This window comes from Amycolatopsis sp. NPDC051371, from assembly GCF_040682155.1.
In the GTDB taxonomy this organism is placed as follows: Bacteria; Actinomycetota; Actinomycetes; order Mycobacteriales; family Pseudonocardiaceae; genus Amycolatopsis.
This window is the reverse complement of sequence record NZ_JBFBAG010000017.1, coordinates 112414-170084: the sequence shown is the minus strand read 5'-3', so window position 1 is coordinate 170084 and position 57671 is coordinate 112414. Positions and strand designations below refer to the sequence as shown.

51 protein-coding genes (2 of these 51 only partly in view) are annotated in these 57671 nt (G+C 71.0%); 33 read left to right on the top strand and 18 right to left on the bottom strand.

The features are described from left to right. Positions 1 to 2236 carry the 3' portion of a transglycosylase domain-containing protein gene (locus tag AB0M59_RS22240; RefSeq protein ID WP_364617763.1) on the top strand. Its footprint begins 119 nt before the window's first position, so the window shows 2236 of its 2355 coding nt (coding positions 120–2355); the start codon falls outside the window, past its left edge; it ends in the stop codon at positions 2234 to 2236. A gap of 42 nt (positions 2237 to 2278) precedes the next feature. On the opposite strand, the gene AB0M59_RS22235 is transcribed toward AB0M59_RS22240, so the two are convergent. Continuing rightward, on the bottom strand, positions 2279 to 3322 hold the full coding sequence (locus AB0M59_RS22235; RefSeq protein WP_364617761.1) for a Gfo/Idh/MocA family oxidoreductase: 1044 nt from the start codon (positions 3320 to 3322) through the stop codon (positions 2279 to 2281). A gap of 56 nt (positions 3323 to 3378) precedes the next feature. Between AB0M59_RS22235 and AB0M59_RS22230 the strand changes: the two genes are divergently transcribed. Both AB0M59_RS22230 and AB0M59_RS22225 read left to right on the top strand, forming a co-directional pair. After that, positions 3379 to 4437, top strand: coding sequence for an ROK family transcriptional regulator (locus tag AB0M59_RS22230; RefSeq protein WP_364617759.1), 1059 nt, complete (start codon positions 3379 to 3381; stop codon positions 4435 to 4437). Between the two features lie 49 nt (positions 4438 to 4486). Next, a complete protein-coding gene (locus AB0M59_RS22225) occupies positions 4487 to 6037 on the top strand; it encodes a glycosyltransferase 87 family protein (RefSeq protein WP_364617757.1) in 1551 nt (516 codons plus the stop codon). Here AB0M59_RS22225 and AB0M59_RS22220 read toward each other — a convergent pair. Continuing rightward, positions 6034 to 6807 (bottom strand): deoxyribonuclease IV, encoded by a 774-nt coding sequence (locus AB0M59_RS22220; protein WP_364617755.1) that lies wholly within the window; start codon positions 6805 to 6807, stop codon positions 6034 to 6036. The two genes, AB0M59_RS22225 and AB0M59_RS22220, sit on opposite strands and share 4 nt — an antisense overlap. A gap of 114 nt (positions 6808 to 6921) precedes the next feature. On the opposite strand from AB0M59_RS22220, the gene AB0M59_RS22215 reads away from it, so the two are divergent. The 12 genes from AB0M59_RS22215 to dnaB all read left to right on the top strand — a co-directional run bounded on the left by AB0M59_RS22215 (position 6922) and on the right by dnaB (position 16694). Then, positions 6922 to 7716 (top strand): hypothetical protein, encoded by a 795-nt coding sequence (locus AB0M59_RS22215; RefSeq protein WP_364617753.1) that lies wholly within the window; start codon positions 6922 to 6924, stop codon positions 7714 to 7716. Positions 7717 to 7837: 121 nt separating this feature from the next. After that, positions 7838 to 8743, top strand: a complete 906-nt coding sequence (locus AB0M59_RS22210; protein WP_364617752.1) for a hypothetical protein — start codon at positions 7838 to 7840, stop codon at positions 8741 to 8743. Positions 8744 to 8842: 99 nt separating this feature from the next. Continuing rightward, positions 8843 to 9712, top strand: a complete 870-nt coding sequence (locus tag AB0M59_RS22205; RefSeq protein WP_364617750.1) for a hypothetical protein — start codon at positions 8843 to 8845, stop codon at positions 9710 to 9712. A gap of 101 nt (positions 9713 to 9813) precedes the next feature. After that, on the top strand, positions 9814 to 10140 hold the full coding sequence (gene rpsF / locus AB0M59_RS22200; RefSeq protein ID WP_364617748.1) for a 30S ribosomal protein S6: 327 nt from the start codon (positions 9814 to 9816) through the stop codon (positions 10138 to 10140). A 17-nt stretch (positions 10141 to 10157) separates the two neighbouring features. After that, positions 10158 to 10673, top strand: a complete 516-nt coding sequence (locus tag AB0M59_RS22195; protein WP_364617746.1) for a single-stranded DNA-binding protein — start codon at positions 10158 to 10160, stop codon at positions 10671 to 10673. Between the two features lie 42 nt (positions 10674 to 10715). Then, complete coding sequence (gene rpsR, locus AB0M59_RS22190; protein WP_003098744.1) at positions 10716 to 10964, top strand: 30S ribosomal protein S18; 249 nt, start codon at positions 10716 to 10718, stop codon at positions 10962 to 10964. Between the two features lie 14 nt (positions 10965 to 10978). Then, the gene (gene rplI, locus AB0M59_RS22185; RefSeq protein WP_364617744.1) at positions 10979 to 11446 is read left to right on the top strand and encodes a 50S ribosomal protein L9; all 468 of its coding nucleotides are present in this window, start codon (positions 10979 to 10981) and stop codon (positions 11444 to 11446) included. A 129-nt stretch (positions 11447 to 11575) separates the two neighbouring features. Further along, complete coding sequence (locus AB0M59_RS22180; protein WP_364377767.1) at positions 11576 to 11926, top strand: hypothetical protein; 351 nt, start codon at positions 11576 to 11578, stop codon at positions 11924 to 11926. Then, the gene (locus AB0M59_RS22175) at positions 11923 to 12546 is read left to right on the top strand and encodes a DUF3558 domain-containing protein (protein ID WP_364617742.1); all 624 of its coding nucleotides are present in this window, start codon (positions 11923 to 11925) and stop codon (positions 12544 to 12546) included. Before AB0M59_RS22180 ends, AB0M59_RS22175 begins: the two co-directional genes overlap by 4 nt. Before the next feature lies 1 nt (position 12547). Next, positions 12548 to 13903 (top strand): hypothetical protein, encoded by a 1356-nt coding sequence (locus AB0M59_RS22170; RefSeq protein WP_364617740.1) that lies wholly within the window; start codon positions 12548 to 12550, stop codon positions 13901 to 13903. Positions 13904 to 13996: 93 nt separating this feature from the next. Beyond that, complete coding sequence (locus tag AB0M59_RS22165; protein WP_364617738.1) at positions 13997 to 14785, top strand: ESX secretion-associated protein EspG; 789 nt, start codon at positions 13997 to 13999, stop codon at positions 14783 to 14785. Positions 14786 to 15287: 502 nt separating this feature from the next. After that, on the top strand, positions 15288 to 16694 hold the full coding sequence (gene dnaB, locus AB0M59_RS22160; RefSeq protein ID WP_364617798.1) for a replicative DNA helicase: 1407 nt from the start codon (positions 15288 to 15290) through the stop codon (positions 16692 to 16694). Here the strand turns inward: dnaB and AB0M59_RS22155 are convergent. Continuing rightward, positions 16691 to 17143 (bottom strand): MarR family winged helix-turn-helix transcriptional regulator, encoded by a 453-nt coding sequence (locus AB0M59_RS22155; protein WP_364617737.1) that lies wholly within the window; start codon positions 17141 to 17143, stop codon positions 16691 to 16693. The genes dnaB and AB0M59_RS22155 overlap by 4 nt on opposite strands. A 122-nt stretch (positions 17144 to 17265) precedes the next feature. On the opposite strand from AB0M59_RS22155, the gene AB0M59_RS22150 reads away from it, so the two are divergent. After that, on the top strand, positions 17266 to 17604 hold the full coding sequence (locus tag AB0M59_RS22150; protein WP_364617735.1) for a MarR family transcriptional regulator: 339 nt from the start codon (positions 17266 to 17268) through the stop codon (positions 17602 to 17604). Positions 17605 to 17672: 68 nt separating this feature from the next. Next, positions 17673 to 18443 (top strand): class III extradiol ring-cleavage dioxygenase, encoded by a 771-nt coding sequence (locus tag AB0M59_RS22145; protein ID WP_364617733.1) that lies wholly within the window; start codon positions 17673 to 17675, stop codon positions 18441 to 18443. Between the two features lie 183 nt (positions 18444 to 18626). On the opposite strand, the gene AB0M59_RS22140 is transcribed toward AB0M59_RS22145, so the two are convergent. Together AB0M59_RS22140 and AB0M59_RS22135 are read right to left on the bottom strand one after the other, a co-directional pair. After that, positions 18627 to 21908, bottom strand: a complete 3282-nt coding sequence (locus AB0M59_RS22140; protein WP_364617731.1) for a PE-PGRS family protein — start codon at positions 21906 to 21908, stop codon at positions 18627 to 18629. Between the two features lie 226 nt (positions 21909 to 22134). Then, complete coding sequence (locus AB0M59_RS22135; protein WP_364617729.1) at positions 22135 to 23049, bottom strand: hypothetical protein; 915 nt, start codon at positions 23047 to 23049, stop codon at positions 22135 to 22137. 230 nt (positions 23050 to 23279) lie between these two features. Here AB0M59_RS22135 and AB0M59_RS22130 point away from each other — a divergent pair, with 230 nt between their 5' ends. The 3 genes from AB0M59_RS22130 to AB0M59_RS22120 are packed head-to-tail and all read left to right on the top strand — an operon-like array spanning position 23280 to position 26268. Beyond that, on the top strand, positions 23280 to 24479 hold the full coding sequence (locus AB0M59_RS22130) for an AI-2E family transporter (protein ID WP_364617727.1): 1200 nt from the start codon (positions 23280 to 23282) through the stop codon (positions 24477 to 24479). Further along, positions 24476 to 25612, top strand: coding sequence for a DUF5931 domain-containing protein (locus AB0M59_RS22125; protein WP_364617725.1), 1137 nt, complete (start codon positions 24476 to 24478; stop codon positions 25610 to 25612). The genes AB0M59_RS22130 and AB0M59_RS22125 overlap by 4 nt, the downstream gene beginning before the upstream one ends. Then, a complete protein-coding gene (locus AB0M59_RS22120; protein ID WP_364617723.1) occupies positions 25609 to 26268 on the top strand; it encodes a response regulator transcription factor in 660 nt (219 codons plus the stop codon). Before AB0M59_RS22125 ends, AB0M59_RS22120 begins: the two co-directional genes overlap by 4 nt. 3 nt (positions 26269 to 26271) lie before the next feature. Here the strand turns inward: AB0M59_RS22120 and AB0M59_RS22115 are convergent, their stop codons facing one another. Further along, positions 26272 to 27201, bottom strand: a complete 930-nt coding sequence (locus AB0M59_RS22115) for a hypothetical protein (protein WP_364617721.1) — start codon at positions 27199 to 27201, stop codon at positions 26272 to 26274. Between the two features lie 198 nt (positions 27202 to 27399). Here AB0M59_RS22115 and AB0M59_RS22110 point away from each other — a divergent pair, with 198 nt between their 5' ends. Next, on the top strand, positions 27400 to 28071 hold the full coding sequence (locus tag AB0M59_RS22110; RefSeq protein ID WP_364617719.1) for a DUF1707 domain-containing protein: 672 nt from the start codon (positions 27400 to 27402) through the stop codon (positions 28069 to 28071). Positions 28072 to 28144: 73 nt separating this feature from the next. Here AB0M59_RS22110 and AB0M59_RS22105 read toward each other — a convergent pair whose 3' ends face one another. The 8 genes from AB0M59_RS22105 to AB0M59_RS22070 form a co-directional block, all read right to left on the bottom strand. Beyond that, positions 28145 to 29545: an MFS transporter gene (locus tag AB0M59_RS22105; RefSeq protein ID WP_364617718.1), complete on the bottom strand. Its 1401-nt coding sequence runs from the start codon at positions 29543 to 29545 to the stop codon at positions 28145 to 28147. A 252-nt stretch (positions 29546 to 29797) separates the two neighbouring features. After that, positions 29798 to 31459, bottom strand: coding sequence for a phosphoenolpyruvate--protein phosphotransferase (gene ptsP, locus AB0M59_RS22100; RefSeq protein WP_364617716.1), 1662 nt, complete (start codon positions 31457 to 31459; stop codon positions 29798 to 29800). Between the two features lie 214 nt (positions 31460 to 31673). Next, a complete protein-coding gene (locus AB0M59_RS22095) occupies positions 31674 to 32189 on the bottom strand; it encodes a hypothetical protein (RefSeq protein WP_364617714.1) in 516 nt (171 codons plus the stop codon). 28 nt (positions 32190 to 32217) lie between these two features. Next, a complete protein-coding gene (locus tag AB0M59_RS22090) occupies positions 32218 to 33087 on the bottom strand; it encodes a ribokinase (RefSeq protein WP_364617712.1) in 870 nt (289 codons plus the stop codon). 339 nt (positions 33088 to 33426) lie between these two features. Next, positions 33427 to 34485, bottom strand: coding sequence for a hypothetical protein (locus AB0M59_RS22085; RefSeq protein WP_364617710.1), 1059 nt, complete (start codon positions 34483 to 34485; stop codon positions 33427 to 33429). Between the two features lie 5 nt (positions 34486 to 34490). Then, the gene (locus AB0M59_RS22080; protein WP_364617708.1) at positions 34491 to 35474 is read right to left on the bottom strand and encodes a hypothetical protein; all 984 of its coding nucleotides are present in this window, start codon (positions 35472 to 35474) and stop codon (positions 34491 to 34493) included. Beyond that, on the bottom strand, positions 35467 to 35790 hold the full coding sequence (locus tag AB0M59_RS22075) for a hypothetical protein (protein ID WP_364617706.1): 324 nt from the start codon (positions 35788 to 35790) through the stop codon (positions 35467 to 35469). The genes AB0M59_RS22080 and AB0M59_RS22075 overlap by 8 nt, the downstream gene beginning before the upstream one ends. Positions 35791 to 35814: 24 nt before the next feature. Beyond that, complete coding sequence (locus tag AB0M59_RS22070; protein WP_364617705.1) at positions 35815 to 36333, bottom strand: YbaB/EbfC family nucleoid-associated protein; 519 nt, start codon at positions 36331 to 36333, stop codon at positions 35815 to 35817. A 200-nt stretch (positions 36334 to 36533) separates the two neighbouring features. Between AB0M59_RS22070 and AB0M59_RS22065 the strand changes: the two genes are divergently transcribed. The 5 genes from AB0M59_RS22065 to AB0M59_RS22045 all read left to right on the top strand — a co-directional run bounded on the left by AB0M59_RS22065 (position 36534) and on the right by AB0M59_RS22045 (position 40463). Next, positions 36534 to 37907, top strand: a complete 1374-nt coding sequence (locus AB0M59_RS22065; RefSeq protein ID WP_364617703.1) for a hypothetical protein — start codon at positions 36534 to 36536, stop codon at positions 37905 to 37907. After that, entirely contained in the window at positions 37904 to 38641 is a 738-nt protein-coding gene (locus AB0M59_RS22060) for an ESX secretion-associated protein EspG (protein ID WP_364617701.1), read from the top strand. Before AB0M59_RS22065 ends, AB0M59_RS22060 begins: the two co-directional genes overlap by 4 nt. Then, positions 38638 to 39048, top strand: coding sequence for a hypothetical protein (locus AB0M59_RS22055; RefSeq protein WP_364617699.1), 411 nt, complete (start codon positions 38638 to 38640; stop codon positions 39046 to 39048). Before AB0M59_RS22060 ends, AB0M59_RS22055 begins: the two co-directional genes overlap by 4 nt. A 20-nt stretch (positions 39049 to 39068) precedes the next feature. Next, positions 39069 to 39653, top strand: coding sequence for a DUF3558 domain-containing protein (locus AB0M59_RS22050; RefSeq protein ID WP_364617697.1), 585 nt, complete (start codon positions 39069 to 39071; stop codon positions 39651 to 39653). A gap of 72 nt (positions 39654 to 39725) precedes the next feature. Continuing rightward, positions 39726 to 40463 (top strand): TetR/AcrR family transcriptional regulator, encoded by a 738-nt coding sequence (locus AB0M59_RS22045; protein ID WP_364617695.1) that lies wholly within the window; start codon positions 39726 to 39728, stop codon positions 40461 to 40463. On the opposite strand, the gene AB0M59_RS22040 is transcribed toward AB0M59_RS22045, so the two are convergent. The 3 genes from AB0M59_RS22040 to AB0M59_RS22030 form a co-directional block, all read right to left on the bottom strand. Next, positions 40460 to 41197: a 3-oxoacyl-ACP reductase family protein gene (locus tag AB0M59_RS22040; protein ID WP_364617693.1), complete on the bottom strand. Its 738-nt coding sequence runs from the start codon at positions 41195 to 41197 to the stop codon at positions 40460 to 40462. The two genes, AB0M59_RS22045 and AB0M59_RS22040, sit on opposite strands and share 4 nt — an antisense overlap. A 90-nt stretch (positions 41198 to 41287) precedes the next feature. Then, entirely contained in the window at positions 41288 to 44134 is a 2847-nt protein-coding gene (gene leuS / locus AB0M59_RS22035; RefSeq protein ID WP_364617691.1) for a leucine--tRNA ligase, read from the bottom strand. Positions 44135 to 44287: 153 nt separating this feature from the next. Continuing rightward, a complete protein-coding gene (locus AB0M59_RS22030) occupies positions 44288 to 45448 on the bottom strand; it encodes an esterase-like activity of phytase family protein (protein WP_364617689.1) in 1161 nt (386 codons plus the stop codon). A 66-nt stretch (positions 45449 to 45514) separates the two neighbouring features. Here AB0M59_RS22030 and AB0M59_RS22025 point away from each other — a divergent pair, with 66 nt between their 5' ends. Then, positions 45515 to 45934: an SdpI family protein gene (locus AB0M59_RS22025; protein WP_364617687.1), complete on the top strand. Its 420-nt coding sequence runs from the start codon at positions 45515 to 45517 to the stop codon at positions 45932 to 45934. On the opposite strand, the gene AB0M59_RS22020 is transcribed toward AB0M59_RS22025, so the two are convergent. Beyond that, positions 45931 to 46512 (bottom strand): YqgE/AlgH family protein, encoded by a 582-nt coding sequence (locus AB0M59_RS22020; RefSeq protein ID WP_163046886.1) that lies wholly within the window; start codon positions 46510 to 46512, stop codon positions 45931 to 45933. The two genes, AB0M59_RS22025 and AB0M59_RS22020, sit on opposite strands and share 4 nt — an antisense overlap. 200 nt (positions 46513 to 46712) lie before the next feature. Between AB0M59_RS22020 and AB0M59_RS22015 the strand changes: the two genes are divergently transcribed. The 6 genes from AB0M59_RS22015 to AB0M59_RS21990 all read left to right on the top strand — a co-directional run. Beyond that, complete coding sequence (locus AB0M59_RS22015) at positions 46713 to 48005, top strand: MFS transporter (protein ID WP_364617685.1); 1293 nt, start codon at positions 46713 to 46715, stop codon at positions 48003 to 48005. 142 nt (positions 48006 to 48147) lie between these two features. Next, on the top strand, positions 48148 to 48684 hold the full coding sequence (locus AB0M59_RS22010; protein ID WP_364617683.1) for a YbaB/EbfC family nucleoid-associated protein: 537 nt from the start codon (positions 48148 to 48150) through the stop codon (positions 48682 to 48684). Beyond that, the gene (locus AB0M59_RS22005) at positions 48684 to 49007 is read left to right on the top strand and encodes a WXG100 family type VII secretion target (protein ID WP_364617681.1); all 324 of its coding nucleotides are present in this window, start codon (positions 48684 to 48686) and stop codon (positions 49005 to 49007) included. Before AB0M59_RS22010 ends, AB0M59_RS22005 begins: the two co-directional genes overlap by 1 nt. A gap of 15 nt (positions 49008 to 49022) precedes the next feature. After that, on the top strand, positions 49023 to 56276 hold the full coding sequence (locus tag AB0M59_RS22000) for a toxin glutamine deamidase domain-containing protein (protein ID WP_364617679.1): 7254 nt from the start codon (positions 49023 to 49025) through the stop codon (positions 56274 to 56276). Next, positions 56276 to 56710, top strand: coding sequence for a hypothetical protein (locus AB0M59_RS21995; protein WP_364617677.1), 435 nt, complete (start codon positions 56276 to 56278; stop codon positions 56708 to 56710). Before AB0M59_RS22000 ends, AB0M59_RS21995 begins: the two co-directional genes overlap by 1 nt. Then, on the top strand, positions 56707 to 57671 hold the 5' portion of the coding sequence (locus AB0M59_RS21990; protein ID WP_364617675.1) for a TNT domain-containing protein. Its footprint extends 451 nt past the window's final position; the window shows 965 of its 1416 coding nt (coding positions 1–965); the start codon lies at positions 56707 to 56709; its stop codon lies off the right edge, out of view. The genes AB0M59_RS21995 and AB0M59_RS21990 overlap by 4 nt, the downstream gene beginning before the upstream one ends.

Genomic DNA, 57671 nt, shown 5'->3' with positions numbered 1-57671 from the left:
GCACAACGGCACCGAGCCGGACGACCTGCCGACCGTGCCGATCCTGCGGCCGCGCCCCGGGCAGCCGCCGCGCCGCCCGCGTCCGCTCACCGACGGGGACCTGCGGAAACGGCGGTGGCGGCGGGTCCGGCGGATCGCCTACGTGGTCGCCGGGCTGTTCTTCGCCGTCCCCGCCGTCGCGTTCCTCGTCACCTACTTCGCCGTCGACGTCCCCTCGCCGGAGACGGTCGCGCAGGCGCAGGGCCAGGCCGTCACCTACCTCTACAGCGACGGCACCGAGATGGGCAAGGACGTCCCCACCGGCGGCAACCGGCAGATCCTGGCGCCGAACCAGATCCCGGACGTCGTGAAGAAGGCCGTGATCGCGACCGAGGACGCGTCGTTCGAGACCAACTCGGGCTTCGACGTCGGCGGCATCCTGCGGGCGGCGTACAACCAGGTCACCGGCGGGTCCGGCGGCGGGTCCACGATTTCGCAGCAGTACATCAAGAACGCCTCCGGCGACGACGACCCGACGCTGACGCGCAAGTGGGTCGAGCTCGCGAAGTCGTTCAAGATGAACCAGACCTACGAGAAGGCGGACATCATCACCGCCTACCTCAACATCATCTACTTCGGCCGCGGCGCCTACGGCATCCAGGCCGCCGCGCAGGCCTACTTCGGCAAGGACGTCGGCCAGCTCGACTACTCGCAGTCGGCGTTGCTGGCCGGGCTGATCCAGCAGCCGGGCCGCTCGGAGAACACCGCTGTCGCGACGAGCCGGTGGAACACCGCGCTGGACCGGATGCTGAAGAACGGTTACCTGACGCCGGCCCAGCGCGCCGCAGCGAAGTTCCCGGCGCCGATCCCGCTGCGCGAAAGCCGGGAAGCGGGCGCGCTGAACCCGTTCATCAAGAACAAGGTCAAGGCCGAGCTGGCCGCGCAGGGCATCGACGAGAAGCAGTACTACTCGGGCGGGTTCCAGGTCTTCACGACCATCGACCCGGTGGCCCAGCAGTCGGCCGAGAAAGCCGTGGCCGAGGGCATGGACGGGCAGACCGACGACCGGATCCTCAACGCCCTCGTGGCGGTCGACCCGAAGTCCGGCGGCGTGCTCGCGTACTACGGCGGCGACGCGATCGTGAAGGGCCCGAACGGCGAGGACCAGGCCGGCCGCGACTGGGCCGACGAGCCGCACAACCCGGGTTCGTCGATGAAACCGTTCGACCTGGCGGCGTTCCTCAAGCTCGGCCGCGGCCTCGACGCGCGGTTCGACGGCACGTCACCGCGGACGTTCCCCGGCGTCGACCTGCCGATCCGCAACGCCGGCGACAGCAGCAGCTGCTCACAGCAGTGCACGGTCGCCGAGGCGATGCAGCGGTCCACGAACACGGTGTTCTACGACATGGTCCTCAACATCACGAAGCCGTCCGGAGTCGCCGAAGCGGCGCAGGAAGCGGGCATCCGGACGTCGGACAACGGCGGCCGCAGCAAGCTCTTCACCGGCGACAACAACATCTCCATCGGCGGCGGCGGAACCGAGGTGACCGCGGCGGACATGGCGTCGGGCTACGCGACGTTCGCAGCCGGCGGCGTCCAGCGCGACCGTCACTTCGTGCAGAAGGTGACCAACGCGAACGGCGAAACCGCGTACGAAGCCAAGGACCGTTCGACCGACGCGTTCGCGGACAACGACGCCCAGAAGAGCGCCCAGATCGCGGGGAACGTGACGGCGGCACTGGCCCCGGTGATCCAGTTCTCCCGGCTGAGCTGCCCGGCCGGCCACGAGTGCGCGGGGAAAACCGGTACGCAGCAACACACCCCGCAGAACGACGAACCGGCGTCGGCGGCGAACGCGAACTCGCAGACCTGGATGGTGGGCTACACACCTTCGGTGTCGGCGGCGGTCTGGGTGGGCAGCGACGGCGACAAGGCGTTGCGCGGCCCGAACGGCGCGCCGCTGTTCGGCTCGACGCTCGCGGGGCCGATCTGGGACCGGTTCATGCAGCTGTACATGTCAGGAAAGCCGGGCGAGCGCTTCGACCGCGTGTCCGCGATCAGCTCGCCGCAGGACCGGGTGCAGGTGCAGGTCCAGCAGCCGCGGCAACCGGACCAGCAGAACCAGCAGGACCCGCGCGATCAACGGCCGCCCGGGAACGGGAACCGGCAGCAGGCCGATCAGCTCGACCAGTTCCGTCAGTTCCAGCAACGGCTCCAGGAGCTGCAGGACCAGCAACGCGGCCGAAGGAGGCCGTGACGTCGGCGCTGGGGGACACCGGCGTCACGGCCAGACTGGGGGTCAGAGCTTGATGACCGTTCCTTCGACACCCGAGCGGTGCGCCGCCTCGATCACGCGCAGGGCTTCGACCGACGATTCCGGGTCGACCGGGAAGTCGCCTTCGCCGCGTAGCGCGTCGCGCACCTCGGCGTAGAACTGCTCGTAGCGGCCGGTCTCGGTGGGCACCGTCTTGAGGTCGTTGCCGACGCCGATCTTGCCCGCGTCCGACGCGGGCTCTACGCCCCAACTGTCGTCACCGGGGCGCATGCCCGCCTTGATCTGGGGTTCCTGCACGTCGAGGCCGTACTTGGTGAACGTCGCCTGGTCGCCGAGCACGCGGAAGCGCGGGTTCAGGGTGCCCGAGAGCGCCGACGCCCACAGGTGCGACCGGACGCCGTTGGCGTGCTTCAACGCGACGAACACGTCGTCGTCGACCTGGACACCGGCGCGGCGGCGGTCGGCCTCGGCGTAGACCTGCGTGACCGGGCCGAACAGCTGCAGCGCCTGGTCGACGATGTGCGCGCCCAGGTCGTAGAGCAGGCCGCCGGCCTCGGCCGGGTCGCCGAACTCGCGCCAGTTGTCCTTCGGCTTCGGCACCCAGCGGTCGTAGCGGGACTCGAAGCGGAACACCTCGCCGAGCTTCCCGGACTCCAGGACCTTCCGGACGGTGAGGAAGTCGGAGTCGAGCCGCCGGTTCTGGAAGACGGTCAGGCCGACGCCCGCCGCCTTAGCCGCGGCGACGACCTGCTCGGCCTCCAGCGCGGTGGGCGCGAACGGCTTGTCGACGACCACCGGCAGGCCGGCTTCGATCGCCCGCAGCGCGAGCGGCACGTGCGTGCGGTTGGGCGTGCTGACCACGACGAGGTCGAGGTCGCCGGCCCGCTCGAACAGCGCGTCGGCGTCCGGCACGATCTCCGCGCCCGGGTGGTCGGTGCGCGCCTGGGTGGCGTTGCCCGACGTCGTGATCACCGCCGGCGTCAGCCCGGGCGTCGCGGCGACCAGCGGCGCGTGGAAGACGCGTCCGCCGATGCCGTACCCGAGGATGCCCACGCGCAAGTCACTCATGCGGCCCATTAAACAACACTGTTGCGTTATTGACCAGGCGTGGGAAGATCCTTTCCATGGCGGACACCGGGGTCAACCTGCGCGACGTGCGCGAGCACAACCGTGCTCTGCTGCTCACCCACATCCTGCGCGCCGGCGGCCTCAGCCGCGTCGAGCTCGCCGAACGCACCGGGCTCACCCAGCAGGCCGTCTCCAAGATCGTGCCCGAGCTCCTCGACGCCGGTCTGCTGGACGAACAGCGCCAGCCGTCGACGGGGGTCGGCAAGCCCCGCACGCAGCTGACCATCCGCGCCGGCGCCCGCCACGCGCTCGGCGCGCGCCTCGACCGCGACGAGTACCGCGTGCTGCGCACCAACCTCATCGGCGAAGTCGAGGAGACGGCCGGCGGCCCGCTCCCGGCCGGCTTCACCCCCGAGCAGGCCGTCGAGGCCATCGGCACCGCCGCGCTCGAGCTCGCCGACGGCTTCGACGTACTGGGCCTCGGGCTCGGCGCGGTCGGCCCGCTGGACCACCTCGCCGGCCTGGTCCGCGACGCGACGAACATGCCCGGCTGGCACGACGTCCCCCTGCGCGACCTGCTCGAGAAGCGCACCGGCCTGCCGGTGACGCTCGACAAGAACACCAATTCCGCCGCGTTCGCCCAGCTCTGGCCGCACGGCGAGCCCACGGCGACCGCGGTGGTGCTCGTCGGCACCGGGATCGGCGTCGGCCTGCTGATCGACGGACGGCTCTACCGCGGCCCGCGGACCAACGCGGGTGAGTTCGGGCACACCACGATCGCCTACGACGGGCCCGTCTGCGCCTGCGGGCGGCGCGGCTGCGTCGAGATCATGGCCAAGCAGGCGCCCGACACCCGGACCGCCGCCGGCTTCCTCGGGATCGGCCTCGCGGATCTCGTGCAGGTGCTCGACCTGGAGCGGATCGTGCTGGCCGGACGCGCCGTGCGGGACGAACCTGGCACGTACCGTGACGCCGTTTCGGAGCGGCTCGAGGAGCTGCTCCCGCTGCCGCACTGGCAGCGCATCGAGGTCGTCGAGGACGCCTTCGGCGAAGAGATCGTCACGCGCGGAGCCGCCGCGGAGGTCCTGGCCTCGTACTACGCGAATCCGGCATGATCACCGCCTTCACCTCGGTGGCGGGCGCCGACCGCTAACATCCGCACTCGTGCCAGAGGAGACCACGCGCGAGCCGGACCCCGGCCCCGTGACGCTTACCCGGGCGGAACGGGTCGTCCCGAGCTGGAACGAGCCCCTCGCGACGGCGGTCACCAGACCCATCGGCGGCCCGCTCGGCGAGCACGCGGCGGTCGGCAGGCACTGGTTCTGGTCGCCGCAGCGCGTCGGCCTGCTGCTGGCCACGCTCGCGCTGATGCTCTGCTGGTTCGGCAAGGGCTCCTGCATCCAGCAGTACCAGGACTCCAGCGGCGCCACCCAGCTCGACTGGCGCGCGGGCCGCCCGTTCGTCGCGATGTGCTACTCCGACATCGTGCCGCTCTACAGCTCCGAGCGGCTCGACCGGCCGGGCACCTTCCCGTACTACACGTCGTGGAAGGAAAGCTCGCAGACCGCGGAGAACAACACCCGGTACATGGAGTACCCGGTGTTCACCGGCCTCTTCCAGTGGGCGAGCGCGAAGCTCGCGGCGGGCTGGGAGAACGTCGCCGAAAGCGGCTGGCTGCCCGGCGGGCTGCCGGTCGCGGTCTACTTCGACCTCACCTCGCTCTTCCTGGCGATGGCCTGGCTGGTGACCGTCTGGGCGACCGGCCGGACGATGAAACGCCGACCGTGGGACATGGTGCTGGTGGCGATTTCGCCGCTGGTGCTGGTGCACGCGTTCACCAACTTCGACGCGATCGCGACCGCGTTCACCGCGACCGGCCTGCTGGCCTGGGCGCGCAAGCGGCCCCTGCTCGCCGGGCTCCTGCTCGGCCTGGGCGCGACGGCGAAGCTCTACCCGTTGTTCTTGCTCGGCGTGCTGTTCGTGCTGTGCCTGCGCGCGGGGAAGCTCACGCCGTTCTGGAAGACCGCGCTCGCCACCGTCGTGACGTGGCTGGCGGTGAACGCGCCGTTCATCCTCACCGCGACCCGCGGCTGGTGGGAGTTCTTCCGGATGAGCACGCTGCGGCCGATGGATCCGGACTCGCTGTACAACGTCATCTCCTACGCCACGGGCTGGGCCGGCTTCGACGGCGTGCTGCAGAAGAACCAGACGCCGGCGTACCTGAACCTGACGGTGGCCGTGCTGTTCCTGGCCTGCTGCGCGGGCATCGCGTACATCGCGCTCGCGGCACCGCGACGGCCGCGTGTCGGCCAGCTCGCGTTCCTCGTCGTGGCCGCGTTCCTGCTGACCAACAAGGTGTGGAGCCCGCAGTACTCGCTGTGGCTGGTGCCGCTGGCGGTGCTGGCGATCCCGCGGTGGCGGCTGCTGCTCGGCTGGATGCTGCTCGACGCGCTGGTCTGGGTGCCGCGGATGTTCTACTACCTCGGCGTCGACCACAAGGGCCTGCCCGAAGGCTGGTTCCTCGGCACGGTCGTGGTCCGCGACCTCGCCGTCGCCGCGCTGTGCGTGCTGGTGGTGCGCGAGATCTACCGCCCGGGCACCGACCTGGTCCGGGCCGCCGGCGACGACGACCCGGCCGGCGGCTTCCTCGACGGCGCCCGCGACGCGATCGTCCCGAACGCCGTCCGGCGCCGCCGGAAGGCCGTCGCCGCCTAACCCAGCTGTTCGCGCAAGTAGGCGATGTCGGTGGCCTGGCCGTCGGCCGGCGTCTCGACGATGACCGGCGCGCCGGCCTCGCGGGCGACGGCGACCAGCGCCTCGGGGTCGATCGTCCCTTCGCCCTCCACGACGTTGGCGTGCCGGTCGCGGGTCGAGCCGAACTCGTCGCGGGAGTTGTTCAGGTGCACCAGGTCGATCCGGCCGGTGATGGCCTTGACCTTCCCGACGGCGGTCGCGAGGTCCCAGCCCGCGGCGAACGCGTGGCAGGTGTCCAGGCAGAACCCGGCGCCGAACTCGCCGACCTTGTCCCAGAGCCGGGCGATGACCTCGAGGTCGCGGGTGATCGCGTTCTCGCCGCCGGCGGTGTTCTCGATCAGGATCGGGACCTTGAAGCCGCCCTTCTCCTGCTCGCGCTCGAACAGCTTGCGCCAGTTGTCCAGGCCGGCCTCGACGTCGTCGTTGTCACCGACGTGCCCGCCGTGCACGATCAGGCCCTTCGCGCCGATCGCCGCGGCGCCGTCCGCGTGCTGCGTGACGTTCTTGCGGGACGGGATCCGGATCCGGTTGTTCAGGGAAGCCACGTTGATGAGGTAGGGCGAGTGGATGAACACCTCGACCGGGTCGGCCGCGATGGCCTCCCCATGGGGGTGTGGCTTCGGGGCCTTCCAGCCCTGCGGGTCCGAGAGGAAGAACTGGACGACGTCGGCTTTGCGCTCGGCGACCGCGGTCAACGGGTCGTCGTCACGGACATGGGCGCCAATCAGCATGCCGAGCACGCTACTCCGGGTACTTCTTTCCCCTGTGGGACCGGTTGGTGACGCTCGTGGAGTACCGTGAGCGCGTTCCGTGATCCAGATTGGTCCGACTGCCGGAGGGCATCGATGGGGAAGCAGCTCACCCGGATCACCGCTCTGGGATTCACCTTCGCCGCTTCGGCCACTCTGGCGCTGCCGGGCGTCGCGAGCGCCGACCCCAGCCCGACCCTCGGCGGCGACTGCTCGGCGACCCTGCAGAACGGCCAGGCGCGCGACGCGAAGACCGGCCTGGTCCTCGACGCCGGCGCCCCGCTGAACGCCCCGAACCGGCTGACCGTCGGCCTCGACTCCAGCGCGAAGAACACGAACGGCTCGGCCCCGCTGCTCACGCTTCCGGTGGGCGACACGGTCCGGGCGCTCGGCATCGGCGACGTGCCGGTGGTCGGCGACGCGGCGGCGAAGGCCGTCTGCCCGACCGCGCAGGGTGTCGTGAACACCGTCGGTGGCGTGACGCAGGGCCTCGACTTGCCTCCGCTGCCGCTCCCGCCGGCTCCGAACCCGCCCGCGCCGCCCGCACCGCCGACCCCGCCCGGTCAGACGCCGCCGGGGCAGACCCCGCCCGGCGACAGCACCGGCCCGGTGACCACCGGTCCCGGCAACGCCGCCCTGCCGGGTGACGCGATCTCGGGCATCTTCACCAACTCCGCCCTGCTGCCGGGCAGCCTGATCCAGGCGCCGGTGATCGCGCAGGTCATCCCCGGTCAGCAGGTCCCGACGGTCGACGAGCAGAAGTCCGGCACGGCCGAGGCGCTCCCCGGCGTCACACCGCCGGCGAAGCTGCCGATGCTGCTCGCGGTGCTGGCACTGGCGATCGTCGCCGCGGCCCTCGTCCGAGTCTGGATCCGCCGCACGCCCGCCTGATCTCACCGAAGGTGACGCCCGCTTCCACTCGAATGCCGGACATTTCTGAGCGAGCGGGCGTCACCGTGCTGCCTTAACGTCGTTGTCCTGGGCAGAGGCGACGAGGCAAGGGGCGGCGAGCATGCGGGATCGGACACGGAGGGCAACGGCGGTCGGCGCGACGGCGTTCGTCCTCGCTGGTTCGGCTGTGCTCGGCATGCCCGGCACCGCCTCCGCGGGCGAGACCAAGACGGTCCCGTGCGGCAGCACCGTGGACGCCAAGCCGGGCGACAAGATCCAGGGGACGCTGCTCGGCCTGCCGCTGCCGATCGACCTGGGCATCGTCGGCCAGGCGACCACCGTGCTCACCTCCACCGTGAGCGGGCTGCTCAACACGGTCTGCAAGGTCACCGTGAACGTGGTGAACACCGTCGTCTCACCGCTGCCCGGCGTGGGCGCTCCTGCGGCGAGCGCGATCAACCAGGGCGTCGAGGGCCTGACCAGTGGCGCTCAGCAGGGCTTGGGCGCGGTGAACGGCGGCGGCAAGCAGCAGTCACCACAGCCGGGTACGGGTGGCAACCAGCAGACCCCGCCGTCCGGGGGGACCGGCGGCGCGCCGCAGGGTGGGACCCCGCAGGGCGCCACCCCGATCCCCGAAGCGAACAGCCCGTTGCTGCCCGGCTTCTCGAGCAGCCCGGTGTTCGGCGGTTTCCCGTTCAGCATCGGCTCGGGCTACGCGCCGATGCGGGACTACAGCGGCATCCCGTTCGCGACGGCCGGGTTGTTCACGCCGTCGCCCGCCATCCGGTACGGCAGCCAGATCCCGGGTTACGCGCCGCAGTACGGCCTCACCGGGCCCGACCAGAACGCGGCGACCGGCAACTCCGGCATCCAGACGGCGGGGCAGGCCGAAGCGCTACCGTCCGCGACCGACGGGTTCACGGACGGGTCGAACCTGCCGCTGCTGATCGCGGTGCTGGCACTCTCCGGAGTCAGCGCGGGCCTCGTGCGGACGTGGGTGCTCCGCCGAATGGCCGCTGCGAATTGACCCGACTGCCGAGTATCTTTCACGTATCTTCGTCGTTGATCCTGGTACACCTGATGGTGCTGTTGCCTGGAACGACGCCCCCGTGATTCCTGGAGGACTGTGCTCGTGCGGAAGACCCTGACCGTCGCCGCCGTTGCCGCTTTCGTGGCCGGCGGCGCTTTCCTTTCCACGGGCACGGCCTCGGCGAGCCAGCAGGTCGTGAGCGCGAGCTGCACCGGCACGGTCACCGGTCAGATGGGCGACCAGGTGGCGATCGACGGAGCTTCGGTCAAGACCCTCGTCACCAACGGCGCGAACAACGCCGGCACCCTCGCGGTCGGCAGCTGGGCGGGCGACTCCATCGCCAAGAACCACGCGATCCTGGTGGGCCAGGTGCCGAACTCCGCGGGCGGCGAGGCGACCGGAGCCGCGATCGGCAAGGCGGTCCGCACCGCGCTGGCCGCCTCCGGCACCTGGGGCCTCGGGTTCGACTGGAACAAGACCCTGAACAGCGTCGAGAGCACGGTCGCGAAGGGCTGCAACCTCACCCTGCTGGCCGGCAACTACGTCGCCCCGAGCACGCCGGGCCAGCCGGGCGGCACCGGCACCACGGCGGGCGGCACCGGGACCGCCCCCGGCGGTACAGCCGGCAACCTCTCCAACCTGAACCCGGGCAACGCGGCCGGCTCTGGCACCGCGCCGATGCGCGACTACGGCGGCATCCCCACGGCGACCGCCGGCACGGCCGTCGCCCCGGGTGTCCACTACCCGGCCGACGGCACGCTCCCCGGTGACGCCTCCGCGCCGCAGGGCGACACGGGCGCCCAGAGCGGCCAGGGTGCCGACATCCGCGACGCGGGCAACGCGCAGTCGCTGGCTTCGCCCAGCTCGTCGAACGACGTCCAGCTGCCGATGCTGCTCGCGGTGATCGTGCTCGCCGGCGTCACCGCGGGACTCGTCCGCACCTGGGTCCTGCGTCGCGCGAGCTGACCCGGCCGCCGCCCCTCGGGACACCCCCAGGTACTCTTACCTGGACAAACCCTCCTGTCACGGACAGTCCGTGGCCGCGAGCCCATAGGAGGTGAGTGGTTGTGTCACGCCATTACGAGGTAATGGTCATCCTGGACCCCACGCTCGACGAGCGCACTGTCGCTCCGACGCTGGACACCTTCCTCAACGTGATCCGCACTACCGGCGGTTCCGTGGAGAAGGTCGACGTCTGGGGCCGGCGCCGGCTTTCGTACGAGATCAAGAAGCACGCGGAGGGCATCTACGCCCTGCTGGACCTGAACTCGTCCTCGGACGCGGTGAAGGAGCTGGACCGCCAGCTTTCGCTGCAGGAGACCGTGCTCCGCACCAAGGTCATGCGTCGCGAGGTCAAGCGCGCCGCGGCCAAGCCCGCCGCCGTCAAGGCCTGAGCCGAAGGGTATTCCCGATGGCTGGAGACACCGTCATCACGGTGATCGGCAACCTGACGTCCGACCCGGAGCTGCGCTTCACCCCGTCCGGTGCGGCGGTCGCGAACTTCACCGTCGCGTCCACGCCCCGCACGCTCGACAAGCAGTCGGGCGAGTGGAAGGACGGCGAGGCACTGTTCCTGCGCTGCAACATCTGGCGGCAGGCGGCGGAGAACGTCGCCGAGTCCCTGACCCGCGGCGCCCGCGTCGTCGTGCAGGGCCGCCTGAAGCAGCGCTCGTTCGAGACGAAGGAAGGCGAGAAGCGGACCGTCGTCGAGCTCGAGGTCGACGAGATCGGCCCCTCGCTGCGCTACGCCACGGCCAAGGTCAACAAGGTCAGCCGCGGTGGCGGCGGCGGCGGTGACTTCGGCGGCGGCGGTGGCGGCGGAAACCGCGGTGGCGGCGGCGGTGCACCCGCCGACGACCCGTGGGGTTCGGCCCCGGCTGCCAGCAGCGGTGGCGGCGGCGGCTTCTCCGACGAGCCTCCCTTCTGATCTCGTACACATCCACAAGATTTGAATTACCAGGAGTAGACAGTGGCCAAGCCACCCATTCGCAAGCCCAAGAAGAAGGTCTGCGTGTTCTGCAAGGCCGAGAAAAAGGGCCGTCCGGAACTGATCGACTACAAGGACACCAACCTGCTGCGGAAGTACATCTCCGACCGCGGCAAGATCCGTGCCCGTCGCGTCACCGGCAACTGCAGCCAGCACCAGCGTGACATCGCCATCGCGGTCAAGAACTCCCGCGAAATGGCGCTGCTGCCCTACACCTCGACCGCGCGCTAAGGGAGGGCACTGACATGGCGAAGATCATCCTCACCACGGACGTGGCCAACCTGGGCGGCCCCGGCGACATCGTCGAGGTCAAGGACGGCTACGCGCGCAACTACCTGCTCCCGCGGGGCTACGCGATCGTGGCCTCCAAGGGCGCGGAGAAGAACGTGCGCACCATCCAGCGCGCGCAGGAGAGCCGTCGCATCCGCGACCTCGACCACGCCAAGGAGATCAAGGTGACGCTGGAGGGCCTCGGCGCCATCCAGCTCACCGGCAAGGCGGCCGAGGGCTCGAAGAAGCTCTTCGGTTCGATCACCGCCGGCGAGATCGTCGACGCGATCAAGGCGGCCGGTGGCCCGCTGCTCGACAAGCGCGTCATCGAGCTGCGCGACCACATCAAGACCGTGGGCAAGCACTCGGTCGGCGCCCGGCTGCACCCGGACGTGAAGGTCGACGTGCGGCTCGAGGTCAAGGCCTCGGCCGCGCAGCAGTAGGCAAGTACGTCGTGGAAGGCGGGTCGCTCCCTGGTGGGGGCGGCCCGCCTTCACGCGTTTCGGGGGAACCCCGGACACACGGGCGTCGTCGTAGGACAATGGAGCGGGACGCGAAGGGAGCGCACTCGGATGGGTAACGAGGTCAACATGTCCGCGCCGTCCGGCGGAGGGGGCTTCACGTTCGACGCCGACAAGATCGACGGCGTCATCAAGAAGTGGCAGGACCTGCAGACGGACCTGCAGAACGATGCCGCCGACGCCAACCTGATGGCCGACGTCAAGGCGCCCGGCAAGGAGTTCGCGAGCGGCGACTGGGAGAAGCTCGCCAACCCCTCCGGCAAGGCGTTCCTCGAGCAGAACCAGAAGATGCAGGAATACGTGAAGAACTACATCCAGGCCCTGCTCGACGCGAAGAAGAAGATCACCGCCGCGGACGCGGACCACACCGGCGACATCTCGAAGGCGGGGACGCAGGCGTGAACCGCCGTCTCGTGCTGCCCGGGCTCGCCCTCGCCGCACTCGCCCTGGCCGGCTGCAGCACCACGACCGGCGGCACGGCCAACCCGGCCGCCACGTCCGGTACGCCGGACTCCGCCACCAGCACCGCCGGCGGCGGTGGCGACGGCGCGCCCAAGGTGTCGAGCCCGCTCGACCCCGCCAAGCTGAAGTCCGGCCCGTGCTCGGTCCTCTCGTCCTCGCAGCGCTCGACGCTCGGCCTCGAGGACGGCACGCCCCGCACCAGCGCGGCGGGCGCGACCTGCGCGTGGATCTACACCGCCGACGAGACCCGGAGCAGCCGGATCGACATCGCGGCCGACCCGAACACCGACGGGCTCGCGGGCATCTACGACCTCTACGCCAAGGGCGGCAAGGACCAGTACGAGTACTGGGAGCCGGCCGACGTCTCCGGCTACCCCGCGGTGTACGCCGCGACCAAGGACTTCCGCGCCCAGGGGCAGTGCAAGCTGCTGGTGGGCGTGACGGACACCCAGGCCGTCCAGGTCTTCACGCAGATCGGCAACGGCCCCGGGGCGACCCAGCCGTGCCCGTACGCGGAGAAGGCGGCCGAGGCGATGATCCAGACCTTGAAGGAGGGCTGAGATGCTGGAACTGGTGCTGCTCGGCGGGTTCGCCGCGTACAACATGGCGACCACGCACTCGGACGACCACACGTCGCAGCAGGGCGACCGCAAGATCGACTGCTACGACATCTGGCACCAGATCACCACCGGCCCCGGCACCGGCTCGATCCAGAACGGGCAGTCGGCGGCCAGCCGGCTGAAGGGCGCTTACTCGGACCGGCTCAGCACGATCGACGGCCTGGCCAAGGAGATGGACGCGGCCTGGACCGGCGGCGGCTCGGAAGCGGCGCAGAACGCGGGCGCGCACCCGCTGCGGGTGTGGATGGAGGACTCCGGCACCAAGCTGACCGAGTCCGACAAGTACCTCGGCGAGCAGAACAACGCGTTCACCACGGTGCACGCGCAGGTGCAGGAGGTCCCGAAGGACCCGCCGAAGAACAACCTGCTCAACGCGGTGACGCCGTGGACGACCGACACCGACCGGGCGATCCGCGACTACAACGCCAAGGGCCAGGCCAACGTCGACGCCTTCAACACCTATTACAAGGCGAGCAACGACAACGGCCAGAAGATGCCGACGTACTCCGCGCTCAAGGGGCAGCAGGAGAACGTCAACGTCGACGACGGCAAGGACGGCAAGAAGAAGCCGGGCGACGGCGACGGCAACGGAAATGGCGACGGGAACGGCAACGGGACCGGCACGGGTCCCGGCGGCGTGAACATGCCGGGGCCGGGTGGTGTCCCGTCCTTCGGTGGCCAGCCGACCACCCCCGGCGGCAGCTTCGACCCGTCGAAGGTCCCGGGTGGCGCCTACGACCCGTCCAAGGTGCCGAGCTTCGACCCCGGGAAGGTCCCCGGCGGCAGCTACGACCCGTCGAAGCTGCCCGGCGGCGGCAACTACACCCCACCGAACTTCACCGACGGCACGCACTCGTCGGGCTTCTCGCCGTCGGACGTGCCGGGCGTGCCCAGCTTCGGCCCGGGGAGCTCGCCGAGCTTCTCCGGTGGCGGAGGCGGCGGCGGGTTCGGCCCTGGCGGCTCGGGCGGGATCGGCGACCCGACGGCGGGCTTCGGCCCGGGCGGCGGCGGCTTCGGGCCCGGCGGCTCGAGCGGCGCGGCCATGCCGGGTGGCGCCGGCGGGACGGGCGCGGGCCGGGGCGGCCTCGGTGCCGGCGGCGGCGCGATGGGCGCGGGCGGCGCGGCGGCCGGACGCGGCGGTTCCACCGGGATGGGCGGGATGGGCGGCATGGGCCACGGCGCCAAGGGCCAGGGCGGCGGCGACGAGGAACGCACGTCGAAGTACCTGCTCGGCGACGACCCGAACGACATCTTCGGGAGCGACGAGCTGACCGCACCGCCGGTCATCGGCGAGTAGCGCACGCCGGATCGCCGGGTGCGTGCCAAGATGAGCGCGCCCGGCTTTCGCGGGTTCACCAAGCTGATCTCGATCTTCACTGGGGGAAGAGCGGTGCTGGACAGGCAGGTCACCATCACGACCGGCACCCTGATCAACCTGATCCGGCGCCGGGGCGGCGAGCCGCACACCGTGTTGTCGGAGAAGCCGGCCTGGTACAGCGACGAGGCCCAGCGCACCGAGGACGAGCGGGTCAACGCCGAGCTCGGCAAGGCCGGGCTGTTCGGCCCGCGCGGCATGCACCCCGGGTTCGTCGCGACGGTCGAAGCCATCGCCCGGCCGCAGCTGGAGTACTACGGCTGGATCGACGGCGGGTACCAGGGCAAGCCGGTCAGCTACCGGCTGCTCGCGGGCAGTGCCGGCGGTGAGGCGTTCGTGCTGGCCAAGCACGAGGAGCTGGACGTCGTGGTGCTGGAGTCGATCCAGCCGCACGAGCTGCTCGACGGCTTCCTCGGCCATATCCCGAAGCTGGCTCCCGGGCGCGGGACACCGCTCGCCGTGCCGAAGAGCCAGATCGAGGGGACCGCCCGCGGCGACGAAGGCGGATTCGCAGTGCTCCGCAGCGACCGTCCGGCCGAGGGCTCACAGGAGGTCGACGAGCTCCGGCGGATCTTGGCGCTGCGCCGAATGGGGAGCGGCAGCCTCTACGTCGCGGCCCGCAGCCGCAGCGGCGCCTGGCACCGCATCGAACGCCCGGTGAACTACATCGATACATCGGAAGGCCGGTGGCTGACCGAAGAGGTTCCGGGGCGCGGGGAGAACCGGATCGCCTTCACCCCGGCCGACCAGCGCGTTCTCGCTGAGCGGTTACGCAGCGCACAGGGCCGGCTCACCGCAGCCTGACTTGTCGGCCGTTCAGCCCACCGGGTGGTGGCTCTACCCACAGTGATATTCATCCACAGGCCGTGCGGGTCAATGGTCTCCGGCTGGTCCACGACACGCCGAACAACGGACTTCACGCGACACGCCGAACGAGTTTCCGGGAAGTTCTCCACACCTTGTTCACAACCTCTGGCCTGCGGATTTGTCGAAGCCGATCACGCCTGTCCCCAACTTGTCCACAGCTCTCGCGGCACCTGTGACTGGTTACCCCCATTCATCCACAGGTTGTCCACAGAAGGGTCCCCATCCGGAATTGCCTTCGGCCTTCCGGGGGATCTAGCGTGCCCGCTCGGGCCTGTACTCACGGTGGCGCACGGCGCGCCTCTGAGAGCCGGATGACGTTCTCGCCGATCATCGGGAGAGGCATCCGGAACAGGCCGGCGCGGGCCGGCCGCGTGCTTCGAGAGCGAAGATCCGGCATACTCGAACGAGTGTTCGACACGATGAGGAGGTGTCCGGGGCGGTGGCGCTGACCGACGACCGCAGTCCGATGTACGCGGAGTCCGACCCGGGTCCGAGCGACCCCGGCTCCGGCGGCGGGTTCGACCGCCAGCCACCGCAGGACATCGCGGCCGAACAGTCCGTGCTCGGCGGCATGCTGCTGTCCAAGGACGCCGTCGCCGACGTCATCGAGGCGCTCGGCCCCGACGACTTCTACCGCCCGGCGCACCAGGCGATCTACGACTGCGTCCTCGACCTCTACGGCCGCGGCGAACCGGCCGACCCGATCACCATCTCGGCGGAGCTGGAACGCCGGGGCGAGCTGGGCCGCGTCGGCGGCGCGCCCTACCTGCACACGCTGATCGCGACGGTGCCGACCGCGGCGAACGCGGGCTACTACGCGGAGATCGTCGCGGAGAAGGCGGTGCTGCGCCGGCTGGTCGAGGCGGGCACCCGGATCGTGCAGTACGGCTACGGCGCGGCCGCGGCCGACGGCGCGAACATCGACGAGGTGGTCGACCGGGCGCAGGCCGCGATCTACGACGTCACCGAGCGCCGGACCAGCGAGGACTACGTCGCGCTGGAAGAGCTGCTGCAGCCGACGATGGACGAGATCGACGCGATCGCCTCGCGCGGCGGCCAGTCCCAGGGGATCCCGACCGGGTTCACCGACTTCGACGAGCTGACCAACGGCCTGCACCCCGGACAGATGATCATTGTGGCGGCCCGCCCCGGTGTCGGCAAGTCGACACTGGGACTGGACTTCGTCCGGTCGGCGTCCATCAAGCACGGGCTGACCAGCGTCATCTTCTCGCTGGAAATGAGCCGGACCGAGATCGTCATGCGCATGCTCTCGGCCGAGGCGAAGATCCGCCTCTCCGACATGCGCGGCGGCAAGATGTCCGACGACGACTGGACGCGGCTGGCCCGCCGGATGAGCGAGGTGTCCGAGGCGCCGCTGTTCGTCGACGACTCGCCGAACATGACGATGATGGAGATCCGGGCGAAGGCGCGCCGGCTGAAGCAGCGCAACGACCTGAAGCTCGTCGTCCTCGACTACCTCCAGCTGATGACGTCCGGCAAGCGCGTCGAGTCGCGGCAGCAGGAAGTCTCGGAGTTCTCCCGGCAGATGAAGCTGCTGGCCAAGGAGATCGAGGTCCCGGTGATCGCGATCAGCCAGCTGAACCGTGGTCCGGAACAGCGGACGGACAAGCGCCCGATGCTGTCCGACCTGCGTGAGTCCGGCTCGCTGGAGCAGGACGCCGACCTCGTCATCCTGGTCAACCGCCCCGACGCGTGGGAGCGCGACGACCCGCGCGCGGGCGAAGCGGACCTGATCATCGCGAAGCACCGTGCCGGCCCGACGGCGACGATCACCGTCGCGCACCAGCTGCACTACAGCCGCTTCGTGGACCTCTCACACGACTAGCCGAGAGCGCTGTACCCGCGGACGAACGCCGTGAGGAGCCTGCCGAAGTTCGCGCGGTCCTCGTCCGGCCAGTCCGCCATGACCTCGGCGAACACCGAGCGCCGGAAGGCGTGCAGCTCGTCGAGGTGCGCCTGGCCGGCCTCGGTCGGCACGAGCACCGCACGCCGTCCGTCGCGCTGATCGGCTTCGCGGCGCAGGAGCCCCTGCTCGACAGCGCGCGCCACGAGCCGGCTCGCGCGCGGCTGGTCGACGCCCATCGCCGCGCTCAAGGCCGTCACCGTGCTGGGTTCGCCGCGTTCGGTGAGCTCTTCGACGACGTCGAGCAGCTCGTGCACCGGGTCGTGCGCGCCCTGGCCGCGGGCCTTGCCGATCCGGCTCAGCGCCCGCCGCTGCTGGCTGCGGCGGATCGCGATCATCCCTCGCTCGACATCGGCCACCGCGTCCGTCATGGTTGCTCCACCCTCCGAACTACATGTATCTTTACATGTAGTTGTTCCTCGACATCATCGGAGTCTTCATGAAACCCCTCGGCTGATGGCTTCGCCACGTCCACGAGCTCCTCGAATCTTCCTTGGCCCAGGCCCTCGGCGCCGACTCGCTGAGCCGCCGGCACTGGCAGGTACTCAACACGATCGCCCTCGGCGCCCGCACGCCGGAGGAGGTCGACGCGGCACTGGCGCCGTTCGTCGCCACCGAGGGGTCGATGGCCACCAAGGTGGCCGACCTCCGAGCCCGCGGCTGGGTCGCCGAAGACGGCGAACTCACCGAAGCGGGCCGCGAAGCCCACGTCCGCGTCGAGCAGCGCGTCGAAGCGTTCCGCGCCGTGGTGACCGACGGGATCAGCGACGACGACTACCGCACGACGATCCGCACCCTGGAGCGCTGCGCGGCGAACCTCGAGGCCCGTTAGAGGAATATCCCGGGAGCCGCCGGCGTCAGGTATCCTAGTAGTTGAACTTTCAAATACTGGAGCCGTCGATGACTCGCACCCCGGTCCTCTACCTCAGCCACGGAGCGCCGCCGCTCGCCGACGACACCACGTGGACCCGCCAGCTCGCCGCCTGGTCGGCGGACCTGCCCCGGCCCCGCGCGATCCTGGTCGTGTCGGCGCACTGGGAGGAGGCGCCGCTGACCATCGCGGCCACGACGACCGTGCCGCTCGTGTACGACTTCTGGGGCTTCCCCGAGCGCTACTACCAGGTGCAGTACGCGGCGCCGGGCGCGCCGGAGCTGGCGGAGAAGGTGCGGAAGCTGCTCCGCTCGACGGAGACGCCGGTGCACGACGCGCCGGAGCGCGGCCTCGACCACGGCGCCTACGTGCCGCTCGTCGAGATGTACCCGGACGCCGACGTCCCGGTGCTGCAGGTTTCGATGCCCTCGCTCGACCCGCAGGAGCTGTTCGACCTCGGCCGCAAGCTCGCGCCGCTGCGCGACGAAGGCGTGCTGATCATCGGCAGCGGCTTCTTCACCCACAACCTGAGCGGCATGGCCCGCGCCACCGACGGGACGCCGCCCGCGTGGTCGGCCGAGTTCGACCACTGGGGCGACGAGGTCGTGCGCGGCGGCGACGTCGACGCGCTGCTCGACTTCCGGCACAAGGCGCCGGCGGCGGCGCTCGCGCACCCGCGGATCGAGCACTTCGCGCCGCTGTTCGTCTCCCTCGGCGCGACCGCGGAGGAGAAGTCCGGCCGCACGGTGATCGACGGGTTCTGGCACGGCCTGGCGAAGCGCTCGCTGCAGTTCTCCTGACACCCCGGAACACGAACGAGCCCCAAGAGCCGGGTTCGGCTCTTGGGGCTCGTCCTCTCCAGGGAAGGAGAGCTTTCTTCGGTCGTCAGGCACTCCGTGCGAGGAGACCTCGCGGCGCGTGGAGGGCCTGCCGGGGGTTGGGGGCCGGGCGGGTTCTGGCTGAACCCGCCCGGCGTCACCGAACTACTTGCGCTTGACCAGACCCAGCAGCTTCGCGAGGAAGCCGGTCGAGTCGAGGCCCGACATCGCCGGAACCTGAGCGGCCGGGGCGGCGCTGTCCAGCACCGGCAGCTTGGCGTTCACCGGCAGGGCCGGGGCGGCCGGCAGCGCGGTCGGCAGGGCCGGGGTCACCGGGAGGGCGACCGGCAGAGCCGGGACGCCACCCAGGGCGGGCAGAGCCGGCAGCGCGACGGGCAGGCCGCCGGTCGGCAGGTCCGCACGCTCGGAGCCGGGCAGGGCGCCCAGAGCCGGCAGCGCGATCGGCAGGCCCGCGGTCGGCAGGTCCGCACGCTCGGTGCTGTGGCCCGGGAGGGCACCACCCAGCGCCGACAGCCCGGTCACGGCGGGCAGCGCCGCGGTGTTGGGCAGGGCCGGCTTCGGCAGCGCCGGGACGCCGGAGACGCCACCGGGGGTCGGCAGGTGCGACAGCTGCGAAAGCCCGGCCAGCGGGCTGGTCACCGACGGCACGTCGGCGCGCTCGGCACCGATCGGGGCGGCGGTGGGCAGCGCGGTCGGCAGCGCAGTCGGCAGCGCGGGCAGGCCCTGGGTGGGCAGCGCAGTCGGCAGCGCGGGCAGGCCCTGGGTGGGCAGCGCAGTCGGCAGCGCGGGCAGGCCCTGGGTGGGCAGCCCCGCCGTCGGCAGGCCGCTGGCGAGCCCGGTCAGCGAGGGCAGCTCGTCGGCCGCCATCTCCGAACCGTCGACCGGGAACGCGATGGCGTCCTCGGCCTCGTCGATGCTCGTCATGTCCGTGGCGTCCGCGGTCGCGACGCCGAGCAGCTCCAGGGGCACCCCGAAGATCTGCACCGGCAGCGCGAACGCGTGGTAGAAGTTGTAGCCCGACAGGCCGGAGCCGTCGCCTTCGGTGACGGCCTCGCCACCGTTCTGCGTGGTCAGCGTGTTGTCGCCCACCGCGTGCGCGACGCCGCCCACGGTCACCGCGTCGCCGAACAGCTGCGCGATCGCGGTGGCCGGGATGTCGAGGATGTTGCCGGAGATGGCACCCTCGACACCCGAGGTGGTGTCGTCGCCCGCGTTCTGCACGGACGTCGTGTTGATCCCGGTGCCGCTGGCGACACCCGCCGCGCTGACGGCGTCACCGAAGACCTGCGCCACCGGCAGCGCGTCCACGCCGACGATGTTGCCGGCCACGCTGCCGCGGTCACCGTTGGTGGTGGCGTCGCCGCCCGCCTGCGACATCGTGTCGCTCGTGCCCAGGCCGTGGCCCAGGGCCGCACCCGCGACACCGTCGCTGAACAGCTGCGCGGCACCCGCGATCGGGGCCTTCACGATGTTGCCGGCGAGGGCACCGTCCTGCCCGTCGGTGAGGGCGTCGCCGCCCGCCGAGGAGTCGGTGATGTTGTCGTTCTCACCGGTGCCGATGCCCGCGAGGGCGGCACCGCTGCCGGCGGCCAGCACCGGGAGCGAGACCGGGGCCTCGATGATGTTGCCGGCGCCGGCGCCCGCGGGGCCGTTCGCCGTGACGTCGCCGCCCGCGTTGGACGTCGTGTCGGTCGAGCCCTTGCCGTGGCCCTGGCCGACGAACGCGCCACCGATGTTGGCGACCTGCACCGGCAGCGAAGCCGGCACGGTGCCCAGGTTCGAGCTCAGGAAGCCGTTGTCGTCGTGGGTGCTGCCACCGCCGCCGCCTGAGACGACCTTGGTCTCGTCGGCCGAGCCGGAGCCCTGGCCGATGAACGAGCCGCCCACGCCGAAGACCTCGGCGGGCAGGCCGACCGGCACCTGGACGACGTTGCCCGAGCCGGACGAGTCGTTGCCCTGCGTGCCGTCGTAGTTCCCGGCGGTGACCGTCTTGTCCTCGGTCGCCGTGCCGGACGCGTTGCCGATGTGGCTGCCGCCGATACCGAAGACCTCGGGCGCGCCCGCGGCCTGGGTGTTGACGATGTTGCCGCCGAGGACAGCTTCGTTGCCCTTGGTGTAGCTGCCGTCGCCCGCGTTCGCGTCGGTCGTGTTGTCGTGCGCCGCGATCGCCTGGCCGATGTACGTGCCGCCGATGCCGAAGGCCTCGACCGGCAGCGCCACCGACGGGTTGATCACGTTGCCAGCCGCGGCCGACTTGTCGCCCGCGGTCTTGACGAAGCCGCCCGAGTCGACGGTGCTGGAGGAGCTGCCGGCTTCGGGGGCACCGGTGGTGGCGTTGCCGATCCACGACCCGGCGACGCCCGCCACGTTGGCGATCGGCGACAGCGAGACGGCGCCGGCGTTGCCGCCGAGGAACGAGCCGTTGCCGCTCGTCTCCTCGTAGGTCGGGATGCCGAGGCTGCCGGTGCGGGTGTCCCCGGCCGTGGCGTCGGCCGAGTTGGTGCACGAACCGGCGTGGGCGAGCGAGCCCCACACGGCGCCGGCGTTGCAGTTGAACTTGACCGGCAGGGCGATCGGCGCGCCGACCATGTTGCCCGATCCGGCGCTGTCGTCACCGGAGGTCGCCAGGGACCCGCCGGAAGTCGCGACGGTGTCGGCGGAGTAGCCGTGGCTCTGCCCGTTGCCGAGCAGGTACGAAGCGGCGTTGCCGGTCACCTGCACCGGGGTGGCGAGCTGGCCCGCGACCACGTTGCCGGAGAGGGCCGAGCCGTCGCCGTCGGTGTCGACGTCGCCGGTCTCGGTGGTGCTCTGGCTGGCCGACCCACCGGTCACGCGGCCGGTGCCGCCGGCGACGCCGCCGCCGTTCCCGGCGATCTGCACGGGGAGCGCCCAGTCGAGGGCGACCGCGTTGCCCGCGAGGCTGGAGCCGTCACCCGTCGTCGCGATGTCCTGGTTGTGGTCCCAGGTCTGCGTGTGGTTGCCGCCCTGGACGTTCGCGTCGCCGATCACGCCGACCGCGTTGTCCACGATCTGGATCGGGACGACGACGTCGCCGGTGACCTTGTTGCCCTTGAGGTTGTTGTGCCCCGGGGTGAAGGCGCCCGCGCCGTCGGCCTTGGTGGCACCGCCGAGGGTGCTCTGGCTGATCGGGCTCGCCTCGTCGAGCTGCTTGGCAGCCTCGTTCGCGGCGTTGGTGACCGGCTTGGTGCTCAGCTCCGTCTGCCCGGCGGGCAGGTCCAGCTGGCCGAAGGGGGTGCCGACCGCGTTGTTGGCTTCCTGGATGGGAGCCGTGACGTTCAGGTCGAGCGGGGAGGCCGGGGCGTCGGGGTTGACGTTCTCGTCAGCCGAAGCGATGCCGGTACCCAGCATCAGCAACCCACCCGTGACAAGTGCGGTCTGGAGTCCGCGCTTTGCCCACGTCTGCATGGGGTTTTTCTCCTTTATTTCGGGTTCCCTTGCGGGCTTATGGGGGTGCGCTCGTCGAATTCGAAACGGGGTCCGAGACGCACCCGAGGGGGAAGGAACTTCATGCGGGCGCGCTGTGACTTCGAAAGCGGGCGCACCGCAGGGAGGTGTCACGGGAAATCCGCGGACGCAGAGCCGTCAGACGAAGACGGACTCGGGCGCGTCAGCGACCCGTGAAGGGAGGTGTTCAGTCAGGAGTGACACCGGGCTGCGTGCCCGGGGTGCGCGGCGTGTGCCGCAGGCCGCCGCGGTAAGCGCTGGCGGCGGCATCGCTGACGGCAGCGGAGACCCACGAGGGGACGCCGAAGTTCAAGCCGTCGAGGTGACCACCGGGGGCAGTACTGCCACCCGGGGCGGTGGGAACGGACGGTGCGACCGGAAGCTGCACCGGAACCAGCGGCGACGGCAGGTCACGGTGCGAATCGCGAGACTTGCCCGCGGCACCGATGCCGTCAACGTGCTGGACACCCGTCGGCATCGCGAGCGCGGCTCGCAGCGCGGCGGGGAGCTGGACGGTCGAGACGGCGACCGTGTCCGTGGTCTGGCCGAGGCCCGTGGTCACCGGCTCCTGCTCGACCGGGGCGAGCCCCGGGAGCTGAACCAGGTCACCGTGGCCGGCCGGGTCGAGCAGCTGCCACACGTCGTGGGCCGGCTCGGGGGTGATGGTCTGCTCGAGGACCTGGCGGGTGTCCTGCGGCTTGCGGACGATGTGCTCGACCGCGCCGAGGGTGCGGTGCGCCGGGCTCATGACGGCGTCCTCGGCGACGTCCGAGACCGAGTCGCCGACGCGCTCGGAAACCTCGTGCCCGAGGGTGCGGGCGCACGGCTCGCTCCACGTCGTGGCGTCCTGGTGGCAGCTCGAGTCGGCGACATCGGTCGCCGCGTTCGAAGCACCGTTGTGCACGTCGCCGATGCTGCCGGTCGCGGCCGCGGCGATCGGGGCGGCGCCCACCTCGACGGTGTCCGCGGAAGCGGTCGCACCGGAGACGAGCCACGCGGCGGCCGTACCGGCCACCGCACCGCCGAGGACGAGGAGCGCACGCGACACGAGACGGCCGGCGCGCTTGACGCCCTGCCCCTCGTTCGTCGCGGTGTCCGCCACTCGTGCTCTCCTCGTACCGGGTGATCGATCGGCCACAAGCCGTTGCGGAAGCGACCTAACCAAATCCGGGAGGCGCCGCGCACCTTCGACACGACTTGATGCCCCCATCGTGTGAACGACACACTGTGTAGCCCGGCCTGACGGCGGGTGATCACGCCTGGCAGTGATCGGTGCCGGACGCGGCCGCGGGAAAGCGGCCGAATCGGACGCACAGCCAGTACGGTGTGGCGGTGAGCCACGCGCGACGCGAAGACCCGTTCCTGCCGGAGCACGAGGACATCACCGGGGTGATCCCCCGGGGCCTGCGCATCAGCGCGGCGCTGGCGTGGCGCTTCATCGTGATCGTCGCCGCGCTGTACGCCGTGGTCTGGGTGATCGGTTACCTGTCCGTCGTCATCATCCCGCTGTCCATCGCGCTGCTGCTGTCCGCGCTGCTCGCGCCGGCGGTGCAGAAGCTGGTGGCGGTGAGGTTCCCGCGCGGGCTGGCGACGGCGATCGTGCTGATCGCCGGGCTGGCCGTGCTGGGCGGGTTGCTGACGTTCGTCATCACGCAGTTCTCCTCCGGCCTGCCGCAGCTGCAGAAACAGCTCAACGACAGCCTCAACCAGATCAAGGAGTGGCTGCTCAACGGCCCGCCGCACCTGCGCCAGGAGCAGATCCAGGACTTCATCAACCAGGCCATCGGGTTCATCCAGAACAACCAGGCGTCCATCACGACGACCGCGCTGACGACGGCGAGCACCGTCGGCGAGATCCTCACCGGCTTCCTGCTGACGCTGTTCATCACGATCTTCTTCCTCAGCGGCGGCGACGGCATCTGGACGTTCCTCGTCCGCGCGGTGCCCCGCCGGGTCCGCAACCGCGTCGACGTCGCCGGGCGCCGCGGGTTCGCGTCGCTGGTCAGCTACGTGCGGGCGACGGCAGCAGTCGCCGTGGTCGACGCCGTCGGCATCGGCGTCGGCCTGTGGATCGTGGGCGTGCCGCTGGTGATCCCGCTGGCGACGCTGGTCTTCATCGGCGCGTTCATCCCCATCATCGGCGCGGTCCTCACCGGTGGCGTCGCCGTGCTGATCGCCCTGGTGACGAACGGGTTCATCGGCGCCGTGATCGTGCTGGCCATCGTGATCGGCGTGATGCAGCTGGAGAGCCACATCCTGCAGCCGCTGCTGCTCGGGCGGGCGGTGAAGCTGCACCCGCTGGCCGTGGTCCTGGCCATCACCGCCGGCCTGGTCGCGGGCGGGATCGCCGGCGCGCTGCTGGCCGTGCCGCTGCTGGCGGTGCTCAACGCCGGCGTCCGGTCGCTGCTGCACGAAACCGACCCGGACCCGGCCGAGGTGAACGTCCTGAAGGACCAGGCCGCGCAGCCGAACGACGCGAAGCCGGGCACCCCCGGGGCGGAGGTCCCCACGCGCGGCGAAGAGGACGAATGACCGCGACGCGGACGCCCGACCCGATCACGCCGATGTGGCGTGGCGTGCTCGCGTTCCGCGTGCTCACCTGGGCGTTCGCCTGCGGCACCGTGATCGTCCAGAGCGGGCACTACCAGCGTGAGTGGCTGGCCTGGACGATCCTCGGCGTGATGGTTGTGTGGTCGGTCGTCAGCAGCTTCCTCTACCTGCGCGAGCGGACGCGGCCGCCGGCGCTGGTGGTCTTCGACCTCGTGCTCACCACCGCGTTGCTGCTGACCTCGCCGTGGGTGCTCAGCGACGTGCAGTTCGTCTTGAACGTCCCCCTCATCACGACGGTGTGGGCGGCCGTGCCAGCGGTCGCCGCCGGCGCGCGCTTCGGGGCGGGCGGCGGGGTGCTGGCCGGGCTGGTCCTCGGCGTGGCGACCGGGCTGGCGCGGGAGAAGTTCGACCTCGACGTCGCCCGCGACGGCGTCCTGCTCGCCGCCGCCGGGCTGCTGGTCGGCATGGCCGCGACGATGGGCCGGCGGTCCGCGGCGCGGCTGGAGCAGGCGCTGCGGAAGGAAGCGGCAACGGCCGAGCGGGAACGGCTGGCCCGTTCGATCCACGACAGCGTGCTGCAGGTGCTGGCCCGGGTCCGCAAGCGCGGCAACGAGGTCGGCGGCGAAGCGGCCGAGCTGGCGAAGCTGGCCGGCGAGCAGGAGATCGCGTTGCGGTCGCTGGTGACGACCGAACCGCCGGCGCCGAACGACAGCGGCACGGCGAGCCTGCGCACCGCGCTGCAGCTGCTCGCGACGTCGTCGGTGCAGGTCTCGACCCCGGCGGACGACGTCGAGCTGCCGGCGCACGTCACCGACGAACTGGTCGCTGTGACCCGCGAAGCGCTCTCGAACGTGGAGAAGCATGCGGGCCCCGAAGCGCGGGCCTGGGTGCTGCTGGAGGACCTCGGCGGCGAGGTCGTGGTCAGCGTTCGTGACGACGGACCGGGCATTCCGGACGGCGTTCTCGAGCGAGCGGCCGCGGACGGGCACCTCGGCGTGGTGGAATCCATCCGGGGGAGGGTGCGCGACCTCGGCGGGCGCGCGACCCTCGACACCGGGCCCGGCCGGGGCACGGAGTGGGAGGTCAGGGTGCCGAGCACGAGGGGTGCGCAATGAGCGACGAGCCGCGGATCTCGGTGATGGTGGTCGACGACCACCCGATCTGGCGCGACGGGGTGGCCCGCGACCTGACCGAGCACGGCTTCGACGTGCGGGCGACCGCCCCGGACGCCGACGCGGCGCTGCGGATCGCGCGCACCGTCCAGCCGGACGTCGTGCTGATGGACCTCAACCTCGGCACGACCTCGGGTGTGGACGCCACCCGCGAGATCACGTCGGCGCTGCCGTCGACGAAGGTGCTGGTGCTGTCCGCGAGCGGCGAGCACAAGGACGTCCTGGAGGCGGTGAAGGCCGGCGCGTCCGGCTACCTGGTCAAGTCGGCGTCCGCGGCGGAGCTGGTGGACGCGGTGCACCGGACCGCGGCCGGCGACCCCGTGTTCACCGCGGGCCTGGCCGGGCTGGTGCTCGGCGAGTACCGGCGGATGGCCGACGCACCGGCGGAAGGCGCCGAGCCGCCGCGGCTGACCGAGCGCGAGACCGACGTCCTGCGCCTGGTCGCGAAGGGGCTGACCGCGCGGCAGATCGCCGAGCGGCTCGTGCTGTCGCACCGCACGGTGGAGAACCACGTGCAGTCGACGCTGCGGAAGCTGCAGCTGCACAACCGCGTCGAGCTGGCCCGGTACGCGATCGAACACGGCCTCGACGAGGAGTAGTCCTCAGGGCAGCACCGCGAAGCCGGACCAGTCGGTCGTCGGCAGCGCCGCCTTGCCCAGCCGCCACCGGGGCTCGCCGGGGTGCCAGGCGGCGAGGACGCCGTCGGCGAGCACGAGGTCGCCGTTCGCCGACCAGTCGAAGCCGCCGCCGCGTTTGAGGTGCTCGGTGATGAACGGCATCGCGGCGACGTGCTCCCAGTCCGGCCCGTCCAGGCGCAGCAGCCAGAGGTCGCGGGTCTGGGTGCTGGTCCCGCGGTAAGCGGGATTGGCGAAGTCGACGGCCCAGATACCGCCGTCGCGGGAGGGCACGACGGTCGGCGTCCTCGCGACCACCGGCCGGCTGAGCTGCCGCCGGCTGTTGTCCCGCAGGTCGACGAGGGTGAACTCGGTGAGGCCGTCGAGGAGCATCCGGTCGCCGGCGACGCCGAGGATGCGCGGCGCCTGCTGGACCGTGCGGCCGGACTCCGGGTCGATCAGCGCGTCGGTCGACTCGGCGGCGCCGGAGTTGATGGTGATCAGCAGGCCGTGCGGGGTGCCGGCCCGGACCTGGGTGTGGCAGCTGGCGGACTGGCCGTGGCCGAACTCCGCGCCGGTGAGGGAGACGCGCTGCAGCCGGCAGGTGTCGGGCGCGTCCTGCCGGATGACCCACACGCTGTCGCCGTCGACGGCGGGGGCTACCGACCAGGCGCGGCCGAGCGAGCGCGGCGGGCTCGCGGGACCGGTGTAGACGAGGATTTCGAAGGGGTCGTCGCTGCCGGTGCCCGTCGGGTAGGCCGTCAGGACGGCGTGCGTCCCGACCCGGATCACGCTGATCCCCAGATCGCCGCCGGGATAGCCGGGCGGCGTGGCGACGGGTCCGCGGTCGGCGTCGAACAGGGTCGGGCCGGTGGTCGGGACGAGGGCGGTGATGCCGATGCCACCGGTCGCCGGCACGCCGGCGAGCCCCTCGGGCAGCGTCGGCGGAGTCGTCGGCGGCGTACTCGTGGCGCTTGGGCTCGGCGGCGGCGAAGTCTCGCCCGTGCAGCCGGACAGCAGAACCAGCGCCGCGCAGAAGGCGGCGCCGCGGAATCCGGGTCCGTTCAGGGTTTTCCCCCGATCTCCCTGGTGAAATCCGGTTCTACCATCGTAAGCATGGGCGAGGAAGAGACCGCGGCGGCGGAACCGATGACCGAAACCAAGCCGTTGGGCGAACGCGATCTTCGGGTGTCGGACGACGAGCGCGAGCACGTCGTCGGGGTGCTGCAGAAGGCCATCGGCCGCGGCATGATCGACCTCGACGAGTTCACCGAACGCACCGACCGCGCACTGGCGTCGCGGACCCGCGGTGAGCTGAACGCCGTGCTGGCCGACCTCGCCGGGCTCTACCACCCCGCGGCCGCGGTCGCCGGGGCGCCGTCCTACGCGGCCGCTCCGCCGCCGGGCTACGGCGGCGAGTACCCCTCCGGACGGCGCTTCGAGCTCAACGCGAAGTACTCGTCGCTGGTCCGCAGCGGGCCGTGGGTGGTGCCGCCCGAGATGGTCGTGCGGAACAAGTACGGCTCGACGAAGCTCGACTTCACCGAGGCCCAGGTCCAGTCGCCGGTGGTGCACATCGAGCTGGACGCCAAGTGGGGTTCGGTCGAGGTGATCATCCCCGAGCACGCGGCGGTCGACGTCAACTCGATCACCGACGTCAAGTTCGGCTCGCTGGAGGACAAGACGCGCAGCAACGGGCACATGGGGAACCCGCGCTTCGTGCTGAGCGGCCGGGTCCACGGCGGTTCGCTGGTCATCCGGCACCCGCGGCGCGGGTTGTTCGGCTAGCCGGGGCCCCTCTGCCCCCGGCGTCAAGAAGGCCTCCCCACCCAGGCATCGGGTGGGGAGGCCTTCGCGCTTTTCAGGCGGCCCGGAGGTTCCTCGCGACGAACCAGACGAGGCCCGTGAACGCGACGGCGGCGAGCCCGGCGACGACGTGCAGCCCGCTGGGGAGACCGTGCGTGCGGACGACGGCGTTGCCCAGGGTCCCGACGGTCGCGATGCCGAGGGCGTAGCCGAACTCGTTGACGGTCTGGGCCAGCGACGCGGCGGCGCCCGCCTTGCGCTGCGGAACCGAGCCGACGACGAGATCGGTACCGAGCGCGACCATCGGGCCGACGCCCAGCGACGTGACGGCGAGCCCGAGCGCGGGCCACGCCGGCCCGGCGGCGGGATCGACGAGGGCGAGGATGACCATGCCGGCCGCGGCGAGGGCGACCCCGCCGGCGATCAGGACGTTCGGCTGCACCCGGCGCGCGAGGGCGGGAGCGGCGGTGAAGCTGACGGTGGAGGCGGCCATCCCGGGCAGCAGCCCGAGCGCGGCCCCGACCGGCGAGAGGTGCTGCGCGACCTGGAGGAACTGCGCGGTGAACAGCATCGTGGTGCCGCCGAGCATGCTGAACAGGAGCATCCCGCCGAGCGTCGTGCGGAAGGCCTTCGCGGCGAAGAGGCTGAAGTCGACCAGGGGATCTTGCAGGACGCGTTGCCGCTTCACGAAGACGTAGCCGACCGCCAGGCCGGCGATCAGCGCTGCCAGCGGAACCGGGTGGACGCCGTCGCGAGCCAGTTCCTTGACGCCGTAGACGGCGGGCAGGATCGCGCCGAGCGAGAGGGCGACGCTGGGCAGGTCGACGCGGCCGGCTTGCTCATCGCGGTATTCGGGCAGCAGCTTCGGGCCGATGACGAGCAGCAGGACCATGGCGGGAACGCCGAGGAGGAAGACCGAGCCCCACCAGAAGTGCTCGAGCAGGAGTCCGCCGACCATCGGGCCGATGATGGCGCCGACGGTGAAGCAGCCGGCCCAGATCCCGATGGCCTGGGCGCGTTGCTGCGGGTTCTTGAAGAGCGTCCCGATGAGGGAGAGCGTGGAGGGAGCGAGCGTCGCCCCGGCGATCCCGAGCACGGCCCGCGCGGCGATGAGCATGCCGGCGCTGGTCGAGAAGGCAGCGGCGACGGAGGCGACGCCGAACGCGGCGGCCCCGATGAGCAGCAGCTTCCGCCGTCCGACCCGGTCACCGAGGGTCCCCATGGTGACCATGAACCCGGCGACCATGAAGCCGTAGGTGTCCATGATCCACAGCTGTTCGGTGCCATCGGCGTGCAGGCCGGCGGCGAGCTTCGGCAGCGCGAGGACGAGGACGAAGACGTCGAGCGAGACGAGCAGGGTGGGCAGGGCCAGCACGGCCAGGCCGATCCACTCCCGGCGCCCGGCCCGCACGGTTTCGGCCGGGATTCCGACCGGGGCTTCGGCGGTGGTGGTCATGGCTGCTTCCTCTCGGCTCAGTGGTGCTTTCACCACTTCGTCGAGCGGGAGCAGCCGGAATCGACAACCGGTCGGGTCTTTTGTGGAAAGCCGTGAAGGCCGCCTTCCCGCGGCGGCCTTCACGGCTATGCGTCAGGTTGTCCACACCCCTCGTGCATTGGGGACAACTCCGCGCTCTCAGATTCGCACAGGTCAGCACTGTCGGTGATGACCGATAGACTGAAAGTGGGGGGGCGCCCCCGGGACCACGGGTCAGGGGCGAGCTGCCGCCCGCGCCGCCGCCGGGTCCGAGGTCGCCAGCGCCGCCTCCGCCAGCGCCTCGCATCCCGCCAGCGTCGCCGAAGCCAGGCTCGCGCCGACCGTGCGGATCGCCGGGGCGTTCATCGACAGGCTCGTCAGGCCGAGGCCCGCCAGGACCAGCGCCAGCCTGGGGTCCGCCGCCGCTTCGCCGCAGACGCCCGCCGGCTTGCCCACGGCCTTGGCCGCGTCGCCGATCAGCTTCAGCAGTCGCAGGAGACCCGGCTGCCACGGGTCGTTGAGCTTCGCCACCGCGCCGAGCTGGCGGTCCGCCGCGAACGTGTACTGCGCCAGGTCGTTCGTTCCCACCGACACGAAGTCGACCGCTTCGAGGATTTCGCGGGCGCTCAGCGCCGCCGCCGGAATCTCGATCATCACGCCCGCCCGGGCGATGCCCGCCGCGCGGACTCGTTCGGCGAACCAGGCGGCTTCCTCGACCGTCGCGACCATCGGAGCCATCACCGAGACGTCGGCGCCCGAATCTTCCGCGGCGCCCGCGATCGCCTCGAGCTGGCGGTCCAGGATCTCCGGGCGGTCGAACGCCACGCGCAGCCCGCGGACGCCGAGCGCCGGGTTCGGCTCGGCTTCCGGCGAGAGGAACGCCAGCGGCTTGTCGGCGCCCGCGTCGAGGGTCCGCACGATCACCGGCTTGCCGCGGAACGGCGAGAGCACCGCCGTGTACGCCGCGCGCTGCTCGGCCACCGACGGTTCGTCCGAGGCGTCCAGGTAGCAGAACTCGGTGCGGAACAGGCCCACGCCTTCCGCGCCCGCGTCGGCCGCGGCCTGCGCGTCGGCCGGGGAGCCGACGTTGCCGTAGACCTTCACTCGGTGGCCGTCGGACGTCGCGCCCGTGCCGTTCCACTCCGCCAGCTGCGCCTTCGTCGCCGCCACGACCGGCGCCGACGGGTCCGCGACCTCGACCGTGCCCGCGTCGCCGTCGACGGCGAGCGCCTCGGCGTCCAGCGCCAGCAGTCCGCGCACGGCGACGACGGCCGGGATGCCCAGCGCCCGCGCCAGGATCGCGGTGTGGCTGGTCGGACCGCCTTCTTCGGTGACCAGGGCGAGCACCTTCGCCGGGTCGAGGCCCGCGGTGTCGGCCGGGGCTAGGTCGCGCGCGACCAGCACGCTCGGCGACGCCAGCTCCGGCACCCCCGGCGGCGCGATGCCGAGCAGCTCGGCGACCAGCCGGTCGCGCACGTCGCGGACGTCGCGAACACGTTCGGCCATGTACCCGCCCGCTGCGGCCAGCGCTTCGGCGAAGCCTTCGGCGGCCTGGTGGACGGCTCGCGCGGCGGGCAGCCCCTGCGTCTTGACCAGTTGCTCGGCCTGCGACGCGAGCGCCGGGTCGGCCGCCATCGCGGCGGTGGTGATGAGGATCGTCGCGGCTTCGCCGGTGGCGGTCTCGGCCTGCTTCTCGAGCCGGCCGGCGACGATCGCGGCGGCAGGTGTGATCCGGGCGGCTTCGGCGGCGGGGTCGGCCGGGGCGGGGGTGGCGGCGGGCTCGCCCAGCGGCTCCGCGACACGGACGACGGGACCACTCGCACGGCCGGGGCTGACGGCGACCCCGGAAAGGGTCCCCGCACTCTTCCCCGCGGAGGCGGCATCGAACTCAGACATGGTCTAGACCATAGCTCAGATACGTCTGGATATCTCGTGGTGGCGGGCACAAGCCTCGCTCACGTACCTGTTCGAGCACCGGCCGGACCTCCTCGTGCCACCAGGCTTCGGCCAGTTCGCCGCGGCTGCGCACCGGCCGTCCGGCCAGCATACGGCGGAAACCCCAGGCCTCGGCCGAGTCGGCGAGCCGGAACCAGTCGGCCGGGTCGTCGAGCTACAGCCCGAGGCGGACGTCGTCCGGCAGCGGGACGCGCTCGAGGAACATCCGTTCGGCGGTCTTCGACGGCAGGTCGGCGAGCGTCAGGCAGCGCAGCGCGCAGGCGACCGTGCTGATCCAGCGGACCCGCGCCCGGATGGTCGTGGCCCCGCGGGCGCGCGCGATGGCGACGCGGTGGTGACCGTCGTCGACGAAGAACATGTCGGACAGGCGCACGAGCCGCACCGGCGGGAGGTCGGCCGAGGTGCGCGTCAGGCGGTCCCAGCGGTCGCGCAACGCCCGGTTGCGCGGCCGGAACTCGCGGTCGAAGTCGCCGGCGCGGGCGACCGTGCCGACGATGCCTTCCAGCGGGACGTCGTAGACGCCTTCATCGACCTCGGTCTGCTTGCCGAGCGCCTTCAGCGTTTCGCCGAGCGGCATGATCGCGAGGTGGTCGGGCCGGCGCGCTTCAGCGATCGCCTTCAGTTGAGCGGCGTAGCCGCGCCACCAGGCCGAGCCGAAAGAGTCGCCCATGTGAGGTGCAACACGCGCCCCCGGACGGTCATTCCCCCAGGTCGGCTGCCGTCGGGTAGGACGGCTGCGCACCGTGGCGCGTCACGCTGAAGGCCGCCACGCGCACTGCGCGCTTCGCCGCGGAGACGAGGTCGGCGCCGTCGGCGAGCGACGCCGCGAGCGCGCCCGCGAACGCGTCCCCGGCACCGGTGGTGTCGACGGCCTCGACCGCCGGCGACTCGACTTCGGTGTTGTTGTCCTTCTCCACGACGACCGCACCCGCCGCACCGAGCGTGACGACGGCGGCTCGCGGGCCGAGGTCCAGCAGCTTCCGGAAGTCCGCGCCGGGCCCGGTCAGCCAGGCGGCCTCGTGTTCGTTGACGAGCAGGACGTCGAGGTTGGCCAGCGTCTCCGGGGCCAGTTCCGCGGCCGGCGAGAGGTTCAGCAGTACCTTGACGCCCTTTTCGGCGGCCCGCGCGACGGCGTGCTCGACGGTCGGCAGCGGCACCTCGAGCGAGGCGACCATGATCTCGACACCGTCGAAGACAGCGTCGACGTCGCCGGGCTCGAGACTCGAGTTGGCGCCGGGGGAGACGAGGATGGCGTTCTCGCCGTCCGGGGTGACAGTGATGTAGGCGATGCCGGTCGGCCGGTCACTGGTCCGGACCAGTCCGGTGTCGACACCGGCAGCGCGCAGGGAATCGAGCAGCAGCCGGCCGTAGGGATCGTCGCCGACGGCGCCGAGCAGCGCGACATCCGCCCCGAGCCGGCCCGCCGCGACCGCCGTGTTGGCGCCCTTGCCACCCGGCGAAAGCACGGTGTCACCGCCCAGCACCGTCTCGCCACCTGCCGGCCGCCGGTCCACCGCGACGACGAGGTCGGCATTGGCGGATCCCACAACGAGGACGTCGGAGTTCATCCCCGCACTGTGCCACGAAAGCCGTCCGACCAGGTCGGGAAGGGTGCGCGGGAGGAAAGTGAAGGTTTTTGTAACTTATCCGGCGTTGAGTGCGACAATCATGCGAGCAGCGGATGCCCGTCACTCGATCGGGGGATGCCATTCCCCCGGCCGTCACTATGCGGACCAGTCCCGCTCTCCAGGTACGTCATCACGCGAGACGTGATGACGCTGCCCCGACCGGCGAGAGCCGGACAGGGCATCAGGTCGCCGGCGCCGATCACGTAGCCCCCCGAGTGATCGGCGCCGGCGGCGCCCCGCCCTTCCGGCCGGCGGTTCACGCTACGACGAGGCTCAAGTTCACGCGGTCACCAGCTGCAGCACGTGTTTTCCGGCGCCCGGAGAGACTTTTCCTGCCAACTGCCGATCCTCGCCGTCACGGAGAATCGCGTGGACGGAGACGTAGTGGCGGGTGGCCGTCTTCGCCGAGGGTTCGACACTCAGCCGGGCGAGGTCGGCGCGCCGCACCACTACCGGGGCGCCTTCCTTGGGTCGCCAGGTGATCGCGTCGGCCGTCAGGGCGAATTCGCCGAAATCACCCCGATAGCGCGTCAGGTAGAGCAGTACCCAGATCACCACAGCGACCGGCAACGGAATCCCCGCCGGGATGTCGTAGAAGGCCGGCGCCACGAAGTCGGCGATGACGGCCAGCCAAGCCGTCCACAGCAACGCCAGCCGGACGGCGGACGCTTGGCCGGCGTGGACGAGCCTTCCCGGCTGGTCGGCACGCCAGCGTTTGACCAGCCGCTTCACCGGGTTCGGCACACCGAAGCCACCGCGCCGGACGTTCTGAGACGTCCAGCGGCCGAGCCCGGGGCGATAGCGCTCGATCGCCGCCAACGCCTTCTCGGCCTCTTCCCTGGCCATCGCCGACGACAGGATGAAGCCGTCTTCCGACTTGTGGCGGCAATCGGGGTTCAGGTTCCGGATCGCGTCGTCGTCCACCAGCGAAACGGCGAGAGCGATCCGGCCGCCCGGCTGACCTTCCCGGAAGACGAGCCGGCGAACGTCGTCCCACGGCAGAACGAGCGTCGTCTTGTCTTCGAGCGGCTGCCGGAACCCGTCGGGGCCGAACTCGACCCTGGCCGTCACCATCGCGCCGTTGCGGCGGATGTACCGCCGCAGGATCGGCCTGAAGCAGAAGCACACCAACGCCAGCAGGCCGAGCGCGGGCGCGACCAGGTACACGACCGGATCTTCGCTGCGCGCCCAAACCAGCAGCCCGGCCAGGACGGCGAACACGACGCCGAAGAAAGCCATGCACCCGACGGCCATCCTCAGTTCGGCCGGCGGGTTGTGGATCGGCAGCCGGACCCGCACCACCGCCGTTTCCGGCTCACCCGGAGTCGTCGACACCACGGCGGCTAGATCGAACCGGAGATGCGCTGGGTGCCCTGCTGCTGGAAAACCGGTTCGGCGGCCGGGGGCTTCTTTTCGTTGTAGTGGTTTTCGCGGTACTCCTTGTCGGCTTCGTCGTAGGCGCCCGCCGTCTTCTTCCCCGCCTCCTTCCCGGCCTCTTCACCGAGTGCCTTGGGCAGCTCCTTGAGCCCGTCCTTGAAGATGCCCGGAGCCGCGCGAGCCGCGTCCTGCAAGGCTTCGAGCAGCTTTCCGCCGACTTTCCTGAACAGCCCGCTGAGATCGTCGAACTGCTTGATGCCCTTCTCGAAGGCACGCATCAGTTTTCGCAGCCACTCCGCCATCCGCTCGCCGGTCTTGACGATCTCGACCGTGCCTTCGCCGGCCAGACCGGCCGGCGCGGCGGGACCCGGGTACCGCATGAGGATGCTGATCAGCTTGCCGATGCATTCGGTGAGCAGGTCCCGCAGCACGCTGCGCACGACGTTCAAGATGCTCTTGCAGACGTCGATCAGGACCGAGATGGCCTTCGCGCCGCCGGCGACGCCGGAGTACATGTCGCCGAGCTCGGCCGTGAACGCGCGGTAGGCGTCCGCGCCTTGGCCCGTCCACTCCGCGCTGTCCGCCTTCACCGTCTCGAGCAGGTCCTTGGCGACCGCGTCTATCTCGTCGCTGATGTTGCCCCAGGTCTCTTGCATGACGTCGAGCTGTTCCTGGTTCCCGGTCGCCCAATCGAGCGGGGCACGCAGGAACTCGACGTGCTCGATCAGCCAGCCGAGCCCCATGCCGGCGAGGCCCGCGATCGGGTCCTGCAGGAACTCCGCCACGCCCGCGACGCCGAAGCCGAGGTTGAGCAGGCCTTCCGTCCAGTCGCCATCCGCCGCCTTCGTCGCCGCGTCCCAGAAGTCCTGCGCCATCCCGGCGCCTTCCAGTGCCGAGGACCCTTCGTCGACCTTCTTCTTGGCGTCGGTCACCAAAGCGTTCTCAGTCAAGGCGGATTCCTTCGAAGTTCGCCTTGACGTCCTGCTCGTACCAATCGACGTGCTGGGACCAGGTGCGGACGCGGTCGATCTGCTCCTGGGCCACGTTCTTCGCCTGGCCGATGGAGTCACTGCCCAGGGTCTGGGCGACGCCGCACAGCGCGCCGAGGCCGCAGGCCTGGCCGATCAGGCCGAACGCCATCGGGTCGACCACCTGGGCGGCCGCGTCCAGCGTTTTCGCGAACCGATCGACGAACGGTTCGAGCTTCTTCGCGTGGTTCAGCAACTGCTCCGGCTTGATCCGGATGTCCGGCTGCGGGTTGTTCACGTCTTCCCTCCCTCGTTCCCGTGGTCAGCGCAGGTAGTCGCCGTCGCTGAAGTAGTCGTCGTCGACCCCGTTCTCGGGTTCGCGGCGCGGCGGGGCCGAGCTCGGCTTGGGCTTCGCCGGTAGTGGCGGCTCCTCCTCCGCGATGAAGCGCGAGCCGTCGGCCGGGGCCGCGTAGCCGCCGTCCACGAATCCTTGCGGCTCGGGCTCCGGGTACTCGCGGTGGAGCCGGCCGACCAGCTCGGTCATGGTTTCGGTACCGGCGATCGACGGCATCCCGGTCTGGACGGCACCCGCCAGCCGGCTCTGCGCGCGCTGGACGGTCCGCAGGATCTCGTCGGCGAGGTTCGCTTTCTCCCGCACTCCGTGCCCGATCTCCAGGCCGACGAGGTTGCCGAGGTGGTTGACCTTGACCGCGATCTGCCCATCCTGGCTGCGCTCGGACACGGAGATCGCGGCCATCTCGGCCTGCATGCGGTCGCCCCGCTGCTTGGCCTCGGCGATTTTGGCGTCGAAACCCGCCAGCAGTTGCTCAGGGTTCGTCACGCGAACCTCCCCTGTTCACGTCAGTAGCCGTACGGCGACCGAGTGTGGCACATGGCACCGACAGTCGCGGGTGGTTCGGCTCTTTGTGACGAAGCCCGTCGCGGCCGCCTGTTCTGGTCGATTCTTCGTACGGCGAGTAACCGGTGGGGTATTGTCCGTGACGCAAGGGGGGAGATCGAACGCGTGGGGAGCGTGGTTCGGTGGGGTTGTTCGGCGACATGCTCGACGCTGCCAAGCACGTCGGGTCCGAAATCGCGCACGCCGTCCAGTCGGGTGGTGAGGGGCTCGGCAAGGTCCTGAACGGCGCGGGCGTCGGCCTGCTCGCGGGTGGGCCGCTCGGCGCGGTCGCGGGTGCGTACATCGGTTCGCGGACCGGCACCGGCGCGGACAACCCGCAGACCGCGGGGTTGTCGCCGGGGCAGCTGGTCCAAGCCGTGATGAGCGGGCCGGGCACCGAGTCGCTGCAGAAGGTGCACCAAGCGGGTGTCGACCAGTCGACTTACCAACGCCGGCTCGAGCAGGGCACGCGCGAGCTGACCTCCGGTCTCGAATCCGCGTGGACCGGCGGTGCCTCGGACGCGGCCCGGGAACGTCTTCAGCCGCTGACGGCGTCGGCGGTGTCCGCGTCCACGACCCTCGATCGCAACTCGACGCTGTCCCAGGCGCAGATCGATCAGTTCCACCAGATGAAGAACTCGCTGCACCCGGACGTCACCGACCAACCGCCGACGCGCAGCGCCTGGGACGTCGCGACGCCGTGGGACACCGACACCGAAGACAAGATCAACCAATACAACCGGAAGGCCTCGGAGAACGTCGAGCGGTACAGCTCGTACGCGCAGCAGTCCGACACGAACACCGCGTCGCGGACGATCGACTACGGCCAGCTCCGCGAGTACACCGGCGGCGAGTTCACGGTGCAGGACCCGAAGAAGCCCGTCGAGCCGCCGCCCAAGAAGCGGACTCACGGGGGCGACGACGACCGGTCGATCGGCGCGCAGGTGCAGCCGCCGCCGGCGGTCCACCCGCCGGTCGTGCAGCCACCGCCACCGGGGCACGTCACGCCGCCGGGCTCCATCACGCCTGGCGTGGACGACAGCGTTCGCGCGCAGGGCTACGTGCCGCCGTCGACGCAGTACCCGCCGGGTTACCAGCCACCGGGGACGGGACCGGGCAGCGGATTCGGCCCCGGCTCGGGTCCCGGCGGCGGGTTCGGGCCCGGCTCCGGCGGCGGCTTGGGTCCTGGTGGCGGCTTTGGCCCTGGTAGCGGCGGATTCGGGCCGGGCTCGTCGTCCGGCGCGAGCGGCGGCACCGGGCCGGGCGCCCGCGGCCCCGGCGCGTCCACCGGAGCAGGCGTGCCGGGCGAAGGACGTCCGGGCGCGACCGGCGGGGTCCGCGGCGGCGCGGCGGGCAAGCCGGGCTCGCCAGGGATGGGCGGCATGGGCCAGGGCGCCAAGGGCGGCAAGCCCGAGGACGAAGAGCACCAGCGCGCGTCGTACCTGGTGGAAGCCGACCCGGAGAGCATTTTCGGTGGGTCCGACGAGCGGACCGTGCCACCGGTGATCGGGCTGTGATCTTCCTACCCAAGGCCGCGCTGCTCACCGCGTGGGAGTGGGAGCGGCACGGCCCGCCGCCCGCGGTCCTCGGCGTGGACAACCTCTGGCTCGGCGACGAGACCCGCAAGCGGCTCGACGAGAAGGTCCTCGACGTCCTCACCTCGCTCCGGCTCGCGGCGGGCGGCACGCTGACGCGCGAATTCCGCGACATCCTGCGCGTCCTGGCGAAGGGCGCCCACCAGTTCACGGCGTGGCTGGGCGACATCGCGGCGGACGAGTCGGGCACGGTCCTGGTCGCGGCCGACGGCCCGGACGCGCTCCGGCTGATCCGGAAGGGCGACACGGTCCGGATCGACGTCGTGGAGCCGTCGCGGATCGCGGAGTCGCTGGTGGACGTGTTGCCGCCGGTGCCGCCCGCGCGGATTTCGCCGGTGTCGATCCCGGAAGCGCGGTTCTCGGGCCGGGAGGAGTCGTACGACCTCGACGACCCGACCGCGGATCGCGGCGGCGACCCCCTGGTCTGGGCGCGACGGCTGATGGCGGCCGAGCGGACGGGGCTGCACCAGTGCTACGCGGTCAGCCGGGGTTCGCGCAGTGCACCGATCACGGCCGTGGACGTCGCCGGGGCTGGGCGGGTGCTGACGTATGTGTATCCGGCGCGTGAGCGGATGGTCAGTTTTCAGCCGGGGACCCGGGGAGCGCTGACGGCTGTGCTGTACGCGACGCTGAACGGGTTAGGGGGAGGACGATGACGGATCCAGGAGGCGCGATCTTCAGCGGCCTCGGCTTCTGGGCGACGGACATGCCGAGTGGGGCGTCGCGGCCGGCCGGTGGGCAGGGGTTCGCGATGAGCAGCTCGGAGATGCGGGCGATGCTCAAGAAGGCGACGGATTTGCGACTTTCGATCCAGCAGCAGCGCGACGCCGCGCAGGTGCTGTCGCAGGCGACACCGCCCGCTCAGGAGCCGGCCAGCACCGATGCTGTCGTCGGTCCGAACGGTGTCAACGAAACCGGTCGCTTCTATCAAGGCCATCTCGACTACCAGTACAACTATCTGTCCGAGTTGATCACGCGTTTGCAGAAGGCACTCGGGATGGTCGAGGCGGCCGACCAGCAAGCGGCAGACGGCACGAACAAGACAAGCGGGGCCCTCGAATGACGAAGCGATCCACAACGACCATGGCCGCGATCATGGCAGGCTGCTTGCTGATCTCCGCGTGCAGCGGCACCCCAAAGGCACCGGCAACCACCACGACCGCACCTTCGAGTACCGCTTCGGCCGACAGCGACGTACCTAAAGTGCAGAGTCCTCTCCCAACGACGGCACTCGACGGCAGCCCATGCGACAGCGCACTCACCAGCAGCCAAGTCGCACACTTCCTCGGGCAGTCGACCCCGGCCAAGCCCAGTGACACCCAACTCGGCCCGCTATGTCAGTGGAGCAGCGCTTCCGGATCAGGAGCAGGCATCACAGTCGCCTATCAGACGGAATCCGATCAAGGAATCAGGCTGGCTTACCAGAACGTGAAGCCCAAGGCCGCGCGCTGGCAGCCACTCGAAGCGATCCAAGGACTTCCCGCCGTCGCCTACACCAACACTGATGACAAGCGCGCTTGTGTCATCGTCGTCGGGGTGACCGACGAGCTCGCGTTCTCGACCGGGTTGACGCTCGGCGACAAGGCCGCCGGCGAAGGCAAAGACTGCTTCGACCTCGCACCCGAAGTGGCCGACACGGTGCTGACCAACCTCAAGGCGCGGGCCTGAGCTGCACCTTTTCGTTACGGCGGAGATCGCGTTAATGCAAGACTTGTCGTAGTAAGGACCTAGACTGTTCGGATGAGCCACCCCACCCGGAGGGGTCGCGCGCGTGCGGCTACCGAACAGGACATCCGGCGGACCGCCCGGAAACTGCTCGTCGAGCAGGGGCCGGAGGCGGTCACTTTGCGTGCCATCGCGCGGGAGCTGGGGATCACCGCGCCCGCGCTGTACCGGTACTACGAATCCCGTGATGACCTCGTCGAGAACCTGCGGCTGGACGTCTGCGCCGACTTGGCCAACGAGCTCGCTGAGGACATCGCCGAGCTGCCGGACGACGGGATCATGCAGCTGTTCGCCATCTGCAAGGGGTTCCGGCGGTGGGCGCTCACCCACACGAAGGAATTCACGCTCGTCTTCGCGTCGCCGACCGGGGGTGTGGGATCGACGACGGGAAGCGCTCTGAGCCGGGTCGACGAGCCCTTCGGGCGCATCTTCCTGGCCGCCGCCGGGCGGGTGCTCGCGCGGACCGACATCGTGCTGCCGTCCGCCAGCGGTGTGCCCGACGAGCTGCGGGACGACCTCCAGACGTTCCAGGAGTCGCTGGTCACCGTGCTCGCCGAGTCCGACCGGCACGTGCCGGTCGAGAAGATCGACCTCGGCGTGACGTACCTGATGATCCAGTTCTGGGCCCGGCTCTACGGGCACGTCACGCTCGAGGTCTTCGGCAACTACCCGATCCCGATGTCCAAGCCGGACGTCCTGTTCGAGGCCATGCTCATCGACCTCGCCCGGGAGATCGGGCTCTACTCCGGCTAGGCCGCGTGGCCGCCGTCCACCGACAGCGTCGCCGCCGTCACGTACGCGCTGGCGGGTGAAGCCAGGTAAGCCACCGCCGAGGCGACCTCCGAGGGCGAGCCGTAACGGTCGAAAGCCGTCAAAGCACGCTGGTCAGCCGCGTACGGGCCGTCGGCCGGGTTCATGTCCGTGTCCGTCGGGCCCGGGTGGACCAGGTTGACCGTGATGCCGCGCGGGCCGAGCTCCCGCGCCAGCGCCTTGGTCAGGCCGACCATCGCCGCCTTGCTCGTCGCGTACAGCGCCATGCCCGGACCGGGCACGCGGTCCGTGACGCAGCTGCCGATCGTGATCACGCGGCCGCCGTCTTCCAGAACTCCGGCGGCCGCCTGGGTCGCCGCGAACACGCCGCGGACGTTCACCGCCAGCACACGGTCGACGTCCTCGAGCGCAGTTTCGGTGAACGCGCCGACGAAACCGACGCCTGCGTTGTTGACCAGCACGTCCAGCCGGCCGAACTCGGCGACAGTCGCCGAAACTGCCGCCGACACCGCGGAAGCGTCCGCCGAGTCCGCCTGGATCGCCAGCGCGCGACGGCCGAGGTTCTTGATCTTATCGACCACCTCGGCCGCCCGTGCGCCGTTGTGCTGGTACGTCAGCACTACATCCGCGCCGTCCTCGGCGAGCCGCAGTGCCGTGGCCGCGCCGATACCGCGGCTGCCGCCCGTCACCAGCGCCACCTTGCCGTCGAGGGTCATCCCCGGTTCTCCTTCGATCGAACGGTTTTCCTTGACCGTTCAATCAAATCGAGAACACCCTCGAACTACCGGCGGCTTTCCGACAGCGCGCTACAAGACGATGTTGACCAGCTTGCCCGGCACCACGATCACCTTGCGCGGGGCGCCGCCGCCGACCAGCGCCGCCACCTTCTCGTCCGCCAGCGCGGCCGCCTGGACCGCGTCCGAAGCGGCGTCCGCCGGCACCGTGACGCGGGAGCGGACCTTGCCGTTGACCTGGATCGGGTACTCGACCGAGTCCTCCACCAGGTACTTCTCGTCCACCACCGGGAACGGGCCCTGCACCAGCGAGTCCGCGTGACCCAGCCGGTGCCACAGCTCCTCCGCCAGGTGCGGGGCCAGCGGCGCCAGCATCAGCACCAGCGGCTCGGCCAGCTCGCGCGGCGTCGACGCGGCCGCGCCGTACACCTTGGTGACGTGGTTGTTCAGCTCGATCAGCTTCGCGCCGGCCGTGTTGAACCGCATCTCCGCGTAGTCCTCGCGGACGCCCGCGATGGTCCGGTGCAGCACCTTGCGGTCCGCTTCGGAAGCGTCCTCAGTGGACACTCGCAGCTCGCCGGTCGTCTCGTCGACGACCAGGCGCCACAGCCGCTGCAGGAACCGGTGCGCGCCCACGACGTCCTTGGTCGCCCACGGGCGCGACATGGCCAGCGGGCCCATCGCCATCTCGTAGAACCGGAACGTGTCGGCGCCGTAGTTCTCGGCCATCTCGTCCGGCGTGACGACGTTCTTCAGGCTCTTGCCCATCTTGCCGTACTCCTGGCTGACCTCTTCGTCGCCGAAGAAGTACTTGCCGTCGCGCTCCACGACCTGCTCGGCCGGGACGTAGACGCCGCGCGCGTCCGTGTACGCGTACGCCTCGATGTAGCCCTGGTTGAACAGCTTCCGGTACGGCTCCTTGGACGACACGTGGCCCAGGTCGAACAGCACCTTGTGCCAGAACCGCGAGTACAGCAGGTGCAGCACCGCGTGCTCGACGCCGCCGACGTACAGGTCGACGCCGCCGGTGTCGTCCGCGCCGTACTCGCCGGGCCGCGGGCCCATCCAGTACGCCTCGTTCTCCGGCGCGCAGAACGTGTCGCTGTTCGTCGGGTCCAGGTAGCGCAGCTGGTACCAGCACGAACCCGCCCAGTTCGGCATCGTGTTGATGTCGCGGCGGTAGGTCTTCGGGCCGTCGCCCAGGTCCAGCTCGACCTCGACCCAGTCGGTCGCGCGGGCCAGCGGGGACGACGGCATCGAGTCGCGGTCCTCGGGGTCGAACGTCACCGGCGAGTAGTCGGCGACCTCGGGCAGCTCGATCGGCAGCATCGACTCGGGCACGGCGTGGACTTCGCCGTCCTCGTCGTAGACCACCGGGAACGGCTCGCCCCAGTAGCGCTGGCGCGAGAACAGCCAGTCACGCAGCTTGAACTGCACGGTGCCGATACCGGCGCCCTTTTCGGCCAGCCAGTCGATGATCGTCTTCTTGGCCTCGGCGACGTCCATGCCGTCCAAGAAGCCGGAGTTGATCGCCGGGCCGTCACCCGTGAACGCCTTGCCGTCGAAGCCATCCGAGGGCTGCACGGTCCGGATGATGTCCAGCCCGAACTTCTCGGCGAACTCCCAGTCGCGGACGTCCTGGCCGGGGACGGCCATGATCGCGCCGGTGCCGTAGCCCATCAGCACGTAGTCGGCGACGAAGATCGGGATCTGCTTGTCGTTCACCGGGTTCGTCGCGTACGAGCCGGTGAAGACGCCCGTCTTCTCCTTGTTCTCCTGCCGGTCCAGCTCGGACTTCCGGGAGGCGGCGACGCGGTACTCCTTGATGGCCTCCGCGGGCGTCGCCGCGCCACCGGTCCAGCGCTGGTCGACGTCCGACGGCCACTCGGTGGTCGTCAGCTTGTCGACCAGCGGGTGTTCCGGCGCCAGCACCATGTACGTGGCGCCGAACAGGGTGTCCGGCCGGGTCGTGAAGACCTCGATCGCGTCGTCGCCGGCCTTGAACGTGACGCGGGCGCCGTGCGAGCGGCCGATCCAGTTCCGCTGCATGGACTTGACCTTCTCGGGCCAGTCCAGCAGGTCCAGGTCGTCGACCAGGCGATCGGCGTACGCGGTGATCCGCATCATCCACTGCCGCAGGTTGCGGCGGAAGACGGGGAAGTTGCCGCGCTCGCTGCGGCCGTCCGCGGTGACCTCTTCGTTCGACAGCACCGTGCCCAGGCCCGGGCACCAGTTGACCGGCGCTTCGGAGATGTACACCAGCCGGTTGTCGTCGATCACCCTCTTCCGCTCGGGCGCGCTCAGCGCCGCCCAGTCACGGCCGTCCGGCGTGGGACGCGAGCCGTCGGCGAACGCGGCTTCCAGCTCGGCGATCGGCCGGGCCTTGCCCGCATCCTGGTCGTACCAGGAGTTGAAGATCCGCAGGAAGATCCACTGCGTCCAGCGGTAGTACTCGGGGTCGATCGTGGAGATGCGACGGCGTTCGTCGTGGCCCAGGCCCAGGCGCCGGATCTGGCGCAGGTAGGTCCGGATGTTCTCCTCGGTGGTCTTGCGCGGGTGCTGCCCGGTCTGGACCGCGTACTGCTCGGCCGGCAGGCCGAACGCGTCGAAGCCCATCGTGTGCAGCACGTTGCGCCCGATCATCCGGTGGTACCGGGCGAAGACGTCGGTGCTGATGAAGCCCAGCGGGTGCCCGACGTGCAGGCCGGAGCCCGACGGGTACGGGAACATGTCCTGGACGAACAGCTTGTCGCTGGGCACCGGCTGCCCCTCGACCGCGAGCGGCCCGACCGGGTTCGGCGCGTGGAAGGTGCCCTGGTCGGCCCAGTGGTCCTGCCAGCGCTGCTCGATCTGGCCGGCCAGCGCGGCCGTGTAGCGGTGCGCCGGGACGTCGGTGGGCGTCCCTGTCGTCTCGGTCATGCCGTTTTCCTCCGTCGGAGCCGCTCCAGAAACAACTCGACCCCCCAGCCACCAGGGCATGAGGGGTCGCCGCGCCGGCCGGGCCGGGCCCGGTCAGCGCGGCAGGCTAAGGAGCAGCCGAGCCGTGTTCATACCTTCATCGTAACTTGCTGGTCAAAGCCGTTCGGAGGGGACCGCCAGTGCGAAGAACTGGGTGACCTGGGTGGCCGAGAAGTTGTTGTCGCTGACGAGCACCAGGCTGCGCTCGCCGTTCGGCAGCTTCGGACCCCACGTCATGCCTTCGATGTTGTCCACAGTGGACAGTCCGAGGTCGGCGGCGTCGAAGAGGAACCGCTTCTTGACCGGCTTGACGTGCTTCGCGTCGGCCAGGGACTTGACGTTCAGGACGTTCGTCGCGCCCTTCGTGTCGATCTCGTAGACACGCACCTTGTTGCCGACGCCGGTGCTGAACGAGCGCTCCATCATCAGGAACTTCGTCGGGTCGGCCTGATCGACGGCCAACATCGAGGAGACGCCGGTCGTGGCGAACGCCGTCGGCGGCACCGGCGCGGCGAAGAGCGGCTCCTGCGGGTACGCGTACTGCGCCAGGATCGGGCCGAAGCGCGACTGCAGGGTGATCCGCGAGAGCGCGCCGGTGGTGGTCGTCGGCTCGGGGCCGTCCTGCAGGAGCGGACCCTCGACCTCGCTGGCCAGCAGCGAGCCGAACCCGGTGAAGGTGATGCCCTCGAGCACGAGGTTCTGACGCGGGCCCGCCGTCGGCGTCATCTTCTCGTTCGCGGGGATCGGCAGGTCGCGGACGTATTTTCCGTCGCGCTGCGCCTCGCGGACCGACGGGTCGATCAACGTCGTCGCGGTGCGCTCGCCCTCCTGCGACCAGTAGTAGTCGCCGGTCCACGGGTCGACGCGCAGCTCTTCGGGGTCGATCGTCTGCTCGTTCTGCGGCTTCGAGGGGTCGTTCTGCGTGAGCGGCGGGTACGGCGTGCCGTCCGGGCGCAGCAGCGGCTTCGTGCCGGTGAGGGTGACCGGGCCGACGCCGTTCGCCGACACCGGGAAGGTCGCCGTGTAGAAGCGGGCGGGGTTGATCGCCGACCGGTCGTCGCAGATCAGGGCGTAGCCGCCGGTCCGGGGGTCGTAGTCGATGCTGGAGAGGCCGCCGACCACCGTGCCCTGGAACAGCAGGGAGTTGGGGACGATCTGCTCGCCGAGCAGGCGGAGCGGCCGCTGGTGACTCTCGGTGGCACTCGCCGGCGCTGCGGCGACGAGCCCCCCGATCAGGGCAGCGGTCAACACTGTGGGCAGTACGCGCGGTGACATGGCCTGTAGCACAGTCGGTCAGGGTATCCGCCAGGTTGCCAGGACGTCACGCTTATCCTTGACCTCGTGTTCGCTATCGCGCTGGTTCCGGTCGTGCTGGGTCTGCTCGTCGGCTTTGGTGGGTTTCTCGGGTTCCGTGAGCGCTTGACGCGCGAAGGCGGGACCGGCGTGCGCACGCAAGCCGCGCTGCGCAGCGAAGAAGCGTTCAAGCTGGCCAACCGCATCGCGGGGCTGCCGACCATGGCCGGCGGCGCGATCTCCGTGCTCACCGGGCTGGCCGGGCTCGCGATGCCGACGACCGGTGGCCTGGTGTCCGCCGCGCTCGCCGGGGTGCTCGCCATGCTCCTGCTGGTCATGGGCGGCGGAGTGCTCGGCAACCGGGCCGCGCTGACCGTGCCCGCGCCCGCTCCGGCGGCGCCCGCGGGCTGCACCGGCTGCGCGTGCGGCTCCGGCGGCTGCGGGGTCTTCAAGAAGGAAGAAGCCTAGTTCCGCTGGAGGTCGCCCGGGTGGGTGGCCAGCAGCGCCAGGGGGATGCCCTGGCGGCGCAGCACCTGGCTCCACAGGTCGCCGCTCGGCGAGGCCAGGATGTCGCTCGGGAGCGCGGGCACGATGACCCAGTCGTCGCGTTCGATCTCGCCGGCCAGCTGACCGGAGTCCCAGCCCGCGTACCCGGCGAAGACGCGCACGCCGCGGACCTTCGGCACCAGCGCCTCGGGATCGGTGTCGAGGTCGACCAGCGCGACCGGCCCGCGGACCGCGATCACGCCCGGCACGCTCGCCGCCGTCTCGCCGGTGCGGAGCGCAGCCAGGCAGAGCGCGGTCTTCTTCTCGACCGGCCCGCCGACGAAGACCGCCTGCGGCTCGGCGACGTGCCCGCCCCAGTTGGGCAGGACGTCGTGCACGGCGACGTCACTCGGCCGGTTCAGGACCACGCCCAGCGTGCCTTCGTCGCGATGATCGATGACGAACACGACGGTCCGCTTGAAGTTGGGGTCCACCATCGTGGGGGCGGCGACCAGGAGCGTTCCCGGCTCAACCTCGGCGTCCGCTGGCACGCGACCCATGATCTCACCTCTGGCCCGGCGAATTACTTCGGCTCGGGAACAATCGCCTCAGCAGCCTCGTTTGAAACAGTGGTCGGCGCACTCCGTGTCCCCCGGGCTCACTGAAGAACCGCCTTTGTGGAATACCGTCCGGCAGGAGCCACACTGCGCATAGCCGCCGAGAGGCGAGGCTGAGTGCGCCGGCCCTCTACCCTGGCCCCGTGACGATCAGTACCGGTGCGGAAACAACGCGCAGAGGGCCACGGGAGCTCCTGAAAGACCCGGACTTCCGGCGTCTGCTCTTCACGCGCTTCGCCGCCAGCTGGGGTGACGGCGTCTTCCGCGCGGGTCTCGCCGGAGCCGTGCTGTTCAACCCCGAACGCGGCGCCGATCCGCTGGCCATCGCCGGCGGGTTCGCCGCGCTGCTGCTGCCGTACTCGGTCGTCGGGCCGTTCGCCGGTGCCCTGCTGGACCGCTGGGACCGCCGGAAAGTCCTGATCTTCGCGAACCTCCTGCGCGGCCTGGCGATCGTCGCGTCGGCCGCCGCCGTCGGCTTCGGGCTCGGCGGTATCGGCCTGTTCGCGCTGGCCCTGGCCGCGGAGGGCATCTCGCGCTTCATCGGCTCCGGGCTTTCGGCGTCGCTGCCGCACGTCGTGGAGCAAGAGAGCGTCGTGACGGCGAACGCCTTCGCCACGACGCTCGGCTCGTTCATGGCGGTCATCGGTGGCGGCTGCGCGATCGGCTTGCGGGCACTGTTCGGCAGCAATAACGTCGGATCAGCCGAGGCCACGGCGTTCGCGGTGCTCGGCACCCTCGTCTCGGCGTTCATCGCCCGCGGTTTCGCGCGCGGGGTGCTCGGGCCGACGGTGGTCGACGAGCCGCCGAACCCCGTGCTGGCCGTCGCCCGCGGGCTGGCCGACGGTGCTCGTCACGCTTGGCGAGCCCCCAGCGTCACCGCCGGCTTCCTCGCGCTGTTCGCGCACCGGGCGTCGTTCGGGGTGTCGCTGCTGGTCACCGTGCTGATGATGCGGAACTACTTCACCGACCACGGAATCTTCCGCGCCGGCCTGCCCGGGCTCGGGCAGATGGCCGCGCTCGCCGGCGCCGGCATCTTGGTCGCCGGACTGCTGACCGCGCGGCTGATCCGCGGCTTCGGCCGCCTGCGCGCGGTGCTCGGTTCACTGCTGCTCGCCGCGATCGCGCAGTCCGCGCTGGGCCTGCCGATGGTGCTGCCGCTGGCGCTGCTCGCGTCCTTCGTCATCACCGGGGCCGGGCAGGTGCTGAAGCTCTGCGTCGATTCGTCGATCCAGCTCGACGTCGCCGACGAAGCCCGCGGCCGGGTGTTCGCGCTGTACGACACGCTCTTCAACATCACGCAGGTGGCGGCGGTTTCGCTGGCCGCGCTCGTCGTGCCGGACGACGGCCGCTCGCCGGGCCTGCTCATCGCGGCGACCGTCTGCTACCTGGTCGGCGGAGCCGGGTACGTGGTGGCGCGACGGCGCGCGATTCGCTGAGGCAAACACCCCAACCGGTCACGGCCACTGCTCCATTGGCATTAGGGTGACGGCAAGTCATTAGTAGGTTCGAGGGACACCGGGGGCACCTGTGACCACCGCGGGCGACGACCGTGCACGGCTCGAAGCACGCAATGCCGCGATGAAGGACCAGATGGACACCCTCCTGGAGAACTTCGAGCGGCAGACCACGCAGCTGCGGGACGCCCAGGCCGCGGCCGCGGAAACCACCGCCCACGTGCAGTCCCCCGACGGCCTGGTCCGCGCCACGATCGACGCCGGCGGCAACCTCGCGAAGCTCGAGTTCGCGCCGAACGCGTTCGAACGCACGACGCCCGCGCAGCTCGCGAACACCGTCCAAACGGTGGTGCGCCAGGGATCGCTGCAGGTCAAGCAGAAGATCGCCGACCTCATGGCGCCGATCACCGAGGGACTGCCCGACCTCGCGGACCTCGTCGAAGGCGCGCCGTCGCTGGCCGGGCTGGTGCCGCAGATCCCCGAGTTCGTCGAGGAAGAGGCGCCGGCGCCGCGGCCCTCGTACGAAGAAGGCGGCTCGATCCTGCGCAACGAGGCCGTGCCGCCGCCGATGCCCGCACCCAAGCCGGCCCCGAAGCGCGTCCGCCCGCCGCGTGACGAGGACGAGGAGCCGCCGTCGTCCTGGATGACGAGGGGCGACTGATGCCCGATGGGGGCTCCGGGTTCACCGCGGAACCCGACGCCGTCCTGCGCGCGTCGAGCGGCCTGACCACGGCGGCGGACGGGCTGGACAGCGCGCTGAAGGCGTTGCAGGGCGCCCTCGACGCGCAAGGCGCGTGCTGGGGCGACGACGACTCCGGCAAGGAGTTCGCCAAGGACTACGTGCCCGGTTCGCAGGGCGCCGTCGAGGGTTTCGCCAACCTCGTGCAGGGGTTGCGCGGCATGCAGCAGAACGTCGCCAAGTCGATGAAGGCGCTGTCGGGCGCCGACGAAGACGTGACTTCGCAGCTCGGCAAGGGGCAATGACCCGTGGGTATGGAGATGCCCGACGCGGTCAAGTGGCTGCTGCCGATCGTCGTCGGGGAGAGCTGGCCCGAGGGCGACGAAACCAAGCTGCGCTTGTTGAGGGACGCATGGCACGCGGCGTCCGCGGCCATCGCCCCGGCATCGGAGGCCGGTAACCAGGCAGCGTCCGGCATCCGCGACAACTGGACCGGCGACGGCGCCGACGCGTTCGTCGAGCAGTGGAAGAAGTTCGTCGACGGCGACGAGGCGTACTTCAAGCAGCTGACCGACGCCACCAAGGCCCTCGGGGATTCGTGCGACCAGACGGCGCTGGACGTCGAGTACACGAAGTACATGATCATCATCTCCCTGATCGTGCTGGCAGCCCAGATCGCGGCGATGATCGCGGCGGCGGCCGTGACGTTCGGCGGCTCGACGGCGGGCATCGCGCCGGCCCAGGTCGCGACGCGGATGACCGTGCAGATGCTGTTCCGGCAGCTCCTTGAGAAGCTGGCGCAGCAGGGGTTCAAGCAGGTCGCGAAGGAACTGCTGGAGAAGCTGCTCAAGCAGGGTCTCAAGAAGATCGGCATGGAGATCCTCAAGAACGAGGCCATCAACCTGGGGATGGACGCGGGTATCCAAGGCCTGCAGATGGCCAAGGGCGATCGTCAGAGCTGGGACTGGTCGAAGACTTCGGACGCGGCGATCTCGGGTGCGGTCGGCGGTGTGGTCGGCGCGGCTTCCGGGTCCATCGGGCGCGGGGCGACCGAGGGGCTTTCGCACTCTGCTGGTGGGCAGGTCGCCGATGCGGCGATGCGAGCGGGGGCTCGGGGGGCTGTCGAGGGGGTCGCGCAGACCGTTGGGCAGGCGGCGGTCACCGGGGATTTGGGGTCGCTGACGCCGGAGCAGTTGCTGACCGGGGCTTCCAGTGGGGCGGTGGGGGGTGCTGTCGGGGGCGCCAAGGACCAGATGCATTCGGTTCACGAGGCGAACATTCCTCGGGAGCCGGGTGGGGGGTCCGGGGATGGGGACTCCGGTGGGTCGGGGGAGTCGCGGTCCGGGGGTGGGTCGGAGGAGGAGCCGGGTTCGGGGTCGGGGCCTGAGTCGCGGGGTGGGGCTGAGTCGCGGAGCGAGTCTGAGTCGCCGAGCGAGCCCGAGTCGCGGGGTGGGCCTGAGTCGCAGGGCGAGTCTGCGTCGCGGGGCGGCCCTGAGTCGCGCGGTGAGCCTGAGTCGGCAGGTGAGCCCGAGTCGCGGGGTGAGCCTGAGTCGCGCGGTGAGTCCGAGTCGCGAAGCGAGCCGGAGTCGCGGGGTGAGGAACCTTCGCGGGAGCCGTCGACTGAGCCGGAGTCGCGGGGCGAACAATCTTCGCGGGAGCCGTCGTCCGAGCCCGAGTCGCGGGGCGAGGAGCCGTCGTCGGGACCCGAGCCCCGCGGTGAAGAGCCTTCGCGAGAGCCGTCGTCCGAACCGGAGTCGCGCGGCGAGGAGCCGCGGCGCGAGGCGTCGTCCGAGCCGGAGAGCCGTCGCGAACCCGAGCAACGCGCGGATAGTGCGCCTGGTCAGCAGCCGGAACACCGGTCCGTCGAGCCACCCCGGCAGTCTGATGGGCCGCGTCCGAGTGCTGACCACGTCCAGCAGGCAGAACGTCCGCAGCAGCCCGAGGTCAGGGCGGCGGCCGACAGCCCGGCGCCCCGGCAGCAGGCCGAAGCGCGGGCCGCGGACAGTCCGGCACCGCAGCAACAGCCCCCGGCTCCGAGTCAGCCGGTGGGCGGATCCGCGCCTTCGACGGGTGGGATGCCGGCGTCACCGGGCGGGTCGGCTGCGCCGCCGGTCTCGTCGCACAGTCCGGCGCCGTCGAACGGCGGCTATGGCATGGCACCGCCGGAAGCCGGCCGCCAGACCGGCGGACGCCCACAGGACAATGTCGGAGCGGCCGGCTTCACCGGCGGCACGAACCAGCCATTCGCGGCCGATGGGGGGACGGCGCCGTTCCAGAACGGACCGTCGCCACAGCAGGGCGGCCCATCCCAGGGCGGGTTCGCGCCACCCCCACCAGGCGGAATGCCGAACGGCGGCGGTGGTCCGGGACGTGCGGGTGGCCAGGCACCGCAGACCCCGCTGCCCCCCCGCGGCGGCCAGCCATCGCACGAGCAGCCGCGACGGACTCCGCCGCAGGACCCGCGCCGGATGCCGCCCGGTGGTCAGCCGATGCGTGGGCAAGCGCCGATGCCGCAGGGTGGGCGGCAGCCGCAAGGTGGACAGTCACCGCACGGTGTTCAGCCGCCGAGCGGCCAGCTGCCGCAGGGTGGGCAGCCCCACGGCGGCCAGCAGTTCGGCGGGCAGTCACAGGGTGGCCAGCCACCACACGGTATTCAGCCGCAGAGCGGGCAGCTACCGCACGGTGGCCAACCTCAGAACGGCCAACCGCAGGGTGGGCAACCGCTTCACGGTGGCCAACGGCCGCCGGGAGGCCAGGCGCCGCAGGGTGGGTTGCCGCCGCAGAGTGGGTTGCCGGCACACGGTGGGTTGCCGCCGCAGAGTGGGTTGCCGCCGCACGGTGGACAGTCGCCTCGCGGTGCGCAGCCGCCGGGTGGGCAGCCGTCTCCGGGTGGGCAGCCGCCGCAGGGTGGGCATCCTTCTTACCGAGGGCAGCCGCCGCAGGGTGGGCTGCCTTCGAACGATCCGCGGCGGATGCCGCCGCGGTCGCCGGTGGGGCCGCAGGGTGGGCCGCCGCATCCGGGGATGCCTGGGGGGCAGCGTCCCGCGGGGTACCCGAACCAGCCGCGGGGGCCGCAGGGGCCGGGTCCGCATCCGGGCGGGCGGCCGCCGATGCCGCCACCGCCGACCGGCCGTCCGCCGATGCCGCCGCACGATCCGCGGCTGGGTCCGGCGCGTCCGGTGGGGCCGCCGCAGGTTCCGCCGCCGCGGTTCGGTCCGCCGCAGGACCACCTGCCTCGTGGTCCGCAAGGTCCCGTCGACCAGCCGCGTCCCGTCGAGCAGCCCGCCGAGCACGCCCCGGTTCAGGAACGGCCGGTCGAGCAGCAGCCACCCGCGGCCGGACAGGCCCAGAACCGGCCGACAGAACCGGTCGGCGAGCAAGGACGCCCGGCAGAGCGAACGCCCGTGGGAGGCCGGGCCGCCGAACCGCCCGCAGCCGAGCAACCGGCCGCGCGGAATGCGCCTGAACGGCCTGCTGAGCAAGCCGCGCCGCAGGAACCGCCGACGGACGAGCGACCCGACGCCGAGCAAGCCGCTGACCCGGCTCAGGAGCACACCGACGACGCCGAGCCGGCGGCGGCTGAGGAGCACGTCAGCGGGCAAGAGCCCGCCGGGCAGGCCGACGAGCCCTACCTCGACGATCCCGGGTTCCACACCCAGGACCCCGCCGGCATCACGCGGATCGAGGACACCTTCATGGACTCCGGGCGGCAAAGCTCGGAGACCGGCGAGTGGCGCCACGAGCAGGTCCACCGCGAGGCGCTCGCCAGGCGGGACCAGTTCCACCCCGGCATGTCCGACGACGGCGCCTTCGCCGTGCACGCCTACACGCGGCACGAGATGGTCGGGCCGCTCAACCGGGCCCTCCGGCTCGGGGGTCCCGAACTCCTCGACCTCGCGCCTCAAGCCGGGGCGCTCGTCTCCGGTCTCAACGAGATGCCGCCGCACGTCGGCACCGTCTCGCGGCGGGTCGATTTCCACGGGGACCCCTCGCGACTCCAGGCCTTCCTCGGGCGGTTCCACGAGGGCGCGCACATCACCGAGCCCTCCTTCCTCAGCTCGTCGAAGGTCGACGCGGCGCATCCGCGCAGCACCTTCGCCGGTGAGGTCGAGATGCGGATCGAGTCCCGGACCGGGCGGGACGTCGAGTCCATGGCCAGCATCGGGCGCGAGCGCGAGGTGCTGTTCAAGGCCGGGTCGCAGTTCGAGATCACCGGGGTCGAGAAGGGGCCCGGCCACCCCGAGCACCCCGGCTTCGAGAACCGCCCCGGCGCCCGGGACCAGCCGCAGTGGATCGTGCACGCCGAGGAGATCGCGCCGGGGGATCCGCGGTACCGCAGTGATACCCGGGACGCGATCAACGAACGCCGTGCCGCCGAACGCGCCGATGAGGAACGCTTCGAGCGGGAACAGGCCGAGAAGGACGCCCAGTTCTACGCCGAGTACCCGCACCTCAAGCCGACCGGTGACCTGTTCAAACTGCTCGGCGGGGACGAAGACGCGCCGCCTCCGCCCGAGAAGCGCGCGCCCGCCACGAACGCACCCGAAGGCGGCTGGTCCCGGCTCGCCGAACCGCTGACGCCGGGTGGCCCGCCCGTGCTCCACGCCGGGTCCGTCGAGACTCCGCAGCAACACGCGCGACTCGTGCGCGACGCCGTTCCCGAACTCGCCGCCGTCAACACCCGCAACCACTACAGCCCGGGCGAACACGGCTACCGGACCAACTCCGCCGAGTCGATGACCGCCTTCGACCGGCGGATGAACGGTGAGGACGTCGTCGCCGGGCCTGCCCGGGGCGAAAGCCTCGACGGGCAGTGGAGCAGCCGGGGCAGCTTCGACGACGTCGCGCGCGACCTCGGGGAACGTCCAGTCGGCGCGCGGACCGCCGTCGCCTTCGAGCACGCCGGCGAAGAGCGGCTGGTCGCCGCCGTGCACACCGACCACGGGGTCCTGTTCGCCGACCCCGTCACCGGACGGCTCGCCGAGCTGCCGCACGACGCCACCGGGATCCGCGAACTACCCCTCGGCCAGCACGAAACGCCGACGATCGCCGACCGCCTCGGCCCTGCGCCCGAACGGCTGCCGCACGACGAGGGCTACCTCTTCGACGACGACCACCGCGGGACCCCGGCCGACCACGAGAGCATCCGCCGCGCAGTCGGCGACGAGGGCATCTACCAGGACATCCACGACCGCGCGCTCGCCCGCCGGGACGCCGCCGGGTTGCGCCTGACCGACGACGGCGCCGTCGCGGTGCACGGCTACACCCGCGGCGAGTACGCCTACGACGTCAACGAGGCGCTGCGCCGCGGCCCTGGCCACCCCGGCTTCGACCTCGCGCAGGCGAACGCCCGCGCCATCACCGACGGTCTCAACCAGGTCCCGCGCACGTCCGGCGAGACCATCCGCGCCTTCGAGGTCGGCGGTGACCCGCGGCTGGCCGAGCTCGTCGCCGGGCCGTACAACCCCGGTGACGTGGTCGTCGAGCCCTCCTTCTCCAGCGCGTCCATCAAGACCGATGAGTTCTCGAGCAGCAAGTTCGGCGACGACGTCGAGCTGCACGTCCGGTCGGACAACCTCCGCGACATCTCGAAGCTCGCCGAGAACCCGTCCGAGCGTGAGTCGCTGTCGCCGCCCGGCACGCAGTTGCTGGTGCACGAGCGACGGCTGGAAATCACGCCCGAGGGCCGCCGCAAGTGGGTCATCGAGGCCGAGGAGATCGGCCCCGGCCACCCGCGCTACCTCGACCCCGAGGCCGCGCAGCAGAAGATGGCCGAGCGCCGCGCCGAGAACGACCACAACGCGGCCGAGTTCGAACGGCGCAAGCAGGCCGCGCTGATGGAACGGCTCGGCGGCTTCGGCGAGCCCGAGCAGCACCACCAGCCGGAACACCCCAAGGTCAGCGACGTCCTCAACAGCCACGTCGAGTCCCCCGTCGTCCACGAGCCCCAGCCGGACTACGGACACCTGGCGCGGGCGACGAACCCGCCGTCCGAGCCGGCCATCCACGCCGGCGCGGCGACGCCGGCAGAGCGCGCGGCCTACGTCCAGGACCGGCACCCGCACCTGCGCGAGGTCAACCCGGGCTTCCACCAGCCGGGTGCGCTGGAGAACGGGTACATGTCCAACTGCACCCGCGCGCCCGAGGCCTACATGGACCGGTTGCGTGGCGGGGACATGACGGCCGAGCCGATCCTCTTCCACGAGATGGGCACGCGCGGCACGCTCGAGCACCTCGAGGGCCGGTTCGGCGAGACGTTCTCCGAGCGCGGCAGCTACGACGACGTCATCCGCGAGATGCGGGACAAGCCGCTCGACCACCACGCCGTGGTCGCGGTGAAGTACGAGGGCCCGAACGGCGTCGAGTACGGGCACGTCGCGATGGTCGTGCACACCCGCGACGGCGTCGCGTTCATCGACCCGCAGTCCGGCGACCTCATGCACCTGCCGCAGCCGCCGAAGGGCATCAAGCTGATGCACGTCGGCACGCCGGACGAGGCGCACGTCCAGAGCGAGCACGCCGAGACCACCGAGCACGGCGGCTACGGCAGCGCGCCGCAGTCCCGGCTCGACGAGCTGCTCGCCCAGCCGCGGGTCGCCGAAGCGCTCGACGGCGCGACGAACGACCTCATCGTCAAGGACCACGAAGGCAACCCGCAGAACCTCGGGCCGATCGGCGAGTTCGTCCGGACACGGCTGGCCGAGCACCCGGAGTTGGTGGACCTGCTCCACGACCCGGCCAACGAGTTCCTGACGCGCTCGCTGCTGCGCAAGCCGGAGACGATCGCGAGTCTCCTGGTGCACGACGAGGCCATCCCGATCCTGGCCGACGCCGTGCACGAGGTGCACCACCCGGACCCGGACGCGGAACCGGTGGGTCCGGACGCCGACCCGACGCCGCTCACGCCGGAGCAGGCCGAGACGTCGCGGGATGTACTCGACGAGGCGAGGGAGCACCCGAACGCGCACCGCAAGCAGACACCGTTCGACCAGAGCAAGCGCGGGGACGAGGCTTACACGCGGGAGTACCTCGCCGAGCGCTACCGGGAAGCGGCCCAGGTGGACCTCAAGCTGAAGGAGATCCTGCCGCCCCTGGCGGAGGAGACCGGCGGCCACGCGGGGTTCCGGCCCGGGCCGAAGTCTGAAGGCCGGGCAATGGACAAGATCAACACCAATTACAACGGCGACGCGTCGAGGCTGGTCGACCTCGCGGGCGCGATGATCCAGTTCGAGCGCGTGCAGGACGCCTACGCCGCGTTGGCGCGGATCGCGGAGCACCCCGGCCTGGAGATCGTCGACTTCGACGACCGCTTCGCGAATCCCGCTCCGGCGGGCTACCGCGACCTGCAGATGAGCGTGCGCATCGACGGGCACGTCGCCGAGCTGCGTCTCCACTTGAAGGCGCTGGACGACGTCTCGGCGTACGAGCACTCGCTGTACGAGGTGAGACGTGACCTCAAGGCACTCAAGAAGGCCGAAGACCGGCCGTACACCGACGAAGAACAGGCCCTGATCGACGGGCTGGTCAAGCGCGAACGTGAGCTGTTCTGGGACGCGCTGCAGGGGAGTCTCTAATGGTCCAGACGCCGTCCTACTTCGAGTACTACAACCACGCGTTCATGATCGACAGCACGCCTGACGGCGGGCTCACCGGCCGCATCCTCAACTGGGAGACCGGCCGGTTCGACGAAGACAACGAGCACGTCATCGACGTGCTGTTCGACCACGGGCCGGACATCCGGAGTCTCGATCGCGAGCGGTTCATGCGCCGGACCGAGGAGGAGCGGCACAACTACCTCCGCGGCGACGGGCCGATCTTCGCGCTCTACCAGACCATCGACGCGATCTGGGCCGGCGCGGAAGAGGAGAACCGCCGGATCACCAAGGAGGAACGCGCCTTGATCGAGTCGCTGTACCGGCGCACCTTCAAGATGTGGGAGGACGAGTTCGCCCGCCGCGACGCCGGCGAAGCCCCGACCTTCACCTTCAGCTCGGTGTTCGAGCGATGATTCACGTGGAACATCGACTTTCGCCCGAAGACCAGCGCACTCTCTTGGTGCAGCTGGGAAAGCTCGTCCGCGAGCTCCGGACCGACCCCACCGGGCCCGCCGCCGTCGACTTCCGGCAGGTCGGGACGCACACCGAACTCCAGGGCCACAACGCGACGACGTCCGACGCCGTCGCCGAGCTGTTCACCGAGCTGCGCAAGGGGATGTACGCCGAGGACCGCGGCGCCTGGCTGCAGGCGCGGTTCACGCTCACCCCGGACGGCACCTTCGACTTCGACTTCGCGCTCGACGACGATCCGGTGTGGACGGACGCGCCGCCCTCGGCCGCCTACCCGGCGGAGCTCGCCGCGTTCCCGCGCGCCGACGAGCACATCCCCGACTGGTGGCGGCTGCGCGCTCAGCTGCCGCTCGGTGTGGTGTTCCGGCACGCCGAGGCCGGCGGCCCGGACGTCGAGCGGCCGCCGCTGACCGACACCGAGGTGCCGCTCGTGCTGCAGTACCTCGAGCGGGAAGCCGTCGTCCACGAAGACGGCGACGTGCGCTTCCACACCGACGGCGCCTGGATCTGGCCGTCGTCGGTGGCCGACCAGCTGGCGGAGCAGGGCATCCCGCCGGAGCCGGACCTCGTCGCGCACATCCGGCGGCACCACTTCCAGCCGCCGTACGTCGAGCCGCTGGTGCGCCGGACCGCCGAGGCCGACCTGCTGGGCAAGCCGCGGCCGAAGCCGAGCCGCGCGGACGTCAAGAAGACGAGCGGTGACGTCGCCGCGGAGCTGGAGACCACGCCGGACCCCCAGCTCGGCGACGAAGAACTGCTGATCGTGCTGGTTCAGAGACTCGGCGAGCACGGCGTCTGGCCGGAGGCCTACCGCGTCGGCGGGCGGGCCGACGGCACGTGGTGCCTGAACTTCACTCCGGAGGGCTGGGAAGTCGCCGCGTACACCGGCGGGGAACCCCGCGA

Excerpts from the sequence above, each read along its gene's own strand:
- AB0M59_RS22180 (WP_364377767.1), top strand. The coding sequence starts at position 11,576 with ATGGGTAACGAGGTCAACATGTCCGCGCCGTCCGGCGGAGGGGGCTTC.
- AB0M59_RS22005 (WP_364617681.1), top strand. The coding sequence starts at position 48,684 with ATGCCCGATGGGGGCTCCGGGTTCACCGCGGAACCCGACGCCGTCCTG.
- AB0M59_RS22000 (WP_364617679.1), top strand. The coding sequence starts at position 49,023 with ATGCCCGACGCGGTCAAGTGGCTGCTGCCGATCGTCGTCGGGGAGAGC.
- AB0M59_RS22110 (WP_364617719.1), top strand. The coding sequence starts at position 27,400 with ATGGGCGAGGAAGAGACCGCGGCGGCGGAACCGATGACCGAAACCAAG.
- rplI (WP_364617744.1), top strand. The coding sequence starts at position 10,979 with ATGGCGAAGATCATCCTCACCACGGACGTGGCCAACCTGGGCGGCCCC.
- AB0M59_RS22095 (WP_364617714.1), bottom strand. The coding sequence starts at position 32,189 with ATGGGCGACTCTTTCGGCTCGGCCTGGTGGCGCGGCTACGCCGCTCAA.
- AB0M59_RS22170 (WP_364617740.1), top strand. The coding sequence starts at position 12,548 with ATGCTGGAACTGGTGCTGCTCGGCGGGTTCGCCGCGTACAACATGGCG.
- ptsP (WP_364617716.1), bottom strand. The coding sequence starts at position 31,459 with ATGTCTGAGTTCGATGCCGCCTCCGCGGGGAAGAGTGCGGGGACCCTT.
- AB0M59_RS22120 (WP_364617723.1), top strand. The coding sequence starts at position 25,609 with ATGAGCGACGAGCCGCGGATCTCGGTGATGGTGGTCGACGACCACCCG.
- AB0M59_RS22020 (WP_163046886.1), bottom strand. The coding sequence starts at position 46,512 with ATGGGTCGCGTGCCAGCGGACGCCGAGGTTGAGCCGGGAACGCTCCTG.
- AB0M59_RS22010 (WP_364617683.1), top strand. The coding sequence starts at position 48,148 with ATGAAGGACCAGATGGACACCCTCCTGGAGAACTTCGAGCGGCAGACC.
- AB0M59_RS22210 (WP_364617752.1), top strand. The coding sequence starts at position 7,838 with ATGCGGGATCGGACACGGAGGGCAACGGCGGTCGGCGCGACGGCGTTC.
- AB0M59_RS22220 (WP_364617755.1), bottom strand. The coding sequence starts at position 6,807 with ATGCTGATTGGCGCCCATGTCCGTGACGACGACCCGTTGACCGCGGTC.
- AB0M59_RS22215 (WP_364617753.1), top strand. The coding sequence starts at position 6,922 with ATGGGGAAGCAGCTCACCCGGATCACCGCTCTGGGATTCACCTTCGCC.
- AB0M59_RS22125 (WP_364617725.1), top strand. The coding sequence starts at position 24,476 with ATGACCGCGACGCGGACGCCCGACCCGATCACGCCGATGTGGCGTGGC.
- AB0M59_RS22230 (WP_364617759.1), top strand. The coding sequence starts at position 3,379 with ATGGCGGACACCGGGGTCAACCTGCGCGACGTGCGCGAGCACAACCGT.
- AB0M59_RS22040 (WP_364617693.1), bottom strand. The coding sequence starts at position 41,197 with ATGACCCTCGACGGCAAGGTGGCGCTGGTGACGGGCGGCAGCCGCGGT.
- AB0M59_RS22090 (WP_364617712.1), bottom strand. The coding sequence starts at position 33,087 with ATGAACTCCGACGTCCTCGTTGTGGGATCCGCCAATGCCGACCTCGTC.
- AB0M59_RS22140 (WP_364617731.1), bottom strand. The coding sequence starts at position 21,908 with ATGCAGACGTGGGCAAAGCGCGGACTCCAGACCGCACTTGTCACGGGT.
- AB0M59_RS22030 (WP_364617689.1), bottom strand. The coding sequence starts at position 45,448 with ATGTCACCGCGCGTACTGCCCACAGTGTTGACCGCTGCCCTGATCGGG.
- AB0M59_RS22055 (WP_364617699.1), top strand. The coding sequence starts at position 38,638 with ATGACGGATCCAGGAGGCGCGATCTTCAGCGGCCTCGGCTTCTGGGCG.
- AB0M59_RS22235 (WP_364617761.1), bottom strand. The coding sequence starts at position 3,322 with ATGAGTGACTTGCGCGTGGGCATCCTCGGGTACGGCATCGGCGGACGC.
- AB0M59_RS22195 (WP_364617746.1), top strand. The coding sequence starts at position 10,158 with ATGGCTGGAGACACCGTCATCACGGTGATCGGCAACCTGACGTCCGAC.
- AB0M59_RS21995 (WP_364617677.1), top strand. The coding sequence starts at position 56,276 with ATGGTCCAGACGCCGTCCTACTTCGAGTACTACAACCACGCGTTCATG.
- AB0M59_RS22145 (WP_364617733.1), top strand. The coding sequence starts at position 17,673 with ATGACTCGCACCCCGGTCCTCTACCTCAGCCACGGAGCGCCGCCGCTC.
- AB0M59_RS22050 (WP_364617697.1), top strand. The coding sequence starts at position 39,069 with ATGGCCGCGATCATGGCAGGCTGCTTGCTGATCTCCGCGTGCAGCGGC.
- AB0M59_RS22045 (WP_364617695.1), top strand. The coding sequence starts at position 39,726 with ATGAGCCACCCCACCCGGAGGGGTCGCGCGCGTGCGGCTACCGAACAG.
- leuS (WP_364617691.1), bottom strand. The coding sequence starts at position 44,134 with ATGACCGAGACGACAGGGACGCCCACCGACGTCCCGGCGCACCGCTAC.
- AB0M59_RS22105 (WP_364617718.1), bottom strand. The coding sequence starts at position 29,545 with ATGACCACCACCGCCGAAGCCCCGGTCGGAATCCCGGCCGAAACCGTG.
- AB0M59_RS22155 (WP_364617737.1), bottom strand. The coding sequence starts at position 17,143 with ATGACGGACGCGGTGGCCGATGTCGAGCGAGGGATGATCGCGATCCGC.